Below are 57,671 nucleotides of genomic sequence, written 5' to 3'. Positions count from 1 at the left end.
GCGCCACCAGGACCCGCGAGGTCTGGAACGACGACGCCGAGACCAACGACCCGTCCCCCGTGTGCGACTGCCCCCTCAACACGGTGGAGACCCTCAGTCCGCGCACCGAGCTGTTCCTGACCGCCATCCACGCCGAGGCCGCCGCGCTCACTGCCGAGGACGCCGACCAGCAGGCGGAGTTCGCCGAACTCGCGGACGACGCGATGTGGACCGCCCGCTACTGCGACCCCGGCAGCCCGCAGCCGGCCCTCACCCCTCCCGACGAGGGAGCCAAGTGGGATCGCTCGCACCTGACCGTGCGGTTCATCCTGGAGGACTTCGCCAAGCGGGCCGCCGCTACGGGCCTGCCGTCGTACGACAAGGGGCCGACCCGGACGCTGCTGCTGGATGCGGCCACGACCGCAGTGCGCACCATGACCCACGGTCGACCGCTCGCCATCGCCAGCGTGTCGTTCCCCGCGACCCGCCAGGGTCAGTGGAGCCGCACCAGCGGCGTGATCACGACACTCACCGACGGCACCCAGCGGTCCGACCTCAAGTACCCCTCTCACGCACTGGATGCCGTACTCGGCGAACTGACCGCGATACGCCAGCCCCGGCCCGGAAGCAGGCTGACGGTCACCCTGACCAGCCCGCGCAGGTGATGCAGAACCGCGCCACCAACTGATCCAGCCCGACGGGCGGGACCTCACAGGTCCCGCCCGTCGCTCATGCCCGGACACAGCAGAAGGAGCCCGATGCAGACCCTGACCGCGACCCGTGTCCTGATCCCCGGCGTCATCGGCCCGTACGACGCCCACGTGAACCTGGCAGCCGACTGGAACGGCTTCGCCCAACCCCTCTTCACCCTCGACACCGTCCGGCAGATCAGCACCGACACCCAAGCCCAGGCCGACGAGTGCGGCAGCGACGCCGTGATCACCGTCCACGTCATCGAAGGTGACCCGGGCCCCGAAGGTGAACCGCGCGCCGTCGTCCTGACCGTCAACTGGCAGTGGTGGTGCCAGGACGGAGGCGCGAAGAAGGTCACAGCCATCGCCGAGCCCACCGCCGACGGCCTGTACGGCCTGCCCGGAAGCTCCCTGTGCTGGGAAATCGAAACCTGGGACTGCGCGTGCGAGGAGAAGAACCCGTGGCACGTCACTGTGTGCCAGTGCGGGCAGCTGCGCGACATGCAGGTGGCCGTGCCGGACGGCATGGTCGCCACCCGCGTCTGCGTCGACGGCCTGGCAACCTACCCCGCCTTCGTCGTCGAGCACGCCCGGCGCGGGCATCCCATCACCCCCTACTTCCCCTTGGACGCCGTGCGCGAGCTCGCGGCCGACACCCAGAAGGCAGCGGCCCAGTACGACCCGCGCAGCGCCGAGACCATCCACGTCCTGGAGACCCACCCCGACGCCACCGGCAACCGCGGCACGCTCGTCCTGCACGCCGACTGGGTCACCGAGGCCGACGAAGGCCCGGCGGACGCGGCCAAGGTCGTCGTCCCGAACGAGCACGGCCTGTACCCCGTCGGTCCGGACTGGCACTGGTCGCTCGCCTGTTGGTGGTGCACGTGCGGGTGGGACACGGCCTGGCACAGTGCCGAGTGCCGTGCGTGCGGACTCACCCGCGCCGGGCAACCGACGACGCCGCTGGAGGCAGCCGCATGGCGGGCCGGTCGCATCCTGCGCACCCTGGCCCCCGAGGCGACATCGGCTCTGGTCGACCTCCACGACGCCGCCCGCATCTGCGCGGTGTACGCCGGAGACACCGAGATCGACACGGCTGATGACACCGGCGTGTTCGACACCGAGACGCTCGGCGCGGCAGACGAGGCCCTGCGCCAAGCCCTCGACGCAGCCGCGCCCGGCGACCTGGCCAAGTCCAAGTGGGAGCACGCCCCGGACACCGAGTCCGCCGACCTCTACAGGATCACCTTCTCGCCCGCCCACCACTAGCCCGATCCGGCCGGGGGCGGTGCCGCAAGGCCCGTCCCCGGCCCCTCACCCGACCGGAAGAAGCGAGGACGCCACATGACCGATCACACCCCCTCCGGCCCGGCCTACCGGATCCCCAGCAGCCTGGGCGTTGCAGCCCACGAGGCGCTGGAGGCCGCCCACGAGGCGCTGGAGGCCGCCCACAACGCGCACGAGCGGCTCGGCCGCGCCATGTGCGTCGTGACCGCCGCAGCGGTGCGCGACATCCTGACCGGCCACGAGTCCGACGCCCCGTTCGACGCCAGCGCGGTCGAGCTGGTCCAGGGAGTGAGCGGCTCGCTGTTCCCCACCGGCCGGTACTGGACGGCAGCCGGCGACGCGCGCACCTTCAGCGACGCTGTCGGCGAGACCGACGCCGGGAACGGCGTGCACGGCATGAGCGAGTGGACGACGTACCTCAACGACGACACGCGGGACGTCTGGCGCCCGCTGTGCACCGAAATGGACGACCACGATGGGCGCCCCTCGTTCGCCTTCGACCTCATCCGTGCCGCAGCCCTCACGCTCGATGAGCCTGCACCGGCCCCGGCCGCCCTCCAGTGCGGCGAGATGGTCGACGTGATGGTGTGCGCCAACGAGGTCAACCGCTACCCCGCCAAGGTGGACCCCACCGACCAGCAGGACGGGTACGTGAAGCCCTGGTTCGATCTGGAGACCGTCCGACGGATCGCGGCCGACACCCAGGCTGACGCCGCCCGCCACGGATGCGACTCGATCGACACGGTGCACGTCCTGGAGGGCGGGGACGACCGCGTGAGGCACGACGGCTCAGTGGAGGGCGCGAAGTACGCGGTCGTGCTGGTCGTCTGCTGGATGTACCTCGACGGCGACAAGCGTGAGCAGGCGGTCGAGATCGTCCAGCCGAGCGCGGACGGCCGGTACGCAATCGGCGGGTTCGAGTGGTGCTGGTACGCCCTGTCCCACGACGGCCTTACGCCGCTGATCCCCTTCGAGCCGCAGAGCCGAAATGCGGGTTGACGCGACAACTCCACTTCTCTAGGTTCATCCCCGTCGGGCGGCCAACGGACACGCAGTCAGCCACGACGAAGCGACTCCGCTGAGCCTCAGCTCTCCCCCGGACGCGGCGAACGAGAAAGTCCGCGCTCCTGGACGTCAACGCGGTCACCATCGCGCACACCAAGTACGCCCCGTGCGAGCACGCGCCCGCACGGCGCACCGATTCCGTGCAGTCCGCACCCCCACAGAGCCACCGGGCCCATCGACCCGCCGACCCGACGAAGACCCGGACCACACACTCACCCATCAGCAGAAGGGCAGTCGGCGACCATGACCACACTCAGGGGCGAGTCCGGCGAGACCATCGAACCGGGCAACACCGTCAAGGACTTCCACGGCAAGCAGTGGACGTTCGACCGCATCTCCCGTCCCGCAGCAGGCAACAGCACCGGCCGAGTACAGCTCTCCCGGCCGTGCGGCCACAGCGAGAGCGACCACGAAACGTCCTTTCACTGGTGCCGCGGCACCGAGGTGCGGGAGTTCTTCCCGTCCGTCATCGAGGCGCAGATCACGCCTTGACTCTCGTTCGAACCGGACCCACCCCTCTTGAAATTGAGGGTTGACCAAACAACCTGTTTTACCTAGGTTCGTTCCTGCCGGGCGGTGCGGATCTTCCCCGTCACGGCATCCCACACCATCCGCCTCAGCGAGAGGACAACTCGCCATGCGTCACGCTGCGCTCGTCTCCGAGACCGTCTCCGTCCACGTCTGGTACGACGCCAAGTCCGACTTGTTCTGCGGGCAGATCACCGACGACGACAACCCCGTCGCCGAGGACTGCTACCCCACCAGCTACAGCAAGAAGATCACCCACGATGAGGTGCTCCGCACCTACGGCCCGGCCGACTCGTTCACCGACACCGTCGGCCTCATCGTGGCCATCCGCGAGGACCTCACCGCGCTGGAACTCGACCTCCCCGCCGACGCCGCGCAGGAACTGGCCGAACTGCTCGACGACGACACGGCGTCCGCCGCTCACACCGAGACCGCCGCACGAGAGCGCGTCCTCACCGCCGCTCACTGACACCACGCAGTCCGCACGTCCGGGCCCGGGGCCGTGGCCCCGGGCCCGCTCCATCCCCACCACCAACCGGAGGTCATGTGTCCGCCGACGACGCCCGCCCGACCGTGCCCACGCTCCCGGACCTGCCGCACAGCGCGTACCGCGTGAGGGGAGTCGACACCGCCTTCCACGAGCCCGCCCCCTGGTCCGCCGCCCGCCTCCGTGCCGTGCTGGAACAGCAGAGCCAGCCGCTCGCCGTCCGGTCCGACGACCGGGGCCTGGTCTGCACCCTCGACAACCGTGAGGTGCTTCGGGCGACCCCGGCCCCCAGCCACTTCCACATCCGGACCTGCGCCGAGTGCGGCATGTTCGAGCGCGAGCACTGGTTGCCGCTGTCCTGCCGCAGCTTCCGCGACCCGGCGGGCGACAGGCGTCGCACGTACCTCGTGGACGTACGGCTGGCCACCACGGTCGAAGTGACGGCCAGCGACCCCGCATCGGTCGCCGACCTGCTCCGTGTGCTCGCCGGCGTGGGCGTGACCGTGAGCGCCGACGCCCCCGGTCTGGGCCTGGCCGAGTTCGGTGCCGCAACTCTCGACCTCAGCAGCGTCAACCTGCGCCAGATCGACGGCCAGGACACCGTCCTCACCTGCCGTTGCGGAAAGCCGCTCACGGGCAGCCTCGCGTTCCTGCGCGACTCCTACAACAACGCGGAGTGCCCCGAGTGCGCCACCCGCCGCGCCTACCCGTACGACGAACCGCCCTTCTGACCGGACCTCGTTCCCGCCGCCGGGGCGGAAGCCTCCGCCCCGGCCCGGCCGTCCCTCATCCCCTGCCCCCAAGGCCGCACCCGACCGGGGCGCCCCGCCATCGACACCGGAGACCACCGTGTTCATCACCGACCCCGCCGTCACCCTCACTCCGATCTCATGCCCGCAGTGCGGGAAAGGCCAGATGGTGATCGTCCTCGTGCTGGCCGTCGGCTGCTACGCCTTCGGCTGCACCAACGCCGCCTGCACACACCGCACCTGCTCCGCCGGACTGGGCCCGCACGTCCTCCGCGCAGGCATAGCCCATCACAAACCCGACACCCCCAACTGACCACCCGCCGCCCCGCCATCGACAAGGAGCCACCGTGACCGCCCCCGCCATACCGCTTGTTCTGACCGCCTCCGGCATCGCCGCCTCCATCACCCCGGCCGACGCGTGGGACCAGTTGAAGCGCATCTGGCACCCCGAACCGTTCACCTTCGAAGCGGCCGCCATCGGCGAGGACACGGTCACGATCGCGTGGGTCCGCACGTTCCCGGAATGCGGCTGCACGGCCCAGGTCTGGGCGGACAACGGAATCGTCCTCGACCCCCACCGCCTCACGACGACCGTCTACACCCCCAAGGGACAGTGGTCGTACAACGGCAAGTTCGAGGAGGACTACTACGTCAACCCGCACTACTACGAATGGGACGAGCCCGAGACCTTCAGGACGCTACGGGAGGCAGAGGACGGGGCGCGCGCCCAGCACCTCGATGTGTGCCGCGACTACCAGCACTACGCCGGGCCGTGTGAGCGCTGCGGCGTCCCGGCGTACGAGCACGTGTCGGAGCTCTCCGGCATCGCGGACCGCTCGGAGAAGGCGTGCGCGCGGTTCCGTCGGGACTACACGTTCGGGATCCCGCCCACGCCCCAGCTGAACGCCTTCAACCGGCCCTGCTACCCGTTCGTCGGCATGGACGTGCCGGAGCTGTGCGACCACATCGAGGTCGCCGTCGCGAAGGGATACCCGATCACCGACGTCCAGCGGCAGGCACTGGAGGCCGCCCGCCACCCGAAGCTCGGTGACGGCGTCGACTACAAGATGCTCGACGACCAGATCCGCGTACTCGCGCGAGGCTGCGAGGAGCATCTACGCACGATCGGCGGCATGACCGCCATGAGCCAGGCCGCCCCCTAGCCACCGCTCAGTGTCCCCTGTGGAGGGCGCCATCCCGGCGCTCCCCACAGGGGACACCGGCATGTCCGCAATCCATCTCACCGTCGCGGACTCCCGGGCGGTGGTGGCCTTCACACGCGCGCAGACCGGCAACGCGCGGCACCGTACGGGTAGCCCTGCGGTACTCGCTTCGCTCCGTTCCTTCGGGGTGCCACCTGAGCCCCGGTGCACTCTCCCGGCCGGCCGTGGCTGACGCCGTGGAAACGACATGGATAGCGTGGCTGATGCCGGATCGGGGTTGCTGGAGACATACGCGCGCCAGCCCGTTCGGCTCTCCCACCACGGTGGCTGACTTTCGGTGGTACCGGTCGTCAGGGGAAGGTGATTTCGCGGCTTCAACTGAGACGCCCCTCGCCCCTGCCCGGGTCGACATGCCCCACCCTCCCGTGCGTTCTCGCGTGCTGCGGCACCGTGAGCAATCGGGTCTGGGTGGGGCATTTCTGCGTTCTCGAAAAGGGCCCGTCCCCGGTAGCGTCCCGCGTCCACGAGCACGTTGTGCCGGATGACGGGAGGGCCAGCCGTGCAGCATCTCGGCGGTGAAATCGCAGTCGAACAACTCACGCCCGCGTACATCGGAAGCGCCTACGAGGTGCAGCGCCCGGACGGCACCCGCATCGGGTTCGTGCTCGCGGAGTACGAGGTGCTCGCCACCAAGGACGGCAGCCCTGAGTGGTCCCTGATAACCGAGCGCGGGGTACGCATCCGGGTGGACGATCCCGCGGCCACGAAACTGCGCTGGCCGGTGCTGACCCCCACCGTTCCCCAACAGGCACCGACCGCGACCGCAGCCACAGCGGCGCCGGGCGCCACGGGCTGGTACCGCCCTGCGCCGGGCGCCCAGGGGTGACCCTGCCCCGCCGTGGCGGTGCCCCACCCGGCGCCCGGCCGGCTCACTGCTCCTGGACCGCGCGGCCCGGGCCCAGTTCGGCCTACGTCCCGGCCACCACACCCGATGGACGGCCCTCCAGCGAGGGCTGCCCGCCGGGGCGTGCAGGGTCAACGGAAGCCTGGGGCGGCGCCTCCGCGTCACCCTTGGCGCGGCTAGCCTTCTTGCCGCCGGACGGTGTGAGCGCCTTCAGGCGGCGTATCTCGCGCGTCGGTTCGTCGACGCGCTCGCCGATCTCCGGGATGCCGCAGCCCAGCGCTTCCATCTCACCGGTGATGCCTGCCAGTTGCCGATCGCACTCCTCCCGGATCTCCAGAAACCTGGTCGCGAGGTCCTGCAGCTGGGTCTCGCGTTTCGCGTACCCCGCCGACAGTTGGCGAGCCCGCTCGCGGGCATCGAGTCCGGACGCCGAGGTGCGCCGTGTTGTCCCCATCGTGATCCCCTTGATGCCGGTGGCTTTCTACCCTCGGCATGTTGCTCCCTCAGCTTCGTTTCGCCAGCCGTCACTTGCTCCCCGTTCGTCTGCCTTCTTCTCCATCTGCTCCTTCCTTCCTCCCAGCTGGCGGCCGTCTCGTCGATCTCGTTGCGTCACACCTCTTGCATTCACAAGGTCACAAACTATGGTGATCTCATGATGACCATCCACAAGCTCACGGCTGGGGATGGCTACCGGTACTACCTGCGCGAAATCGCAACCGGTGACGAGCGCCGCCAGCCTGGCGTGCCGCTGGAGCAATACCAGGCGGCGCGGGGTGTACCGGAGGGCGTGTGGATGGGGGCCGGCGCGGCTGCGCTCGGGCTTGAGGGAACGGTCAGCGAGCCCCAGATGAAGGCCTTGTTCGGGGAAGGGCTCCATCCCAACGCGGACTCCCTCATCGCCGACGCGATAGCCGCCGGGGCGAGCACCCGTGACGCTCTGGAGATGGCCAAGCTGGGCCGTCGCTTCTACCGGTACGACCAGGACTGCGGCCCGATGACCGCCCGGATCCGAGAAGCCGTCGCGCAGCAGGAGGACGAGCTCGGCCGGCCGTTGAGCGATGAAGAGCGCGCTGCCGTCCGCCTCCAGGTCGGCGCCGAAGTGTTCCTGGAGGATTTCGCCCGGGCACCGGCCGACGAGAAGGAGCTTGAGCGGTTCATCCGTGCCCGCACCGGCGGTGGACAGCAGGCCGTGGCTGGCCTGGAGTTCAACTTCGAGGCACCCGAGTGGATGAGCAAGGTGGCCTTCGGACTGGGCGACGAGGAAGCCTGCGAGATTGTGATCCGGGCGCACGACCAGGCGGTGCGCGAGACGCTCGCCTGGATCGAAGAGCACGCGCTGGCCACCCGTACGGGTACGAACGGGATCGCGCAAGAAGACGTGATCAGCGGCCTGATCGCAACACGCTGGCGGCACTTCGACAACCGGCTGGGAGAACCCGCACTCCATGATCACGTCGTTGTGTCGACGAAGGTTCAGAGTGCCGACGGGCGGTGGCTCAGTCTGGACGCGCGACTGGTGTACGCCATGGGCGTCGCTGCCAGCGAGTTCTACAACCAGCGCGCCATCGAGATCGCGTGCGGCGGCCTGCGGGTGCGGACGGAAGAGCGCGAAGTGTCCCCCGGCCGTCGGCCGGTGACCACGCTGGCTGGCGTGCCGGACGTAGAGGCGCTGCTGGAATCTCGCCGCTCGCGCGCGATCCGCGACCGCACCCTCGAACTGGTCGACGCCTACCGCGCGGAGCACCACCGCGAGCCCGACATGCCCACCTTGATCCGGCTCGCGCAGCAGGCCACCCTGCGGACCCGGCCCCCCAAGAAGAAGGCCCGGTCACTGGCAGAACTGCGGGCGAGGTGGCGGACCGAAGCGGTGGAGCTGCGGGGTGCGCAGGCGGTCGACGAACTGCTGGACACCGCCCGGGCGGCGGCCGCCGAATCCGCCGACGACGCCGCGGCGGCGCTGCAGTCGGCGGATGTGGCCGAGCTGGCGGAGGAGGTCCTCGAGACCGTCTCCGAGCACCGCGCGGTCTGGGGCTACCGGCATGTCATCGCCGAGGCCCGCCGGCTGGCAATCCGGCTCACCGGAGGCCAGGTACCGGCGGGTGACCTGCCCGACCGGGTAGCCGCCGCCGTCCTGTCCCCCGGCCAGTCCGTGGCCATCAACCCGCCCGAACTTCACGCACCGTTCGCGCCCCTGCAGCGCCGCGACGGAACGAACATCTTCCGCCGCCGCGAGCACGAGCTGTACACCTCCGAGCCGATCCTCGCAGCCGAGCAGCGCATCGTGAACGCCGCGCAGACCGCGGTCATCCCGGCCGTGACCCGGCATACCTTCGCCCGGGTCGCCCGGCACTTCCAGGGGCCGCCGCTGGACTCCGGCCAGCGGCGCCTGGCCGCCGAGTTCGCCTGCTCCGAACGGCTCGTCGTAGCAGCGGTCGGCCCGGCCGGAGCGGGCAAGACGACGGCGCTGGTGCTCGCAGCGGACGCGGTAGTGGAAGGCGGCGGACGACTCATCGCGCTGGCCCCGTCGTCGCGCGCCGCGAAGGTGCTCGCCGACGACGTCGGCTGCACGGCGCACACCATCCACGGATGGCTGGACGTGCGGTCGCGGGCCGCCGCCGAGGACAAGGAGCCGTCGGAGGCGTACATGCTCGGCCCGGGGGACGTGGTCGTCGTGGACGAGGCGGGCATGGCGGGCACCCTCCGCCTCGCACGGGTCGTCGCCGAGGCGGAAGCGGCCGGCGCGGTCGTCCGCCTGATCGGGGACCCCGCTCAGCTGGCGGCCGTGGAATCAGGGGGCGTCCTGCGCTGGCTGCACTCGACGGTCGGGGTCATAGAACTCGAGCGGCTCCACCGCTTCCGTACCGACGGTGAGGCACGCGCCTCGCTGAAACTGCGTGAAGGAGATCCGGCCGAGGCCTTCGACTGGTACCTGAACTCCGGACGCGTGCGCGGCGGTGACTACGAGGCGATGGTCGACGACGTGTTCGCCGCGTGGCAGCGCGACACCGAGGCCGGGACCAGCACCCTGATGGTCGCCGACAACGCCCGCGCCGTCGCCGATCTCAACGCCCGCGCGCAGGCCTTCCAGCTCGCGGCCGGGCATCTCGACCACCAGCAGGAGGTCGTCGTACGCGGCGGCGTGCGCGCCTACGCGGGCGACGTTCTGGTGACCCGGCGCAACGAGCGGCGCCTGTCGGTCCTGGGCGCGCGCGACTGGGTGAAGAACGGCGACCTGTGGCAGGTGGAATACCGGTTCGCCAACGGGGACGTCGCCGCACGGCACACCGGGCACGGAGGGCGGGTTGTCCTGCCCGCCGACTACCTCGCCCACGAAGCGGAACTCGGGTACGCGACCACCGTGCACCGCGCGCAGGGCGTCACCGTCGAGCGGTGCCACGGACTGCTCACCGAGCGCACCAGCCGCGGCTCCGCGTACGTCGCCGCGACCCGAGGTCGCTCCTCCAATCAACTGTACGTGGTGTGCCCGCACGATGCCGACGTCGGCGGCGTACTGCAGTCCATCGCCTCCAGCGAGCGCCCGTCCGTCTCGGCCCACGAAGAGATCCGCAGCGCCCAGGAGCGCACCACTTCGCTGGGACAGTTGGCCGCCGAGTACGCCGAGGTCTACCGACGCGCGAGCGTGCAGCGACTGCAGTTCCTGGTCCGGGCCGTCCTTGGCGGCCGGGCCGAGACAGTGCTCAGTGCCGCAGGATGGCCACGCCTGGAGAGGGCCCTGACGGATGCCGAGGACGCCGGGTGGCGCATACCGGATCTGGTGCGCGCCGCGTGGCCTCGGCGTCGCACCCCCGAGGAAGTACGCGACCCGGCGCGGGCACTGCTGGAGGCTGTCTCCGGCATCGTCGAGGCCGGGACCACCGCCCGCAGCGCGGCGGGTTCCCTCGCGCGCCTGAGCAGCATCCAGTTGGAGCAACTGCTGGCGCTGGCCGAGCGGTCCCGCTCGGCGGCCCTGGAGGCGGTCTGCCGCGCCGACGCGACCGCCGCCTCGCTGCCCCGCCCAGTCACGGTCGCCGGGCGGGAGGCCCCGGCCTGGCCGGCCCGCCCGCATGGTTCGCTGTCCCGCTCCCGCCTCGCCGCGGCGGTCACCACCGCCCGCCTTCACTACCGCCGTTGCGCTCCCCAGGAGCGGTTCACGGCCGCCGAGGCACTCAAGGAGATTCTCGCCGAGCAGCAGTTGAGGTCTGCCATGCGGTGGATCGACCGCGCCCGGGAGGACTACCAGCGCGAGCCCCGGCCCGGCGTGTCACGGACCCCAGGCTTCTTCCGCATGAGGGCCGCGCAAGGTCCCGCACGCCGGAGCGCGGCTCGTACCCGACTGCGGCGGGCCGAGGCGGCGGCGGCACGGATCCGGGCGGAGCAGCACCGCCGCGCGCTGCTGCCGCACGGTCCTGCCCGGGCGTGGAACGACCTCGCGCCGCTGCCTGACTGGCTTGCGCCCGCGCCGCTCGTGTCGGCAAGTGACACCCCGCGCGGGTGGCGAGAGCACCTCGCGGAACGACGTCGGGTTCTCGAGGATCAGCTGCGCGCGCACGGGCTCGCGCTGGCGGCCGCGCCTCCGCCCTGGAGCACGCCGCTCGGCTCTCCCCCGCCGGCCGGAGCCCGGCTCCGGCCGGTGTGGGAGCGCACCGCGGCGCTGGTGGCGGCTTGGCGCCAGCGGCATGCGGTTCCCGCATCCGTGCCGGGTATCGGTGCGTGTCCACGGCCCCGGCGAGAGGCAGACGCGTGGCGCTCGCTTCGGCACCGGATCGACCTGCTGCAGCGGCGCGCGGCGATGGCAGCGCACGGAGGGGACACTCCTCCGGGAATCCCGCCCTCGACCACGGGGAGCCTGTCTTCCACCGACTCCGCCAACCAGAGTGCGCGGCGCCTGCGAATCGCGCTTCAGCAGGCGCACCTCGCCGTCGCCGCGCTGACCAGCGCGCTGCCGGCACTCGACGGCGAGATGTTCGCCAGGGCCGAAGTGTTCGCCGACGAGGCGCTCCGCCGCGTGCTGGAGGGCGAAGCGTCGGCGGCCCCGTGGGTCGATCACCTGCCGCCGCCCGACCCTGAGGACAGCGGTTTGCAGGAGCAGTGGAAGGCCGTCATCGCAGCGGTCGCCGCCTACCGCTGGACGCAGCACATCGAGACCACCGAGCCGCTGGGTGATGCCCCCGATGCCACCGAGGCGCGGGCCCAGTGGACGGCGGCGCAGAGCGCTCTGGAGGAGCTGCAGGGCGCCCACGTCGAGCGGCGACTTGCCCGCCTGCGCGAGCAGCGATCCGCTCCCCCGGCGGACGCGAGCGGTCCCGCCGCGACGGCAGGCAGCCGCTCCGCCGGCCGGGCACACCCGTCGGCCAACGACCCGCAACACCGTCACCGCCCACCGCGCCCCGGCGGCCCAGGCCGCCCGCGACGCTAGAGGAGGACCCAATGGAGAACCACCCCGAGTTCGCATTGAACAACGACCAGCTTGCCCGTCTGGAGCGGCTGCGCGCGAAACGCGAGAGCGACCCGTTGTCGCAGCAGCTGGCTGCGATGGACGCCGAGTTTGCCGCATCCGCGAACAAGGACGACACCCGCGCCCAGGAGAACCATGAACTGCGCAGGCTGGTGACGATCTACGAGACGATCATCGCCGGAGTGATCAACGGTGACATCACCGTGGACGTACTCAGGGGAACGCGGACCGACGTCTGAAGCAGGCGGCGGCCGTCACGAAGGTGGCGTTGAAGACGACCGTCGCCTGGAACCCTTCGACTCGTTTCAGCGCCGGCACCCGGACAACCGCTGGACCACTCGAATGCTCGGTGTGTGAGCGGCCCACGAGGATCTCCCGAGTGATTAATAGGGATCTGTGACGGACCATTCGCCCCCCTCCTGGCCACATTGCGGCGAGGGTGCAGACCAGACTGCGGATCCGGTTGGCTGCACCGGCATCCGTGTCTCCGGCTACACCAAGTGCCTGACACACCTCTCATCGCGAAGGCGTCGCCGTTACCTGGCTAGCCTTAGTCCGGGCTCCAACGTTGACCTCCGCGGCACAACGCTCAACCCCTTTCTCCTAAGGAGTCTTCTCTATTCCGTGCTCGACCTACAAAAGAAGCGTCCCAGGTTCGGGGATGCTTTTTTTGAGAGGGCCACATTCACGAGTGCCGGTGACGAATATTGGAGCTTCTATAGAGCGCAATTCGACGGCGTAGCGGATTTCAATCACGCACACTTTGAGGGCGCGGGATCTTTCGGTGAGGCTGTCTTCAGTGATCTGTACTTTTTTGGGGCCACGTTCGACGGTCACGCCTCTTTCCACCAGGCCACATTTGGCGAGCGGGTCAGAGCCCTAGGTCCGCTTGTGTGCACCGACGCCGTTTCATTCTCTTGGGCAGTGTTCGAGGGGCCAGTAGAGATCATGATTGTGGGGTCCGAGGTAGATTGCTTCGCAACTCGATGGGACTCGACCGTGACGCTTCGCCTGCGCTATGCCGCCCTGGATTTGACTGGCGCAAAATTGTCCTCGTCTACAGCTGTTCAAACGCAGCCTTACGCATTCCATGTGGACGAGCCGGTCGACGAGCAGGCCGTGGCTGATGCCTGCCCTCCGGGCATCCCTTCGACTGCTCGCCTCACCTCGATCCGATGGGTTGACGCTGCACATCTGCTACTCACAGATGTCGACTTGTCCGAATGCGAGTTCAGCGGAGCATTCCACTTGGACCAATTACGGATGGAAGCATGCAAGTTCGCTGAAACCCCACTCTCATGGCGTTGGACCCGAAGGAAGGTCCTAGCCGAGGAACAGCGCTGGCGTGGCTGGAGGCCTCCACCAGAACAAGATCTCAACAATCCACTTTTACGGCCGGGCGACTCCGATGTATCGGCCTCCACTTATCGGCAACTTCGCAAAAGTTTCGAGGATGCGAAGAACGAACCGGACGCAGCGGATTTCTACTACGGCGAAATAGAAATGCGCCGCCACGACAGGCGTCGCACGTGGGCCGAACGCGCCCTTCTGACGCTTTACTGGGCCGTCTCCGGCTACGGACTGCGAGCATCACGAGCCTTTCTCGCACTCCTCTTCTCCATGGTATTGACCGTGGTATTGCTGATGTGGGTCGGACTTCCCGTTGAGTCCCGAGGTCTGCGGACCAAGGGTGCGGTGACCGCCGGCCAGGGCGTCGACGTGACCACGGAAGCCTCCGGGCCCGGCGGAGCGACACCGGGGCCGCAGCGTGACCGATTCACCTGGGAGCGAGCGAAGCAGGCCAGCTTGACCACGATCAACTCCGTGGTGTTTCGCTCTGCCGGGCAGGACCTGACCCTTCCCGGCACCTATGTCGAGATGACCTCACGAGTGGTGGAGCCGGCGCTGCTGGCTCTGGCTCTCCTAGCGGTTCGAGGCCGGGTCAAGCGGTAGCTGGGCTGGCGTTAAGAATGCAGCGGGTTAGCTGTGACCTTGGGAGTCGGAGGCTTCGCACCCGCCCCAGCAGCGCCTGGATCACCTGGGGAGTATCACTGAACGCCCCGCCGCGCCAAGTGCCCCTGCCGCAATCCCAGCGATCCGGTCCAGCCGCGTGTACTTGCTCCCCGGTGGCTGAGCCTCCGAGTTCGACGAACCTGTTGGTGTCCGTCCGGGACCCGGCCAGCAGTCGTCCGGCGGTCCGTGTCACCGCGGAGGGCGAAGAGAAATTGCGCGACGCCGTGCCCGGTCTGCGGGTGTTCGGCCGTCGCGTCGGTGAGCCGCTCTCCGATTTAACCGAGCTGGCTCCCGGGTTCACCGACCTCGCACCCCAGCACGTCCGGCGCCGGTCTGCATCGCGACGCAGCTCGCGCCGTTGAGTGCCGAGTGTCAGCGGGTCCAGGTGACTCCGGCGGACGCTGGGAAGTCCGGGTAGCCAGAGCCGGACCATGCGGCACCGGTCACGGTGGCCCCGGGGTCGGCAAGGACCGGTTTGCATGTCTCGTACGAGGCGCCGGGCCCGAACTTCGTGGTTTTCGGGTAGCTGTCGCACTTGTCGAAGGTGCCGATCACCAGAAGCTCGCGGGCTGCTGTGCCGTCCTTGAGCAGTCCGGTCGGCGGCTCGAGGAAGGAGTGGGACAGGTCCGTCGTGCCGGCGTTCTTGATGACGGCGTGTACGTAGTACGGCGTGGCCTCCAGGGCGTCACCGCTCAGGCCGGACAGCTTCTTCAGGTCCGCTCGGCTGCCTTTCTCGATGCGGGTGACCGTCACCTGCAGAGTGCCCTTGTGGTCGCCGCTCGTGTACGTGAGCAAGGTCGGTTGTCCCAGTTTCGCCTTGGTTCCGGGCGCTGCTGTGCCGTCCGCATTGGTGCTTGATGTCGGTGACGGCTTGGGGCTGGGCTTCGCCGGGGCGGCGGAGCGCGAGGTGAGCGTCTTCGTCGCCGTGCTGTCGTCGTCGGAGCCGCACGCCGCGAGCGTGAGGGCGAGGACGATGGGGAGGCTGATGGCCGCTGTTCGGGTCATGTGAGGCATCGGTCGTATGTCCTGTTCGTTGTATGGGCGGCAGGGTGACGTGTCGCCGTTCAGGCGCGGCGCGGAGCGCCCGCTGGTGTGCGATCGGGATGGGGTGCGGTTCTGGGACGGCTGACGGCGGGGAGCGGGGCGAGGTTGACGGCGGTTGCCCGGGCCTTGAGGTGGAACCGGCGCAAAACGTCGTTCAGTAGCTGTTGCGCCCGCTCGGCCTGGCCTCGTACTTCGGCGGCGGCCTTCTTGTGCTGCTCACACCGAGCGCAGTACAGGTTGGGCGGCGAGGGGCGGCGGGTGCCGCACGAGCGGCATCGTCGTGTCGTGGGCTGCTCCGGCTGCGGCCAGGCCAGCGGCAGCGTGTCCTGCGGAATGTTGCGGTGCCGGGCCCGGACGCGGTTGCTCATCACCGTTACTCCTGGGTGCGAGGTCGGCGACGGGGGGCGCCCGGCCGATGGTGGACAAGTTCGATCTGTGCTTGCGCGTGGCGGCCATTCAGTAGGTCGGGGCGCCGGCGAGGGGGCGCGACGGGACGGGGCCGTGTCTGGCGGCGGGCGCGGAGGAGGATCTCGATGAGCATCTGGTGGAAACGTTGGAGCTGGTCTCGTCGGCGTTGTTCGGTCTCGTCTTCGTCGGTCTGCGGGGTTGGTCTCGCGGTCGGCTCGGGTGCCGGGCGGCGGCCGAATCCGGGCCGGTTTCCGTGCAGCCACCAGCCTGGAGTCTGCGGCGGGTCCGACTGTTCAGGGCTGGGCATGGTCAAGTGCCGTTCGGTGTCGGCGTCTTGTGGCATGGACGCGTCTGGTTGGATGGGGGCGCCTCGCCGCCGTCGCCAGGAGGATGCCGATGCCTGCACCGTCGCCCGCCGAGCTTTCGCTGGTGCGTTCCCGATATCGCCCACGTTCGTGGGCCGCGTTCGGTCTCACAGCCGTTCTCGCGGCGGGATGCAGCGGGGGCGGAGGCGATGACGCGGACTCCGCCCCGTCCGAGTCCCGGCCGGTCCGCCTGGCTGCTCCTGAGGGCTTTGCCACCACATCCGGCTGGAGTACGACGACGGACGTCGCCACCCCCGATCGCACCACTGGCCCGGCCGAACTTCCGCTGGTCGCGGTGGCCGATCGCACTGGCCTCGTCGTCACCGCCCGGGCGGACGGTTCCAAGGTCACGGCCCGACGGCTCAGTGACGGCAAGACCGAGTGGTCGTACGCGCCCACCGCTGCGGTGGCCAAGGCGCGTGCCGCGGTCTTCGTGCAGCACGCCGGCGAACGCGAGCGGATCGTGCTGGTACGCGCCGGGGCGCAGGCGGGTGCCGAGAAGTCGGTGGTCGACGTGCTTCCGGCGGACGCACACGGCACCGCCAAGCCCGTCTACCAACGGGCTGTGCCCACCCCCGACGACACCGGCGTTGCGTTCGCCGCGACGCCGGGCGGCGTCGTCATCGGCCACGGAACAAGCGGTCTGGGGGCGGGGACCTTCGCCAGTGCCACCGAAGTGACCGGCAGCAAGGTGAGCACCGTCCGCCCCCAGAGCGGGCAGATATCGGATTGCACCGACGCGTGCGAGGCGCAGTCCGCACCGGCATTCACCACATCCGCGGGCATGGTCACGGTGTATCGGCAGGTCACCGGTTGCGACCGGTTCGCTCAGGGATCTGGAGCGGCCTGCACGCTCGGGTTCTCGGTCGGCTCCCGGTGGCAGTCGCCGACCACGGCGCCCGCAGGCTACGAGGCCGCAGTGCCGCTGGCAGTCACCGATTCCCACCTTGTGGCCGCGTGGCAGCCCCGTACGTCGGAGGCGGAGGAACCGACCGTCGCCAAGAACTCCCCGACGCTCTTCGCCGTGCATGACCTGACCACGGGCCGCGTCCTCGCCCAGGTCACGTGCACGAGCACGAGCAGCCAGCGGCTGCTGCCGGGAGGCGCCCAGCCGACCACACACCTCTCCCCCAACGGCCGGTTCCTGGCCGCGGGCCAGGTGGTGTTCAACCTCGCTTCCAAGACCGGGCAGTGCCTGACCGGGAAGGGTGCGCAGCAGGGCGTCACGGTAGGAGCCGTCACCGACAGCGGCGTTGTCTACGGTGTCCACCCCGGCCGCCCCGAGCCAGGCACCGCCGCCGACGCGTACGGCGCGTTGCCCGACGAGGGATCCGCTCCCGTCCGGGTACAGGCCGGCCAGGACGCCGTCCGCACCCTGCCGGAGGGCGCGGTTGTGCCCCTGTACGTGGCGCGCAGCGGCAGCGGCGTATTCGAGGACCGGGACATCGTCGCCGTCTACCCGGCCGGCTGAACGGTCGCCGGGACGGCGCATGACTCGAGGACCGTGGCGCCCGTCGGGCAGGCCCCGGCTCACGGTCGTGCCGCCCGTGGACGCGTGGGCCGGGGGGCCTGCCCCGGCTGTGTCTGCTGGGAGGCCGTGCCATGCCGGGAGTCGCCGTTGGAAGCGGGCCGACTTGCTGCCTGAACCGACTGCACGGCTATGGCAGCGGCACGTGTGATGTCGCTCTTGGAGAAGCCGGACCCGTTCTGGCTTGCGATCGAGTTCAGCTCGCTCACGAAGGCCTGGCCGAGCCGCTGGGTCAACTCGGTGGTCCCGTTCGCCGCGGACGGCACGGTGACCAGACTCTCGGCCGCCGTACGCGCCCGGCCAGCGACCTCTTCCATCCGTGCGCCCTGTTCGCGGGTCGATGCACTGTCGCTGTGCCGCAGCAGCGCCGCCCGGTCACTCATCCGAGCCGCCTGAGTGGTCAACGCGCCCACGGCGGCGCCCGCTGCGGCCTGGCCGGTGGCCACCGGCCGCTCCGGGCGCTGCCCGCCGATCTGACCGTGGGTGGATTCACGGCGCCGCGGCAGCGGAGGAGCCTGCGCCGTCGAGGATGTCGCTGGGGCAGCGGACGGGGGCGTCGGCGGAACGGTCGCCGTAGGCGGTGCGGGAGTTGCCGGGGCGGGTGACGACGGGGCCGTCTGCAGAGTTGCAGCAGCGGTGGGAGGCGTCGGCGGAACGGTCGCCGTAGGCGGTGCGGGCGGTGTGGACGACAGAGCCATCTCGACTCCCGCGCGGTCCAGCAGCAGGGCGCACACTCCATCGGGGCCTGGTGTTCCAAGGACGCCGCGGTCGACGAGGTCGACGATGAGCGCGCTGGCCTGCCCCGGCCCGGTACGCAGTGTGCTCTCTATCAGGGTGGCGGTGACGTCGGCCCGTGTCTCGGTGGCCAGGAACGCGGCCGTCCGTACGAGGTCGGGGGCGACTTCGGGCAGACGGCGGCGCTCCATGAGGATCTGCCGCACCGGGACGTCGTTGTTGACCTCCACATGGCCCGCATGGTTTTCCGAGAGGCGCAGGTAACCGACGTTCCACAGTTCGTACAGAGCGGCGGCGTTGTCCTCCTCGCTCAGCAGACCCTGGTTTGCCAGGTAGGCGGGATCGAAGCTGGTGACGGTTGTCGAGAGTGCCTCCAGGGCGGTCCACAGCACAGTCGGTTCGGCGACCGGAACGGGCGGCAACAGCGGAGCTGCCTGGCCTGACGCCGGTCGCATGTACTGCTCCTGGGCCAGGTAGTACGCGGCCTGGCCGCCCTGTCGGAGCAGGCACTGCTCCACCGCCCACGTGAGTCGGACTCCTGCTTCCTCCAACGTCACGCGGTTGTCGAGCATGCGCCGTTCCTCAACCTCGATCAGCGCATCGATGCGTGCCACGACCTCTGCCGGCGCGTGTTCCAGGACGCGGCGGATGTCTTCCTCCCACGCGTCGCTGAACGGCTCCAGGGTGCCCGGTTCCCACATGCGCTGCCCGGCGACCGGCTGGTTCCACGGCGCCACCGGGCCGGGTTCGGTGCTGGCGGTCTGGGTGGGGTGATTGTCGTAGAAGCCGAGCGGCGGTTCCTCGCCGTCGTCCAGGAACCCGCGTGTGCGTTCCACCTGGACCTGGGCGGCGTGGTGCAGCAGCCGCAGAAGGTTCCAGCGGAACCCGTGTTCCTCTCCGTTCTCCGCGCGCTGCTCAAGGAGGTCTCGTGTCCGGGAGGACACCAGTTCCATGGTCCGCGTCCAGAGAGTGGCGAAGAATCCCAGCTCCCTGAAGTCCTGTGCCCAGCTCTGAACGTTCTCCTTGATGTTGTTGTAGGTCTCCACCGCCGAGCTGATCAGCGAGCTGATCTGCTGCCAGGCGGTCGTCTCCCGCAGATCCCCCAGCCGGTCCTCGGCCGTCTGCCGGAGCCGGGTCAGCAGTCCGACGGACTGCTCCGCTCCCTGCATCGCAGCGGCTTCGGTACGACCGTCGGAGGTCGGGGTGCCGTCGCGTCGGACCCAGTTGCGGACCCGCTCCAGGAGACGGCTCCACGCGGCCTGGATGCCGGAGAAGCGGTTCAGGTCGGTGTCGGGCTCCAGTCGTCCCAGGATCCGGTCGGCGCGAGTGGCGGCGGCCCGCTGCAGACGCCACATGACGCGGTAACCGGCGGAGGTGTGCTGGCCGTTGCCGTCCAGCCGTCGTGCGATCCGGTACGCGGCGTGAGAGATCGCCCGGGCCACCCAGGCATCCACCGTCCGCATCACACCGTGCTCGCGGACGTCGTCAAGGAATCCATCTCGTACGGCCCGTGCGGTCGTCCGCAGCTGGGCCGTGAGGTGGTCGTACGCCTGGTGCAGGGACCTGACCTGCTCCCATCCCGGATCGCCCCAGAACCAGGCCGACTGCTGCTGCGCCTCGGACAACGCCTCGCGCAGGTCAGCGTCGTCGCGCGCCTCGACCTCCGGTTCGCCCACCGGCGGAGCCGCCGCCAGCCGATCCAAGGCGCCGGCCACTTGGCCCAACTGGCCCTGCATCTGCTGTATCGCTCCCTCGAGCGGTCGCAGGTCGACCGTCGGGGCCGGGTTCTGGCCCACGCCACGCCGAGCCAGTTCGTCGGCGATGAGCGTCACCAGCTGCCCGAGGTCCACCGACAGTTCGGGGCCGGCTGGGCCGCTGGCGGGTGCCGCCGTAGGAGTGGACATGGGGATCTCCTCATCGGATTCCGTCGCGGGAGCCGGGGACTGTGTCTCGTCGACGGACGCGGGCTCGGGGGCGGCCTCGGGCGCGGGAGCCTCGGCCGCTTGACGCCTCATGACGGCGAGTTGGCGGGAGATGGCGTCACGCAGGTCGGCCAAGAGGCCCGCATCCCCGTCGCTGAGCCGCAGCGTCCCCTGTCGCATGGCGACCGCTACGTCCGCGCACCGGTCGTCGAGGAGCTGCCACGCCTCGACGCTCGCCTCGCGAAGGGCCAACCCCCACTGGTCATCCAGTAGCGCCACCTCGTTGGTCCCGCCCACGCCCGTCTCTTGCCGCAGCTCTTCGTCCTCAGCGAGCAGGGCTTGGACGATGGGCGATGCATTCCACCCAAGCCACGCCTGGAACACGGCCGGAAGCGCCTCTCGCGGGGCGCGTTCCCTCGGCTCGGAGACGGGGGTGTCCTGTGCCGGCTCCGGGGTGGGCTGTTCGTCGACAGCAGGTTCGGCCTCGCCGGAGGGAGCGCCTTCCGTGGTGTCTGCCGTTTCCTCGGCGTCTGCGCGGGCTTCCCCGGTGGCGGGTACCTGATCCGCCTGGGGCGTCTGGTCGGCTGCCGTTTCCTCGCGCGGCGCCTCGTCTTCTGCAGGCGCGGTGTCGTCTTCTGGCTGGGCTGTCTGCGTCGTTCCAGCGGTCTCCGCGATCGGCGCCGTCGAGACCGTCCCGGGCTCCAGGCCCACCAGCCCGCCGAGGCTGCGCGGCGTGCTGAGGACCGTGAGTTCCGGGTGGCCGTCGTTGCCGGTGAATTCCCAGCGGAAGGCCTCGGCTCGCCCGTCGGGGTGCAGCAGCGTGCCGGTGACTTCCCATCGCTCACCGCCCTCGGGGTCCGAGCCGCCCACCGGGGTTCCGCCCACGAGGAAGGCGGCGAAGGGATGGTCGGCCAGTGGCAGCACCGTGGGTTGTCCGGCTGCGAGGTCACGCAGGGCAGTTGGTTGACCGGCGGACTCGGCTGCCGTGGGCAGGACGTCCTCGTACTGGCTGAGCCGCCCACGCAGGTTGGCCGTGGCCGCCTCGAAGGCTGTCATGCCGCGCGGAGTGGTACCGGGCTGTACGTCGTCCAGCGAGAACAGTTCGCCGATCTCGCTCGGCTCCACCTCCCGCTCGCCGGCCGGCTCCGGTTCCTCCTCCGTGATCAGGGCCGTGATGGCCTGACGGAGGATGTCGTTGAGTTCGCTCAGGGCCAGCTGGTAGTGCTGCTGTTCGCCCGCGGCGAGGTAGGCAGCGTACGACCGCTGTAGCCGGTCGCGTGTCTCCCAGGCCCTGTTCACGAGCCTGCGCTGTCCCATCGTTCGACGGCGGTCGATCCATGCGGACAGGTGCCTCCACGTCACTCGGCCCTCGCGCAGGGTCTCGCCGTCAGGACCGGTCACGTTGACGAGCAGGCCCTCGACGAGGGAGTACGCGCTGCCCTGCGTGCCGTCGCCGTCGGAGGGGGTGAAGCGCACCTGCATGCGGCCCGGCGTGATGAGCCGTTGGCCGCTCATCGAGCGTACGAACTGGGCCAGTTGGTCGACGGGCCACTGTTCCAGGATGGCGACGAGGTCTTCGTCGGTGGGGCTGGCAGGTTCGGCTGCGGGCTGCTCTTCCTCGGTGTCCGCCGGCTGGGCGCTTTCGGAGGTTGTGGCTGCGACGACGGGGTCCGGGGTGCTGTAGGGGGTCTCGGTGTCGGTCGCCGGTGTCGCCGGTTGCGTCTCCGCGGCCGGCTCCTCCGGGCTGCTGTTCGTGGAGGGGGCGGGCTCGGCGACGGGGGTCTCCGTCTCAGAGATCTGCGCCGCCGGTCCGCCGGTCAGGCCCAGGCGCTGCTGTGCATCCTCGAGGACGCGCAGGACCGGGTAGAGAACGGCGTGCATCTGCGGCACCGCCTCCCCGTCGACGGTGAGGGAGGCGTTGAGTCCTACGACCTGGTCCAGAGCGTCACGAACGGTGTTGACCTTGAGGCCGCGACGGCGTGCTTCGGCTTCCGCCTCGTCGAGGGCGTTGCAGACCAGGTGCAGCGCCTCGTGGGTGTAGGCGTCGTTGAGCTCGGGGAACGTACTCGCCGCCGCCAGCCGATCGAGGAGGGCATCGGGTGACTCCGCCGCGCCCTCGCTCGCCTGCCTCCAGTGCTCGACGGCAAGGGCTGCGATGTCGTTGACGCGCTCTTGGAGACGCAGGGCCGTGGCGTTGATGAAGCGCCGGGTGCTGTCGCGCGGCAGGGTCTGCAGGACTCGTTCGAGGTTGGCGGCGTACTGGGCCAGCGGGTCCTCACGCAGCTCCGCAGCGTCGACGGCCTGCTGGCTGCCGGGCGTGCTGCGGGCGCGCTGGAGTGCCGCGGCCACGCGTCGGGCTACGGTGTCGGCGTCCCAGGGCAGTGGCCGCCGTGTTCCGAGCAGCGCCATCGGGTCGCTGGTCGCGCCCGGGTCGGCCGCTGCGGGAACGGGTTCGGCCGGTGCCGGGTCGGCGGGCGCAGCGTCCGGCGTGGGCTGGCCAGCTGCCGGCTGCTCGCGATCGGTGGTTGGCGTCTGCGGGGCAGCGGTCGTCGTCGGCGCCGGGACCTCGGCCGGGGCGGCGTCCGGCTGCGGCTGCTGCTCGGGGGCAGGGATCGCCGACTGTGGGTCAGCCATCAGACCGGGAAGATCCTCGATCCACTGGAGTGAACCCAGGTCGAGCCGGTTCTTCGCTCGGGTCACTGCCACGTACATGAGCCGGAGATTCTCCGGCGAGGGCAGCGTGGGCTTCCCCGTTTCGGGATCGATCTTGGGGCCGGGGAAGTCGCCGGCGATGAGGACGTTGTCGAACTCCAGGCCCTTGGACCGGTGGGCGGTGCTGACGACGACTTCGGCCCGCAGTTCTTCTTCCTGGATCTTGATGTCGACGAGTTGTGCGGCGATGTCCTTGAGTCCTCGGGGGCTGTGAGCGTCGACGAGGCGGACGAAGGTCTCCAGGTGCTTGGCGTCGTTGTCGTCGCGTTCGACCAGGTCGCGGACTTCGTCCCAGTCCTTGAAGCTGGCCAGTTCCGGGTGCTTGGTACCGCGGCCCGCCATCAGGTCGGCGGCGGCGTCGGCGATGTCGACGATGTCTTTCTTCCCGCCGGCGAGGGCGACGCGGCGTCCCTGTTCGAGAGCGGCAACGACGGCAGCGAGGGCACCCGCGTTGGTTTTGGCGAGGACGGCGTCCGGTTCGGTGACGGTCCCGAGGGTGCTGTTGAGGTGGGGGTTGCCCTCGAGCATGAACGGCGAGCCGAGCAGGCTGAGGAACTCGTTGCCGATGCGGGCCACCTCGGTGCCGAACCGCCACGACTGGGTGAGGGGCAGTTCGATGTCGGCGGGCCAGCCGGTGAGGGCGTCCTCCGCACCACGGAACGCGTAGATGCTCTGGTTGGAGTCGCCGACCACGATGGTCTGGTGGTTCTGCTCCTGGATGACTCGCGAGAGGACAGGGTTGATGTCCTGCGCCTCATCAAAGATGATCACTTCGCCGGGCAGGGTCGGCTTGGTCAGGGCCCACAGCTTCAGGTAGTCGTCGAAGTCGAAGTGCACCTTGTTGCTGACCGGGTCCTCGATGTCCTTCCACGCGGCGCGGGCGTACCGCAGGACGGTGTCCCGGATCGAGCGGGGCGCCTCGGCCAGGCTGCTGGGCAGGTGCGCTGCGCTGATCTTGTCGTCCGCGCTGTTGCGGTAGGCCACGTAGGTGGCTTTCACCAGACGGGCAACGTCCTCGGGTTCATACGTGCGGTCCTTCGTGCGTACCGCCACGTTGATGCCCAGGGCCTCGGTGAGTTGCCACGGCCAGCGGGCGCCCGGGTGGTTCTTGCCCGCGTTGTTGACCTTCTGCTTCAGGCCAGTCTGGCGCAGCGCCCTCGCAGCGAAGGCGTGAGAGGTGGCGGCGTCGGTGTTGGCCGGGAACTTGCCGCGTGCCTCGTCGGCGATGTCGCGGTTGAAGGCAACGTAGGTAACCCGCTTGGGGCTGAGCTCCCGCGCGACCATGGCCATGGTCGTCGTCTTGCCGGTTCCGGCCAGTGCCTGTACCACGACGTTCTGCCCGGCGACGCACGCGTCGATGATGGCCTGCTGCTGAGGCGTGGGCGGGAACTGGGGTGTCTTCTCCTTCTGACCGGCGGTGCGTGCAGCCTCGTCCCGCGCGGCGAGATAGGTCCGCACGGTGCCGATCGCCGTGGCGCGTTTGCTGAACTCGCCTGTGTAGCGCCAACGACGCGAATCGCGGTGGAATTTGAACCCGTTGTCGCGCAGAAGCTTCCGCAGTTCGCCTTCCTGGGTGTACCAGTCGCCCTGACCGGTGCCGGTGAAGAAGACGCCGCCGTCTTCCTCGACGAGTTGGATGCGGTCGCTCCACGGTCCCCCGATGGGCGCCTCCGGGGCGGTGGTCATTGAGGTCTCCTCCTCCGGCGTCGCCTCCGCTGGTGTCTGCTCTGCCGGGGAGCTGGCGGCCGGGGCCGCGGCGGGGGCCGCCTCGGTTGCGGGGCGTTCCTCCGCAGCGGCGGTGGCCTCCGTGGCAGACGGGGCAGGGCTGGGCGCGGCCGCGGGCAGCCGCTCGATGGTCTGCTGGAGCCCGGCCTGGACCCCTTCGGTGTCGTAGAGCAGGGCCACGAGCCGGAAGGCCAGGTGCTGCTCGCGGTCGGAGCACTGCGGCGCGCTTCCCTCCGGTGCTGCCTCGTTGAGCTGCCGGGTCTCCTCGGCGAGCCGGGCCCGCAGGGCGATCGCGGGAGTGCGCACCGCGTCCAGCACGGTGATCAGCTCGCGGAGGCCGTCGGCGGTGTCCAGGGGTGCGTCGAGGTGCGACCACCTGGCCAGTTGGTCGAAGGCCGCCTCTATCTGCTGGATCTCCGGTTGGGTGGCGTAGTCCGTCGTCCACGCCCGTGACGCGGCCTGGAGCAGGCTCTGCCGGGAGTCGCCCAGCGTGGCCACGGTGACGCGGACATTGGCCGGGGAGGTGTAGGCGGTCGGCTCCCGCAGGGAGACGCCGGCGTCGTAGGCCCACATCACGGTGGCGTGCTTGGCGGCGACCAGCGGATCGCTGACCAGGGTGGTCGGTACGTTTCCGACCATCCCGGCCCACTGGCTCGCGAAGCTGGACCAGAAGACGGTCGCGATAACGTCGCCGTCGGGGTTGAGGACCTCCCGGCGCGCGTGCTCACTGGCGTCGACCGCCCGCGCGGTGTAGCCCCTGAGGCCGAGGACGGGCTGTGGCGTCATGGCGAGGCTGGCGGGGGTGGTGGTGGCGGCGTGTGTGGCGGCCTCGTCGACGGTGGCGAACGTGTCGGGCAGGTAGTCGGCGGTGGTCAGTCCCCGGATGCGCCAAGTCTTGTGGAAGGTGCTGTAGCTCAGCTGCCAGTGCCCGGTGCCGGTGGTGGTTTCGTACACCTCCCACGCCGTGGGGTCGTCCTGGCTGACGGGCGCCATGCGCCAGCCGGGGACTCCCGGTACGTCGCGGCCCCAGTCGAGGTACCGGTCGGCTGCCTGTGCGAGGGACATCTCGGTCCCGTCGATGAGGTAGCGGAGCTGACCGTTCTCCGTCGTCGTACTGTCCACGGTGTGACCTGCGGCGCGCAGGGCCGTGGGCACGCTCTGCCGGGTCGTGGCAGATGCCTCGGGTGCTGCGGGGGTGATCTCGGGCGCCGGCGTCCGTGGGAGGAACAGCCGTGTCCACAGCTCGGTGTCGGCTGCGGTCACGGTCAGCCGGCTCATCAGGTGCTCGGCGCAGTCGGCGAGGGCCGACAGGTTGCGCACCGTGCTCGGGTCGGCCGCGGTGTTGGCGAGGTGTTCGATGAGCGCGCGCGTCGTGCCGGTGATGGCTGCCAGGCGGTCCAGTTCGGGCTGGGGCTCGCTGGCGAGGTCTGCATCGTGCGGCATCAGGAATGCCCGGCGTAGGACGGCGGCCTCGGGCGGTGCGTTGTCGGAGGGGAGCAGCAGTCGTTTGCCGAGGTTGGTGACCTGGAGTGCCGCGTGGGCGTCCTGCAGTCGCCGCAGATCGGTCAGTGCCTCGGCCGCGCTCGCGTACGGCAGAGACTGCACGTCTTCTTCCTCTGCCGTCTCGGTGACGGGACCGTCCTGGGCCTGTCCGAGCTGGGTGGACAGCACCGCTCGGATCCGGTCGACGCCGCCGGAGGTCCGGGTGTTGGTCACCGCGGCCGCGTGCGCGTGCGACGCGTCCAGGAAGGCGTGCAGCGCCGCCTGGTCGCCCGGGGCCGAGAAGTCGCTGGTGCGGAGGATGAGCGCCAGTCCGTGTACGGCGTTGGCGTAGGCGGTGAGTTGACCCCTGAACGCCTCCAGTTGCTCGTCGGGGGCCTCCCACCTCAGCAGGTCGACCGCTGTCGTGATCCACTGCTGGGCGACGGTGGCCGCTGGCAGGGTGCTCCCTGCGGGTATCTCTTGGTCGAGGTCCTGGAGGGAGCGGCAGGTGGCGGTCTGCTCCCATGCCTGGCGGGCGGACTCGGCCCGCTCCTGGAGCCGCTCGTAGTCAGCCGAGTCCGTGATCACAGACCGGGGGTCGGAGCCGGCGGTGTGCCGTGGCGCGGACAGCCGGGCGGTGTGTCGGCGGATGCTGCGGGCGAGGCGGTGCAGCTGCTGCCGCTCAAGCGGGTCCTCGCGCTGGTCGGCCGCGAGCAGGACCTCGACCATGGCGTTGTGCCAGTCGGTGAGGGCCGAGGTGATGCGGTGATCGTCGGGGTTCTCGGACAGGCGTCGCATGCGGCTGCGCAGTTCGCGGGCGGCGCTGTCCGCCAGGTCGCGGTTGGTGCGCCGGGATCCGGGCCAGGCACGGAATGCCTCGAAGATCTCGGCCCGGCCGGCGGCGAGGTCCACGGCGTCGGCGTACGGCTCGGGGTCGGTCCCGAGCGGGTCCGGGTGCTCGGCGGGGTCGACCTGGCCGGGGAGCGTGGGTATCTGTGCGACCAGGTCCGACACGTCGGGGGTGGCCAGCAGCCGGGCGCGCAGGTTGGTCATGGCGTTGGCGTAGTTGCCCGCCGCCACCCACACGGGAAGGTCCTGGTGGTGGGTGAGGTCTTGGGCGGTACGTGCCATGGCCCAGAGCTGCTCCAGGAGGGCGTCGGCGTCAGCCGGGGAGAGGCCCTGCAGTACTTCGTGCTGGCGTCGGAGGAGATCTCGCTGCTCGCGGACCCTCACGCGGGGCCGCCGAGGCAGCTCGGCCATGAGGGTGGTGTACAGCGTCTCAGCGAGCGCTTGCGCGGCGGCAGCCTCGGCGGGGCCGGTGAACGGGCCGAGGACGAGGGCGATGTTCCTCAGTTCGGGGTCGTCGATGGCGTCGAGGGCCGCCGCCTCCCCGGCAGCGTCGTGCTGCATGGTTGCCTCGGTGACCGGCTCGCTCGCGGGAGTCCCAGCGCTCGGACCCGTCTCCGGCTGCACCTGTTCGTCTTGGTCCGCCTGTGCCGCTTCGGTGCCGGACACGTCCTGCTGCACGGTGTCGTCACGAAGGTTCGACAGTCGGTCTGCCATGCTGCGCGACCACGGGAACGTCGCCTCGAAGCGCCTGTACAAGAGCCAATCCAGGTCCGACTGGTCGACTGAGGTCCTGCCGAGCCAGACAAGGCCAGGGTCGGATGCCCGGTGCTTCCCCAGCCACAGCAGGAAATGGTCGGCTGCCTCATGGCCGTATGGGTTCAGAGCGCGACCTGCGGCGAGGAGAAGGGCTTCAATCTCGGCTCGGTACGGTTCGAGCTCCTCCGGAAGCGTGCCGACATCCAGGGACTGAGGTGGCCCATCAAGAACAGGGTCGCTGGAGGAGACCGCCAGCGCCCGAAGGAATCGATACTTGATGTCGGACGGGTCGGTCAGGGCGAGCGCCGCCTGCTCGTCGTCGAACCTGTGGCGCGGCGAGTCGGCCTCGTTCGGGGCCGACTCGGGGTGCGCCCACGGGAAGACCAGCAGGAAGCGCGCGCACAGCGCCTCGAGCAACAGGTCGAGCGTTCCCTCGGACGTGGCGGCGCTGTGCAGAGCCGGGAACTCCTCTTCCAGCCGTCGGGCGAGTTCCTCCTCGACGACAGGGGCGGCCTGTTCACGCAGCGGGAAGAGCTCGGCGGCGGTCCGCAGCAGTAGTTCGTCTACAGCTTGCGCTGCGGGCACTGCACTGCTTGGAAGGTCGATGCTCATCGGTGCGATGTGCGTGACGCCGTCGGTATCGGTCACGGTGAACGCGCCGTCGGTGCGGGCAACCTCAAACTGGAACTCTTCTGTCTGTCCTCGTTCGGCCAGGTCGTTCAGTGCGGCGCCGTAGGTGACGTATGGGCTGCTGTCGGGCGGGGTCGCGCGATACCAGCGGTCTGGGGCGAACGGTGCAGAAGTCCCTGCGGCGGCCTCAGCTGCGGCTTCGTCGGAGTCCGGAGATGCGCCGGTAGAAGCGGGCATCTGTTCCGGGTCCGTCGGTTCGGATTGGTTCTCTGCGGTCACGGTACCGGGGTCGCCGTCGACAGCGTCTGACTCTTCGTTGACGATGCAGGGGACGGTCAGGAAGTGGTCAGCGATGTCTTCGAGAGACTCGATGCCGGCGGCGTCGAGGGAGATGTCCCCGTAGCGCTGGGTGCGCTCGCCTTGGCCGTCCATCTCGCGGAAGAACGCGTTGCTGACCCTCACGCCGCCGTCGACCGGTTCGTGGTCGATCTGGCAGATGAAGTGCGTGTGTGGGTCGCGCATGAAGCGCAGGTACCAGGAGTTGATGCCTGGCTGGCCGCCTCGCTCACTGTCCCACGGCAGCGCCCCGCTCATCGGCTGCAGGTTGACGACCACGCCTCGACCGACCAGATGCCCGGCCAGTTCCCGCAGGTGGTCGGGAAGCTCCGGCCAGCTCGCCGGGACGGGGGTGCGACGGGGGCTCACCCATCCGACGCGCGGATCGCCGACGTTGAAGACGCCGGTCTGCGCTTCAGCGTCGAAAGCCCAGATCTCTCCCTGGTCGTCCTCCACCCAGATCTGTCCTGCGGGAAGCTCGTCGCCGGTGAGGGTCTGCTGAATGATGCGACCCACGATCGTGGCCGTTTCCGGGGACGGTGCGGCGGCCCACAGCACCCTCCCCTCCAACGAGCCGTTCACGGGAGCATTGGATGCGGGTGATTGCCGGTACCGGCCGGACGTCACCGCTTCGGCGATGGCATTGCCAGCGAGCTCGCTGTCCTCGCTGGACTCCAGGGCCGCGGCGTGTGCATACGCGGCGGCCGTCAGCCGGTGCAGCCGGTCGAGGCTGGCGCGCGCGCTGTCGTCCGTGCCGCGCAGAGTGAGCGCCAAGCAGTGGGCGGACGCGGCGACCTCGTCCATGACGACGCGGCGCGCGCGTGCTTCGGTGGTGCCCTGCCCCCACCAGACCTCCATGGCCTGGCTGAGGCGGACGAGCATGGTGACGGCTTCACGGTCTTCCCCGGGAGGCGGCACCTCAGGGAGTTCCAGCAAGCTGCGCATGAGAGGGGTGTCATTCCAGACCGCCCAGCGTTCACGCAGGAGCTGCTCGGCGTCGGCGAAGGTCTCTGGTTGCTCATACGGGAGGGCGTCACGCTCGGCCCGGTCCTGGTGCGCGGTGAGCTTCGCCCGGTGGGTGTGGATCAACCGGAGCAGGTGTTGGAGGACGGCGGCCGCGTGCGGATCGGTGGTCTCGGTGGCCGCGTCGATGCCCCGGGCCAGGACCCGTCCCCAGGCGTGCGGGCTGTGACGGACGTCCTCCTCGACGCTGTTCTGGAGTTCCCAGATCAGGCCGCGCAGTTCCGCGGCGTGCAGGAGTTCGCCGTCGTCGGCGTAGGCCTGCGGCCAGGCCTCGTAGGTGCTGAAGATCTCCTTTCGTGCGGCGGCCAGCTCGGTGCGGTCGCTGTAGGCGGCGATGACCGGCGGGAGTGGGGGCGCCTCGCGCACCGGCGTGTGGTCAAGGGCCTGCCACAGGGCGTTGGCGTCGGGCAGCAGGTCGAGCAGGTCGTCGCGGCTGCAGCGGAAGCGGGCCAGGTGGCGCTGGGTCAGGTCGGTGAGGCGGAAGGCCAGCCGCATCAGATCGGGGTCGTCGACGAGTTCGGCGTACCGGCCTGCCGCGTCCTTGAGGGCCGAGTACGCAACCAGGTACTCCTCCACCGTGCCAGGCGGTTCGAGTTCCAGCACCGTGTCCGCCTCAATGAGGGCACTGCGAGCGGCGGCAACGTCGTCCGGCAGGCTGGCCGGATTCGGGGTGGTGCTCTTCTCGGCGTGGAACAGGGCTTGGGCGGTGCGCTGCACCAGGAGGCGGTCTTCTACAAGGTCACGCGCTTCCTGGTAGGGCTCGAGGAAAACGGCCAGCCGTCGTTCTTCGGCGTCGGAGGTGGCGAAGTACGGATCCTCACGCGCGGCGTCATCGGAAAGGGGTACCGGTGCGGCCAACGGCTGGCGAGTGATCGCTTCGTCATCGCTCGACTGGTCGGGCTCGTCGGCTGCCGGCCCGGTGTTCTCGTAGATCTCCTCGAAGCGGACCGGGTAAGGAACATCGTCGCCGTCGAGGTCTTGGACGAGGACATCGCCGGGTTCAGACCCGTCGTACTGCGGATCGACGACCACAGCGTCAACCAGGTCGTCCTCGGTTGCCTCGTCCTGGTCCGCGTGGCGTACCACGTCGCCTGCGTGAAAGTCCGACGTCTGCCAGACACGCCTGGACAGGATTTCCGGGGAGGGCTCGCCCTCGGCCTCGGAGCCAGGCTCTACGCCTGTGGTGTCCTCAACACCCTGGGCCTCGGCCGGCACGGCGGGTGGAACCTCCAGGTTCAACGGGTCGGGCTGCGCCCACTGGTGGGTCTCGAACAGCTGCACGCGCAGGGCGTCGAGAAACCGCGGCAGGGTCTCGTCCGTAAGATCGTCAGCGAGGGCCGGAGCGCGGCGGGCAAGGTTCTCTCGGCACCACGTGTCGAGCATGAGGCCAGCCCCCGACCCCCACTGCCGCAGTTCCGAGGCCGCGGCGTCGACGAGTTCGGCGACCTCTTCGGAGTGCGCGGCGGCCGCGGTGCCGGTGAAGTCCTCGGGCAGGAGCCAGACCTCACCACTAGGCGCGTAGGGGCCAAAGGGGCCGGGCAATTCCCACACACCAGGCTGGGCGTCACTGGCCCGGAAGTTCTGTGGCGCCGGGATGACGTTTACCAACCACGTCCCGGAGGCGTACCGAACCCGTCCATCATTGTCGCGGTATCCGAACCAGTGGCGGGCATCGAAGAGGTCCTCGAGCCGCGCCGGGGCACCCTGGAGCGGCGTCGGGTCACCGCGTCCGGGCTGCTCCAGCAGGCCCGAGCCTTGGAGCTGGGTCATGTGGCGGGCGGCCGCCTGCTGCAGTTCCCGGGTCCGGTCCGCCAACTCCCGAGTGCGCTCCGAGGGATACCATCGCTCGGGGTCGGCGAGTTCCTCAACGAAGGTACCGGCGATATCAAGGAGTTCTCGTAGTTCGTAGTAGGCCCAGGCCTCCAGGCCCGGCGTGTCCCTGCCAGATTCCGTCCGGCAACTGCGGACAACACGATCCAACTCTGCAATTCGACCTTGGTGCGTGTCAGCCGACGCGTTCTCCCAATCACCGTCACTCAGCCAGGCGTCGAGCGCGGCAAGGACGGCATCCTCACCGGCTTGCGCCTTTTCCGCAGTGGCGTACGGGGCGAGATCGGCCTCGTCCGCGGCGGGTACGGCGGCCGGCTCGGATTCGGAATGTCCTCCCGCCAGCCCTTCGATGTCGGCGTCGAGCTGGGCGACCCGGGCGCGAGCCTTGGCCAGTTGGCCCGCCTTGGAGAAGGGCTTGTCGACCAGGGCGGTCGCCCGGTCGATGTCCATCTGTACCTCGTCGACCACGGCGCGGTACTTCTCCAGGAGCTTGTCCAGGCCCTCGACCTTGTTCTCCATGCGGGTGACCAGGCCGAGCGGGGCCTTGTTGCTGTTCAGCAGGGCGTCGAGGTCGTCGACGAAGAGGCTGTCGCCGGGCACGTTCCGGATGGCGAGTTCGAGGACACCCATGACGGTGTTGAGACGGGCCTGAAGGTGCAGGCCGTCGAGGACGGCAATGGGCTCCCAGGGGCTGATGGTCTTCACACCGCGGCGGTTCGCCGCGCGGAGCCGGTCGCGGATGGCGACGGCCAGGTCCACGCGCTTGGTGTAGATGCGGCCATCGGGCCCTTCGAGACGTACGTCGTCGCCGCGTTCTTCCCGGACGGCGTCGCGGGTTGTGACCGCGGCGGCGATCGCGTCGGCTTCGTTCCGGGCACGCTGGAGGGTGTCGGCACCGGTGTCGACGGTGTGCCGCAGATGCTGGTGCGTGCGCCGCCAGCTGCGGTAGGCGGTCTCCAGGAGCGCGAGCTCCTTGTCCGCCTGCATCTTTTTGAGCATCAGCGGGTTACCGGTGGCCAGCGCCTTGACCTCGCCGAACTCCAGGTAGTCCTTCTCCAGGTCGCCGTCCGCGCCGACATCGTCGAGGTCGTCGATCGAGCGGCCGGTGCGGATCTGCTCGATGAAACGTGCCTTGCGTTCGACGGTCTGCCACATGAAGGAGTCGAAGCTGCCCTCCTGCACATAGCGGAAGAGCTTCACCTGCGGGTTCTGGTTGAAGGGGCGGATGATGCGGCCTTCGCGCTGCTCCACGTCGGAGGGCCGCCAGGGGCAGTCGAGGTGGTGCAGGGCGATGAGCCGGTCTTGAGAGTTGACCCCGGTGCCCATCTTTTGGGTGGAGCCCATCAGGACGGCGACCTTGCCTTCGCGGGCGTCCTTGAAGAGGAGTTCCTTGGCTGCCGCGTCCTCCGCGTCGTGGATATAGCGGATGAGCTCGGCGGGCATACCGAGTTCGATCAGCTTGTCGCGGAGGTAGTCGTAGGCGATGAAGTTGCCCCGCTTGCGGTTCAGCTCGCTCGGGGTCCCTCGGTCGGCAAAGGCCATCTGGAAGGCACCAGGCAGTTCCTGGGGCACGCCAGCACGGTCGGTGTACCGGTTGTCCTTCGTCGCCTGCCAGATGTCGAAGATCCGCTGGGCGGCGACGTCGAGTTTGCCGATGGGCGAGGCGGGCCAGCCGACCATGCGGAGGTCCATGGCGCCCATGCGGCCGTCGTTGCTGATGGACAGCAGGTTGTCCTCGGACGCGTCGACCTCGCCGGAGCGGACCGCTTCCGCACGGTCGGCGATGTCCTCCATGAAGGCGCGGTCTTCGTCCGTGGCCGGCACCAGCACGGTCTCGGTCGTGTGCTCGGGGACCGGCAGCTTGATGTCGCGGCGGGTACGCACGTGAGCGCCCGTTCGCCACATACGACTGAAGTCGAGGCTGTTGCGGAACCCGCCGATGCGTTCCTTGATGCGCGGGATGCCCTCCGGGCCGATCTCGGCGCTGACCGTCGTGGTCATGAACTGGGCGGCGAAGGCGTCGAAGTCGTCCAGGCCAGCGGCCCGCAGCAGGTCCGGGCGGAAGAGCAGGAGCATGACGTACGCCTGCGTCATGGAGTTCGGGAACGGGGTGCCGGTGGCGCCCAGGCCCACCCCGGGGCCGTATCGGCGTTCCATCGAGCGGAGCTTGGTCAGCAGGCCGGCCGCCCGGCCGGATCCGTTCAGGGACAGCTGGCTGTTGCGGGTGGGGATGTCCAGGTTGGCGTAGTCCTGGACCTCGTCGACGGCCAGGAAGTCGATCCCGGTCTGTTCCCAGGAAATGCCGGTGCCGGACTCCTTGGTGAAGTGCTTGACCAGCTTCTGGGTGAGGCGTTTGAGCTCGCCCTGAAGATTCTTGATCGTCTTCCGGGCCGTGAGTGCGCGCCGCCCCGTTTCCTGACCCTCGTCTTCGGCCTGGCGGATGGGGTCGCCGGTGTCGGGGTCGTGGTCGGGGTTGGCGGCTTCGGTGACACCCTGTCCGGTCAGTTCGGCCCGGATGATGTTGCGGAAGTTCTCGGTCTCCCCGGCGACGTACTGGTTCTGTCCATTGGCCGAGAGCGGGATCATGTCGAACACGGACTGGGTGAGGATCACCACGTCCCAGTCGCCGTTGGCGATGCGGGCAACGAACTCCTTGCGGCGGGGCTTGGCGAAGTCGGCGCCGTCGACCGCCAGCACCCGAGCGCCGGGGTAGGCCTTGAGGAATTCGTTGCGCCACTGGTCACACAGGTGGTTGGGGACGACGATGGACGGCTTGTTGCTCAGGCCCAGGCGGCGGCGCTCCATGACGGTGGCCGCGATGGCGAGTGTCTTGCCGAAGCCGACGGTGTGGTCGAAGAAGCTGCCGCCGGGGTCGACGATGGCGCGGGCGATCGCTTGCTTCTGGTGGGGGCGCAGGGTGTAGCGGTCGGAAAGGCCCGGCAGCTGCAGGTGAGATCCGTCGCCGGGGTATTCCAGCCAGGAGTTGAAGCGCTCGTTGTAGGCGCGCAGCAGGGCCGCGGCACGCGGCGGGTCGTTCCACAGCCAGTCCGCGAAGAGACGGTTCATCTCCTCCGCTTTGGCCTGCGCCTTTTCGGTCTCGTTGGCGGCCCAGCGCTTGCCAGCCTGTACGTCGGCGCGGGTGGCGTCTTCCTCGAGGGAGGGCGGGGAGACCAGGATGGTCTTGTTGCACAGCAGCCGCTGGGCGAGGTCGATGGCGGTGCGCTTCTCCGTGCCGTAGATGACGGTGGAGGCGTTGGAGTTGTTCACGGCCGTGGGGGCTTCCACGGTCCAGTCGGCGCCGGTGGTGCGCGTGACCGTGATCTGCTGGCTGTTGAGGATTTCCCGCAGGAACTGCTGGACGTAGCGGGGGTCGATCCAGGTGGCGCCGAGGCGTACGTCGTCGATGTCGCCCGGTGTCTTGTCCGGCAGATGGGTCTGTATGACCTTGCGGAGGGCGGTGACGTTGGCCTGCAGCGGGTGCGTGGGGCGCTGGTCGTCGTCGACGAACTGGAGGATCTGCTCGACGTGCGCGAGCTTCTCGCGGACGTTGCCGGAGAGGTAGAGGTCGCCGGGCAGGAGGCGGTCGCTGAGGTCGGGGTCGGCGAAGACGAGGTCGCCGAGCGCGGCGCGGGCTTCGTCGGGGTCGGCGAGGGCCAGCAGCCGTGCGATCTCGGCGAGCCGGACCTCGCCGAAGGTGTCGAGGCAGATGGCCAGTGCTTCGGCCGGCGTCTCGACCTGGGTGGCCTCTTCGCGGCGGGAGACGGCGGAGCGGGTGAAGATGTCGCTCTTGGTGGCGGTGTCGGTGCTGAAGTCGTAGTCCTCGAGCGCGTAGACGCCGGCGGCGTACGGGTCGCTGCGGAAGGCTCCGTGGGCGGTGCGCCGGTCGCGGCGGGTCTGGCGCCTGTTGAGGTAGCCGTGACGGGCGGTGTGGGCGCCGTAGCGTTGGTTGAGTTCCTGCCGCAGTTGCTCGGTGTCGCCGGTGGCGCCGTCGGTGGCTTCGGCGGTGAGCAGCTTGACGTAGGTGTCGCGTAGCGCCAGAAGCGAGGCCAACTCGACCGTGGCGCTCTTGAAGACTTCGCGCGGTGCGAGTTCTCCCCCGGTGACCTGCTGGAAGGTGCCGTCGCGCATGTCGACGAGGGAGCCTTCGAAGCGGGCGAGTTCAGCGCCGAACATCTCCCAGGCGGCCTGCTGGCGGGCGGCGGCCGCGTCGACGTCGGCGCGCTGCTCAGGGTCCGGCGGTCGGACCTGCCGACCCTCGATCCGGGCGGCGGCGACGGCGGCATTGAGGCGGAGAGTGAACTCGGTGACGAGGTCACGGTCCTGGTAGGGGCGTACGACGAGTTCCTCGTCGCTGTACTGGCCGTGGCCCAGGCCGAGGGTGCCGAGGATGTTCTCGGGGTGCTGCGCGAAGTACTCGTTGATGTGGACGACGGTGTCCTCGCCGACCTGGACGGGTGTGAGCTTGGCGAAGTCGGGGCCGCTGGGCTCCACGTCCTGGGGGCGGCGCTGCAGGATGAGCAGGTCCACGATCGCCTTGGTGCCCGCCGCTCGGAGCATGGCTCCGCTGGGCATGCGGAAGGCGGCGACGAGGTCGGCGCGGGCGGCGATCTCCCGTCGGGCGCTCAGGCCGGCCGAGTCCATCGTGTAGTGGCTGGTGAACAGGGCGACGACTCCCCCGCCGAGGTCTACTTCGAGGTCGCCGTCTTCGCCGCTGTCCTCGCCGCTGTCCTCGGTGTCGCCTTCGGGTGCCTGTCCTCGGTCACGGACGAGATCGAGGGTTTTGAGGATGAAGTGGTTGTGCGTGGCGAGGTGCAGCGGGTTGTGCCGGGGGTCGACGAGCGCGATCTCGTCGAAGGGCACGTTGCCGATGCCGCCGTCGAAGTATCCGTCCGGGAAACGGGTGTCGACGTACGACTCCTGGCGGATGTCGGCGTCCGGGTAGAGGTGAGCGGCGATCTGCGCGCTGATCGGGTCGAGTTCGACCCCGGTGAGCTGCACACCGTCGGGGGCGAAGCCGATGAAGGGGCCGGAGCCGCAGCCAGGCTCGACGAAACGCACCCGTGGCGGGGCCGGCTGGGCCCGTTCATCCGCCTGTGCTTCGGTCACGCCAAGCTCCCTCAGGCCCAGTTCCATGAGGGCGTCCCAGATGGGCGGGATGAAGGCGGCGTCCGTGTAGTGCGCGTTGCGGGTGGTGGCTTCGGCGGCGGCCCACTCCTCGTCGGTGAGCAGTTCGCGCAGTTCACGTCGCAGCGGCTCGAAGCGTTCCTGCCGCGGGTCGAACATCTGGGGGATGGCCCCCCACGACGACCAGTGGGCCAGGATCTGCTGCTCGGCTTCGGTGGCGGGCCGGTCTTCGTCCTGAAGGGTGCGCAGGACGCGGATGGCCGCGAGGTTGCCCTGGGCGCGCCCCACCGGACCGGACGGGGCAAGGTCGGCCTGCCCGGTGGGCCGGAAGCGCGGCGGGCGTACGGCGGGTTCGTACGCGGCACGGCCGTCGGAAGTCAGGCTCACGTGCTCGCCGCGGTAGTCGATCAGGGTGTCATCGACGTGGAGGAGGCCGCGCTCAAGCAGCCGCTCGTACACACCTTGGTCGAGTTCGGCGCCGTCAGCGGTGGTCAGGCCCGCTCCGCTGACGTAAGCGCCGCCGGCGTCGATGGCACGCAGGAGTGTGATCTCCTCCGTTGTCAGATCGGTCTGCTGCGGGGTGGACGGAGGAGGCTCGTCCGGCTGCAGGCCGCGGGCCCGGGCCACGGCCTGCTGTTCCTGTTCGCGCGCCAGGTCGTCCGTGAGCGCCTGGTCCTCGGCGTCGTACAGGTGATCCAGAGCGGCGACGCCTTGCTCGATGCTCAGGTCCGAGGCCAGGACGGTGTGGATCGGCTTGGTGTCGGGCTCCTCGCCGGGGACCGTGCGGATCAGCAGGTGCGTGCCGTGCTGTGGGGATGCTTCCTCGGTCACCTCTACGAGCGTGTAGACCCAGCCTGTGATGTCGTGGTCGACGAGTTGCAGCGGCACCCAGGTGAGTCGGCCGTCGGTGAGGGCTTCGTTGTCGGGCAGCTGCTGGTCGGGTTCGTACATGTCGATACCCCCGTGGGTGTGGTGGTGGCCGGTCGGCGGGTCAGATGGAGCGGCCCTTGGCGCGCTCGGCCTCTACCGAGGTGTCGAACAGGTGCAGGAAGGCGGGCGACATCCAGGCGATGACGCTGCTGAGCTCGTCGTCGGAGAGGTCCTCGATACGGGCCTCGCCGTCCAGGAGGCGTTCGACGAGGGTGCTGTTGGACTCCAGCTGCTGCTGGAAGGCGGTCACGCGGTCCTGGAAGCTGTCCTCGCTCTCCAGGCCGTCGTCAGCATCGGTTCCGGTGCCTGGCTCGGGCGGCAGACGGACCAGGTCGTCCATGACGGCGCGGACGGCCTCTTCCTTGAGGAGTTGCAGACGTCCGGCGCGTTCCTCGTGGGTCTCCGCCTCGGGTGCCTCGTCTCGCCGCACCAGTTCGTCCCACAGGTCACCGGCCTGCTGTTCGACCTGCTCGCCGAGCAGGGTGAAGTAGGTGTCGGGGAACGGCAGTGCCGCGTAGCGAGCGGGAAGCCAGCGCTTCCAGTACGCCTTGGCGTCGATCCCGTGCTGGTTCATCGCCATGGGGTCAGCTCTCCTCGTTTGGTGCAGAAGGCGGCGGCGTCGCGGGGGGCGCTCCCGGTGGTCCGGCGCGGGTGACGTCCTCGCGGTACTTGGGGCTCATCCACGACTTGCGGTCCTTGTCGCGGTGGGTGCCGGTGCGGCAACTGCCCGGGATCCACAGCCGGTTGACCCGCTCGATGGCGCGGGCCAGCGCGTCCTGCCACAGGTAGGGGGCGGCGCCGCTGTCCTCCTCGCCCTGGTAGGCCGAGGCGTGGGAGGTCCACAGGGCGGTCAGTTCCTCCACCACGGCTCCGTGCAGGAACCAACAGGCCCGCGGTAGTTGGTCGTTGGCGATCTCGTAGCGGTCGGCGAGCCACAGGACCCAGTCCACGAACCGGGGCCACAGCTTCGCGCGGTCGGCCTGTTCCAGGAGGAGCCAGTTCACCGGGGCGCCCGGGGGCGGCCCTTCCCCGCCGGCAGGGCCGGGCCCGCTGGTGTTCTGCGCGATCTCGAGGAAGTCGAGGCGTTCGCCCTGGGTAGTGACGAGGTTCTGCAGCGCTTCGAGTTCGGAGAGGATCGCGTCGATGGGCTGGAAATCGCTACTCATCGTCCGCTCCCGCTTCCACGGCCATCAGGTCGGGATCTGCGGCCATCAGGTCGGACTGGACGCGTTCACGGGACCGCACCGTGGACTGCTTGATCAGGTCGGCGTGCGGGCCCTCGTAAGCGCGGGTGAAGCGCACTCGGACGGCCGGGGTACGGCGGTGGATGAGCAGACCGCCCCGTTCGGGGATCATGCGAATGTCGGCTGGCTCCAGGACCTCCCGGCGGCGGACCGAGGTGGATACGGACAGGCTGTTGCCGTCGTCGCTGACGCTGGTGGTGTCCTCGTCGAAGTTGCCGGTGAGCTGGCTGTAGTTCTTCAGCTCGTCGGGGTCGGAGATACCGCCGAGGAACAGCTTGACGGTGCTGCTGGCGTACAGCTTGCGGACGCCGAGCTGTCCCCACCGCTCTTCGGCTTGCGCGTAGCTCTGCAACACGGCGCAGATGAACATGTTCTGGCTGCCGCTGACCGACATCAGGGACGGGATCTCCGGCAGGGGACACACGTTGGCGAGCTCGTCGAGGAAGCCGCCGAAGGGGCGGGGCAGCCGTCCGTTGGGGGATCGGGCGGCGATCCGCTTGGCGGTGTCGAACACGGCCTTGGAGAACGCGGCGTTGATGGGGGCAAGCGCGGAGCCTTCCTCGTCCTCGCCCAGGAGGAAGAGGGTGCCGCCGTCAGTGAGCCAGCGGCGGATGTCGAAGACCTCGCCGCCCTCGGGGGCGAAGATGGCGGCCGCCGCCTCGTCGTACAGGGCCACCAGCGACGCCGCCGCGGTGGACCAGGTGGTGGCACGCTCCTCCGGGTCGTGGTCGTGCTGGCCGGCCAGGGCGCCGGCGAGCGCGCCGCGCCCGTGCTCGGACAGGATGTAGACGGCTTCGCGGTTTTCGGGGTCGGAGGACCAGCGCAGCAGGTCCATGGCCGGGCGGCCTGCGAGCGCCGCGGCGTGCAGCCAGCAGGTCAGCAACATCTTCGCGTTGAGGACGAAGTAGCCGCCGCCTTTCGTGCCCTCCTCCGTCTTGGTGGCCGCGCTGAGCGTCTCGGCCCGTCGGCGGGCGACCTGGTAGTTCTCGCATCCCTGGGTGAGCGGCCAGCGCAGCTGCTCCGGCCAGCCCGACAGTCCGGTGGGGTCCAGTACGGCGACCTTGCCGTAGCGCTCACGGGCGTCAGCGGTGGCGTACAGGACGTCGGTCTTGCTGCTCGTGGCAAGGACGGTGCCGGGGAAGGACAGGATGCCCGGCAGGATGATCTGCTGCGTCTTGCCCTCGCGTGGCGGGGCGACCAGCAGGCAGCTTTCCTCGATCGTCGCCCACAGCGGGATCTCGTGGGGCACCGCGATGCCCACCGACACGGCGACCTCGTTGATGTCGACGGTGTCGGGCTCCTGGTGGGCGAGGGCGGGCCGCAGGGAGGGAATGCGCGCCTTGGCCTGCGCCTCGCCGAGCGCGGCCTCGATCTGGCCGCTGGTCGCCAGTCCGTCGGCGCCTTCGCGGGCTCGTCGCGCCCAGGCCTGGAAGGCGGCGACGGCGCCGTAAGTCGCTGCGGCGCTCAGTGCCACGAAAGTGGACCAGAAGATGATCGGCCCGCCCACGCCGGTGCCCACTGGCCACGCGTCCGCGGGGTGCAGCGGGTCGTGGAGCAGGAAGGGCAGGGCGGGGCCCACCGTGTTCCAGCCCGCGCGAGCTGGCTGGCCGTACTGGAGCAGTCCGGACAGTACGGCGGTCCACCACAGCACGGCGGTGAGCACGAACAGCGCGGCCAGCGGGTAGATCCACAGGTAGTCGCGGCCCAGTCGGAACCGGGCGCCGGTCCTCGGTTCGGCGACCTTGATCGGGGGCATCAGGCACCCCCTTTGGCCAGGCGGATCGGCACTCCGGACGCTTCGCTCGTGAACTCGGCGCTCTTGTCCGTCATCCGCCGGTTGGTGTTGGTCAGGAGGGCTTCGGTGCGCGAGCGGATGTGTTCCACGAGGTTGACCCGGCCGCCGACCTGCCACACCGCTCGGCCTGGGGAGCACACGGAGGCCCCGTCCACGATCGCCTTCAGCGCCCATCGGGGCAGTCCGAGATAGTCGGCGGTGGCCTGCGCTTCCTCCCGGTCCTGGTGGTAGATGATCCGGGTGGCGGTCAACTTGAGGATGGCGAGCGCTTCTGGTGCTTCGTCCAGGCGCAGGTCGTGCAGATGGTGCAGGACGGCCCAGAAGCTCAGCCCCAGCCTGCGTCCATACCTGACGAACTCCTCAAAGAGACGGGCGACCGGCCGGTGGCTGAGGATGTGCCAGGCCTCTTCGACGATGAGGGTGCGCTTGATGTCGTCACCGGAACGGATCCAGCCGAAGCGGAGCCACGGGCCGATCACGCTCATCAGCAGCGGCATGGACGGGCCCTCGCGCGGCAGCCGCGTCAGGTCGAAGACGATGAGACGGGCGTCCAGGTCGATGCCGGCCGTCGTCGGCCCGTCGAACATGCCGGACAGGTCGCGGTCGGGGTTGCACAGTTCGTCCAGGGCGAGTGCCGCGGGCTGGCCCCAGGAGAGCAGTTCCTCCGGGCTGACCTTCTGCTCACCCAGGTGCGCGGGCTGCGGGGCGGTGAGCGCGGCGAACACGTCGGACAGGGTGGCGACGCGCTGCTCGCGGGCGGCGGCCGCGACCGCGGCGATGTGGGCGACCGAGACGGCCTTCTTGGTCTGCGAGGACAGCGCCCCGTCGAGGATTTCCAGCATGGAGCAGAGCACTTTGAACTGGTGCTCCACGGGGATGCGCGGGTCGAGCGGGTTGATGCGTACGGCGCCGCGCGCACTGGGGTCGCCGTAGGTCAGGCGGATCGGGGTGATGCCGAGGCGCCGGGCGATGCTGTCCCATTCGCCGACGCCGTCCTCGCCCTGGGCGTCGAGGATGGCGAAGCTGCGGTTGCGGAACCGCAGTTGCCGCAGTACGTAGGTCTTCTCCAGCGCTGATTTGCCATAGCCCGACTTGCCGAGCACGAGGACGTGGCCGGAGGGCAGCCGGTCGCGCCGGTCGGGGTCGTAGAGGATGAACGGGTCGTAGACGTACGCCCGCCCGGAGTAGGCCTCGCGGCCGATGAGAACGCCGCGGGGATCCATGGCGGCGCTGCCCACGGCCGGGTAGGCGCCGCAGGCGTTGGTCGTCGTGGTGTGGATCGCACGGCGGCGGGTCTGCGTCTGGGAGCGGAGCAGCTCGAACATCGCCCGTCAGCTCCTCAGCAGCCCGGTGCACAGCGGCAGCGTGTTGGCGAGAGCCCGGTGGTGTTCCTTGTCGCACCAGTCCAGGCGGATCTGGGCGCGCGCGGCGGCGGCACGCACGGTGTCCTTGTCCTGGTCGAGTGCCTCTTTGCTGGAGGACGTGACGGTGACCCAGCCGGCGAGGCGGATACCGGCGGCCCCGTCGGCGATCTCCTGAACGGTGCTCAGGCTCTTGCGCTGTGCGGCCGTCTCGCGCGGGTCCTTGAGCTTGCCGGCCTTGTGGTCGGCCTGGCCGATCTCGTTGGTGGAGTCGGCCATGGCTTCGGTCAGCGCCTGGTCCCCGGGGACCAGGTCCATGGTGACGGCGACGGTGAACACGATGTCCTTCACGTACAAGATCAATGGGGCCATGAAGTTCACGCTCACCTGCAGTACGGGCCACTTCTTGATCCAGGCGGTGGCGGAGTACCAGGGCTCGGCGCCCTCGAAGCTGCGGGCGATCACGTGGTCTTCCGGGCGGGCGTCGAGTTCGGCGGGCCAGGCCGTGGCGCGGTTCATGCCCACGGTGTCGTCCAGCCAGTGATCGGGCCCGTACGCGTGCTGGAAGTAGGAGGCGAGCGCGGGTTCGTCGAGGTTGCGGACGTGACGCAGCTGGCCCTGGCCGAGGGAGCGGATGAATGCCTCGATCTCCTTGCCGAGGCAGACCGCGAAGCCTTCGGCGAGGCTGTGGTAGCGGCGCGCCTCGGCGACCAGGTCGGGCGTGTAGGGGATGCCGACCACGAGGACGAGGCGGCGGTCCTCGGCGAACAGGGCGACTGCCTGCTGGAGTTCGGTGTAGGAGGCGTGCAGCCAGTGGGCGGCCTGCGGGTCGGCGCGCGTGTGCGCGTCGCGTGCGTGGGCGTTCGGGTCGGCCGGCACCATCCGCGCGATCCACTGCAGTCGGCGGATGCGGCCGCCGCTGTCCGCGGTGGAGCGCAGCAGGTGCTCCCAGGCGCCGATGAGTGACTCTTTGTCCTCGATGTCGAGGGACCCGAAGTCCCGCTGAGCTTCGACCTCCAAGGCGGCGCAGAACATCTGCTCGCTCGGCTGCAGCAGGACGGCGATCTGGCCGTAGGCGGTCGGGGCGTCGATCCAGCGGAGATCGGCCGGAATGCCCGGGGGAAGCGCGATCGCCACGGGCTGCCCCGAGAGGTGGACGCCGGCCTGCGGCGCGCTGGAGGCGTACAGCAGCGAGCCGTCACGCAGCGACCGCCGGTAGGTGCGGTTGATCTCCCACCACCGCAGATAGGTGCGGCCCTGGTAGGGAAGGAGGACGGCCGTGACGCACACGCCGAGCCACCCGGCGAAGGCACAGATCTTGAAGGGGATCCCGGGGACGAGCCACAGCATCAGTAGCCCGCCGCCGAACCCGGCACCGAGCACGAGTTGTTCGTCGGGTTCGAAGCGGCGGCCGAGCAGCCCTCTCGGCCGGGGGGCGGCGAAGCTGAAGGTGCGAGCCATGGGAGATTCCTCGGGGTCGGCATAACGTGGTGGGGGTGGGGCTCAGCTCTCCTCGGCGGGGGGCCAGGACGGGCCTTCCGCAGGCGGGGGCTCGGGAATGGTGACCGTCGGGGCAGGGGAGCCCTGGCCGCCCCCGCCCGGGGCGGAACCGCCGCCCGATGACCCTGCGGACGAACGGCCGCCCGGTCCTCCCCCGCCGGAGCCACCGGCGGATCCACCGCCGGACAACGCGGCCCCGGGATCCGCCGACGGCAGCGGCGGGTCGCCGCCCCCGGAGTCGGAGGGCGCTCCCGTGTCGGAAGGCGCCGCTGTGTCGGGGGGCGCCCCACCGGGGCCGCCAGCCTCGTCGTCCCCGCCGGGTTCGTCCGGGAGCGCATCGGGTCCCGGGACCGGCGGGCCGCCTCCGTCGCCGGAAAGACCGCCGCCGTCCGCGTCGTCGTCATCCCCGGAACCGCCGATGCCGCCGACGCCTTCGATGCCTCCGCCGGCATCTGCGGCACCCTCAGCCGCTGCGGACGTGCCTCCGGTGGCGGCGGCCGCCCCAGCGCTGCCCAGACGTTCCTTCAGGTCGTCGTAGCCGTCGGTCACGGCGTCCTTGAGGCCTCCGGCCCGGCCCTGGAAGTCGTCGCGTGCCTGGTACATCTGCTGGATGTCATCGCCGAAGCCGGGGATGAAGCGGTAGATGGTGAACGGCATATAGAGGGTGATGCAGAGCAGCGCGATGGCGGTGAGGAGCGTGGAGATCGTCTTGCCGATGTTGGACACACCGTCGGTGTGCGCGAGCAGACCGCTTGCCAGAGCGAGGCAGGTCAGCGTGACGTACTTGCTGGCAATGATGGCGACCATGGCGCTGATCCACTTTTTGGTGTGGTCCCACAGCGCCCGGTCCACCAGCCCGGCGAAGACGGTCGGCCCGAACACCAGTCCGGTGAGGATCATGGCGTTGCGCACGATGAGCTCGCACCACACACCGACGATGAGCGCGAGGAGGAAGGAGCCGACGAACCCGACGATGATGGAGCCGCCGGGGATGACGAGCAGCGCGGCCAGAGCCGCTGTGATTGTCACGGCCATGCTCGCGATGTCGTCGGCCACGGGAGCGAACATCGCCTCAGCTGCCTGGTCGAACAGCTTGACGGCGTAGTAGACAACGCCAGGTGCGAAGGCCGTCACGAGGACGGACATGAGGAGGAAGCCGATCGACTCGCCCAGCGCCTGCAGGGGCGGGACACCCTGGGCGGCGCGTTTGGCGACGGCGATGAGCCAGTACACCATCGTGAGCACCGTCGAGGCGGCGAATGCCATGGTGTAGGTGCGGATGAAGCCCTCGTTGCCCCAGTCGATCTGAGTGGTCGAGCCGATGAGCAGCTCGACGAGGTACTTCAGGAAGGACGCCACCGCGTCGCGGATCGCGTCGGCGATGTAGCCCATGGGGTCGGAGGCGAAGTCGATGGCCTCACCGGCGCCGTCCCAGGCGTCCTTCGCCCCCTGCACCGCATCGACGGGGGCCGTGACGACGCCGGCGGCGACTTCGCACAGCTTGTCACCGAACGGCAGCTTGCACGGGTCCGGTGCCGCCTGCGCCCTCGGAGGCGGGAGCAGCACCTGGAAGGTGACCGCGAGGAAGACCACCCCCGGCAGCCTCCTGCGCCAGGTCAGGCGCGGGTCAGTCGGTGAACGGCGCGGCATCGAAGTCACGGTCAATCCGCTGGAATTCGGAGATGTCGGTGGGGTCCTCGCTGCCGCTCTGCACCGGGGTGGGCCCGGTGTCGGAACGGATGGCGCTCAGCTTCCAGTCGCCGCCCTGCCACTGAAGGCTGACGGTGACGGTGGTCCATGAACCGGTGACCGGAAGAGGGGAGTCCTCGGACGTGACGCCGACGATGCCGGCCATCCACAGCTCAACCGACGCGGCCTCCGGCACATAGCTGACGACCCGGGTGCCAAGGACGGCGCTGCGCGAGACGAGGCTCTGCTCGGCCTGCTGCTGGGTGAGCCCCAGATTGGTCAGGGCGCTGCTGGCCGAGTCGTCGTCGCTGCTGCGCAGTTCGGAGTAGGCGCTGCTGGTTGCCATCGCGCGCAGCGTCTTGGACCGGACGGTCGGGTCGGCGAGGTAGCCGGTGCTCGAGCGGGCGAGCTGGTAGTTGACGGCGGCCTTTATAGCGCCGGCCTGGCTGCGGGGGTAGCCGACGGGGACGCCGTCGACGGTGCGGTGGGCGGAGATCTTGGCGTTGCCGCCGACGGGCTCCCTGACGACCGGACTCCCGGCGCTGGCTTGCGGCGTGCCGCCTGCGCTGCTGCCGCCTCCGCTGTCGCCGCCTCCGCCGACCAGCAGGCCGATCACGACGAGCAGGCAGAAGGCGCCGGCCAGGATGACCGCGACGCGAAGGCGACGATTGGGGGACGGCGTCGGGGCGGCCGCCGGGGCGGACCCGCTGAGCACGCGGGTTCCGCCCGACGCGGTCTTCTGCCGGGGCATCAGATTCCCATCCCGTAGACGAGCGTGAAGAGCGTGCCGACACTGGCGACGCCGAAGGCGCCGACGAGGGCTCCGATGAGGTTGTTGCGTCCCTGGTTGAGGGCAACCGGATCGTTCTGGCTCTGGCCGAACTTCATGTTGCCGAAGCTGATGATCGCCCGGCCGAGCAGGAAGATCAGCACGGCGGCCATGATGATCTGGATGACGGTGCGGGCCGTGCTGTTGAGGGCGTCGAAGGGCCCCCAGTCGGGGGCCAGTCCTCCGAACAGGTCCCCAGCACCTCCTCCCCCTCCGCCACCACCTCCCCCACCGCCGGCTTTCTCCGGCGCTTTGGGAATGAATATTCCGTCCGCTCTGAGCATCAGGCGCCCCTCCCACGGCTGACTCCACGGGGATCACTGGCGCAAACGTACCCACCTCTAGCCGTGATTGACAACGTGTGTTTCTATTTTCCCACGTGGCACGCTGGTCGCGATCACCCGATCCGGCCTGCGTGAGCGTCCCAGCGGCCCGCACAACACCGCCCCTGCCTGCATAAACAGCCGGGCGAGGCGGAAGGGCCCGCCCAACCGGACGCCGACTCCCGCCCTTCCACCACCGGGCGGACTCACCCCGATCAGAAATAGGCGTTGTCACCGAGGGGGGATGGTGAAGAAGGCCGTCGCAGCCGTCGCAGCGTTCATATGTGCAGTTGTGTGCGTCTTCATCGCCGCGTCCCTCCTGATCGGGGGCGGCGCCGGCGAGGCGAACGCGGCCACCTGCACCGGGAAGCTCACACCCGTCGGGGACGGCACCAGCGGCCCGGGGGACGGCGGCGCGGCACCGGAGTTCGAAGGCGTCAGTCAGGACAAGACCTTCCAGATCCGCATCCCGCTGACGCCTCAGGGCGAACAGACGCTGCCCCGCTGGTCGGCCGCTCAGGTCCGTAACGCGGCCACCATCACCAACGTCGCGCGGACAAGGAACCTGGCGCCGCGCGCCGCCGTCATCGCGGTTGCCGTCGCCATGCAGGAGTCGTCGCTGAACAACCTCAGTGGCGGGCACGCGGATTCGGTGGGGCTGTTCCAGCAGCGGCCCTCACAGGGCTGGGGCACCGTCTCCCAGCTGACCGACCCGGTCTATGCGTCGAAGAAGTTCTACGACAGCCTGGTCAAGGTCTCGGACTGGCAGACCAAGCCGCTGACCAAAGTCGCCGCCGGCATACAGCGCCCGGCGGAAGCGCTCCGCGGCGAGTACGCGAAGTGGGAGCAGTCGGCTGGCTCCCTCGTCGCGGACGCCTGGGGCGATCACGCCGTCACGTCCGAGTTCGCCGGCTGCGACACCGACACCTCGTCCACGTCCCAGACGGCCGTCTCCGGCGCGGTGGATCCCGTCACCAAGCTCAGCTGGAAGGCTCCCCGCTCCCCCGCTCAGGCGATCCAAGCGGCCCGCAAAGCCAACGGCATGAGCGGCTGGTACCGGCTGTGCGAGCTGTTCGTCGAGCAGGCCTACGGCACCCGAGCCGTCCATGCGAGCGCCAACGTCGGCTGGCAGGCAGCCGTCAGCGGGGGCTACGCCCACCCCGGCGACTCCCGGCCGCCGCCCGGTGCACTGCTCTATTACGACACCGGAGAGAAGGCCGGGCACGTCGCGCTGTACCTGGGCCGCGACCAGGTGGCCAGCAACGACATCGTGACGAACGGCCAGATCTCGATCGTCTCGCGCAAGGAACTGACCGACGGCCGCTGGAGGCTGCGCTACCGCGGCTGGGCCGAGCCGCGATTCCCCGCCCATCCCGGCCCCAACCGCATCTGATCCCGCAGGAGTTCTGCATGTCCACCGATGCCGTCGTGAACGTGGTCCTGGAGGCCGACGGAACCTGTGTGGTCGACGGGGACTTCCTGCCGGTGCCCGCCGAGGTCCCCCTCCCCACCGTCGTGCTGACGCACCTGCAGATGGAAGCCGCCGCCCGGGCAGCACCGGTGCACGCGGTGATCCAGGACCGGGCCCAGGGCGGCCCGCCGTTGCCGCTGCGGGTGCACCCCTCCGGTGCCAGCGAGCCCTGGCAGGAATACCCCCAGCTCCCCGACCCCGAGCCACCCACCCCGCAGGCCGGCCGACGCTGGAACGACCTGCCCGACATACCGCTGGCCCGCCCTTGGTCCGTCCTTCCCGACCCGTACGCCGAGGTCCTCGAGGACATCTGCCGCGGAGCACGTCCGGACAACTTCCGCGAGCGCGCGGCCGCCACCGACCGGCTGCTGGCCGAACTCACGGAGGTCTTCGGTGCCGACCACTGGCGCACCCTCGTGTCCGGACACGTCCGCGGTGACCTCGCCTACCTGTGCGGTGACCTCACCCTGTGCGCACGGACGTTCATCTACACCACCCGGCAGTGGCAGCGGGCCGTCGGCCCCGAGCACCCCATGGCCCAGGCCTCCCTGCGCAACGCCGTGGGCTGCTGGCGGCGCCTGCCCACCGACGAGGCACGCGAGGTCGGCGACACCGTCATCAACCTGCTGGAGACCGCCCGCCACCGCGACGCCCGAATCGCCCGCGCCCATCTCGCCCGGCTGACGGCGGCCGCATGAGCACCGCGCCAACCATCCGCCCAACCCAACCACTCCCCGCGCCGCGAAGGAGACCCACCCGTATGCCTGCCGCAACCCTGACCTCGCCGACCACCACCCTGTGGGAGCAGGCCGTCAACCGTGCCCAGAGCTACCTGGCGCCGCAGGGACTGGACGCCACGTTCACCCTCGAGGACGCGGTCGAACTCGGCATCCCCCGAACGCAGGCCGTGATCGTGCTGGCGATGCTGGTCGACATCGGATTCCTGTACCCGTCCCACCAGGACGGCGTCTACGCACGCCGCCCCGACCTCCCGGCGCTCGGCGCGCGCGGTCACGTATGGAGGGTGCTGTACACCCCGTGCGGCGACCAGGTGCAGATCTTCGGCGACCGCCCGCCGCGCCAGGTGTCCCAGCTCCGGGTCCCGGTCAAGTGGCTGTGCACCGCCTGCTCGTTCATCGCGCCGACGGGACTTCGCCTGCCACGGACCACCGAGCGCGCCTTCTCCCACCTTCTGCACTGCCCGGCCCGGCGCCCACTCGCGGTGACGGCCTGAGCGTGTGACCGCGTCCCGGCGGGCCTGGGCCCCCGCCGGGACGCTCCTCTTCCCGGCTCTGCAGATCGGAGAGCCTCATGCAGCAGCCCCTGAGCACCGCCCTGGACGACTGGCAAAGCGCCTGGAACGCGCAACAGGACGCCGCGCTGGCCGCGTTGGCCACCGCGTTTCCCGGACTCGAGCGAATGCCGCCTCCCACCGGCTGCTGTGATCCACGGATGCGGGTGGAACGGCCCGGCGAAGCCGCCGGCACCGTGTGTTTCGACGACCACGGCCGGGTCACGGTCGACTTCACCGACATCCCCCAGCAGGCCCTGGGCCAGGCACTCAACAAGATCTTCGGGCCGGGCTGGTTCGACGAAGGGCCCGACGGCATCGCCGATGCTCCGCCCGGCACGTACAACTGGGACGACGACGCCACGTACGCCGAGTACGAGATACGGGTCGAAGTCGACGCCACGGCCACGTTCTGTATGTCGTACGTCAAGGTCGACGACGCCGTCGCTGTGCTCGATGAGCTTCAGCAGAATCTTGGGCAGGCCCCGAAGACACCTGCCCCTGAGTAGAAGTAAGTTGTGTGCGCTTCCGGCCGCCGTGCCGACGGCGCCATGTCGTGTTGTGAGCGGCCGGAAGCGCCGGCCCCGTAGTGCGGCAGTCCCGTGTCCGTCGAGACTGTCTGGGCCCGATCAGGGTTCGGTGCGGTGACCGAACGGCTTGTTCAGTGCCGGAGGCGGGCGGCTGAGGCCAGCTCCGCTCGCGCGTACGGAGCCCGACCCGGCGCCGGCTCCGCGCGCCTCGGCGCCCGCACGCCGTGGAACGCCTGGGCGAGCGCTGCGAGGCGGCTGACCTCCTCCGCGAAGTCGGCCCCTCCGGCAGGGAGCGGCAGGACCTGCGTCTCCACCTGTCCGCGCTGGCGCGCGCGAAGGGCCGCCCGCCATTCGATCGCGGCCGCCACCGCGGCGGCCTCGTCTCCCGCAAAGCCCGCTCGGCAGGCACTGGCTCGCGCCTGCTCGCGTACCGGTGCGCTCAGGTGCTGCCGAAGTCGCCACATCGCGTCGTTGATGTCGATGACCTGGCGGTAGAGGTAGGCGTTGCCGGTGGTCGCGGCGATGGCCCTCCCGGAGCCGCCGTCCAGCGCTGCCCGCAGGGGCTCCAGCGCGGCGAGGGCTCGGCCCGGGCGCGGCATCTGCGGAGTGATGGCGTAGCCCATCAGGGTGGCGAGATGTTCCACGGCAGTCTCGTCGGGAGGGCCCGACAGCTGGGGAACGGCCGCCTCCATCAGGCCTTCCGGGAGGTCTGGCAGCAGTTGGTTCAGCGGGTGCGCTCTCGCCGAGTCCGCGGTGTCCGGGCCGGCCCAGCGCAGCGCCCGTGCGGCCATCTCCCGGAGCACGATGTGCTGCTGGTGGGGCTGGCTGGTGTCGCGGGGGTAGAAGACGTGGTCCGTTCCCGCGATCGACAGGCACGTGACGGGCAGTTCTCCGTCCTTCGGGGCCCAGGGATGCTCCCTCAGCTGGCGCCCGTTGGTGGTGTACAGACGCTCGACGTACAGCCCCATGGACGCCTGCCGGCCGCTGCACAGTGCGGCGAACGCGGTGGAAGCAAGTGCCCATGGGGCACGCGCGTGGGGCGTCATCTGCGGCTCTCCTTCAGGTCTTTGCGTCCCCACGTCGGCCGCCAGCGTTGGCCCGAGCCCGTGCCGGGCTCCCGTGCCCGACCGCCCCGGCGGCCGGACAGCGTGCTGTTCGAGCAGTCGAACGGCGACCGGGCGGCTAGGCCTGCGGCGGCCTGTGAGTGGACTGTTGGGCGGGAGCGGAGGCCGGACTCCACGCAGCACATGCGGGTGCGCTCTCCGTGGGATGCCGGAGTCGGCCTCGGTAAGAGGGCGGTCGGCGCGACGGCGACGGCTGTGGACGAGATCACGGATGCTCCTGTGGTACGAGGCCGTTCCTTCAGGTGCTTTGTGCGCGGGGGTGCCGCCAGGGACGGCGGCGGCACCCCCGTCCAGGGGCCGAGGTTCGCCGCGCAGGGGGATGGCGGCTGACCATCACAGGGGGGTGTACGGTCCCTCGGCTGGCCCGGTCCATGGTGTCCCGCTGAACCCTCGTCAGGTGCTGCCCGTCCCGGCATGGAAGGGAACGCGGGCTGGAGGCTGCGCATGCACAGATGAGCCTCATTCCGGTCCCCCTCCGCCCGTCGGGCCCCCTTGGGGCGCTCGTACGACGTCCCCTGACGCCGCCCGCGCTCAGTACAAATCGACGCATAGCAAGTCACTTCCCCGTGCCGGACACGGGACCCGATCGGGCCACCGTGTCACGGTGTGCCGCGTGAACGTCACGTTGCACTGGCGATCCTGCCTATGCGAGCGGAACCATGTCAACAATAGTGGGGAAACGATGGCGTGGCCGTCGATTTTTGACACAATTGTGGAATGAGCGGGGCTCGGGCAGCACTCAGAGTCACACGAGGCGGACGCCGTTGCGGCACAGCCCGTCGCCCAGCCGACGGCTCGTCAGGGCGTCATGTGCCGACGGATTATGCCGATCGAGCCCAATCGTGTCAACGATTGTTGAAAGAAGCACCTCTTGGATGCCACATTGAAGAACACCGACGGGCGCTCCAGCCACAATCGTGCCCACGGCGCGTGACGAAAGGTGCTCATGACCGCTAATCTCGGCGGGGCTGCGCGTACGCGGCCTGCCCCCGCCGCCTACGACTTAGGAGAAGGCACGGCTATGCATGCCGCCGCTGACGCGTCGCAGGCGGACGATCTTGCGGAGATCATCGCGTCGATCGATGAGCTGCTGTCCATGCTCGGTATGAGCCGCGACGACATCGACCTGGACGACATCTCATACCAAACGGCGATACCGGTTGATCGGATTCGCTCGCTGCTCAACGGCGAACACACGGAGCCGGAAGACCTCCAAGAGGCCTTCAAGCAGCGGCTGGTCTTCCTGCGCGAGACCCGGCTGAAGCCGGGGGGCAAGCGCTACACCCTCGACGAGATCGCGGCCGGAGCGGGCATCTCCCATGGCCAGGTCGGCTACCTCCTCAATGGTGAGCGCCGACCCGGTTTCGCGGTCCTGGCAGGTCTGCAGCAGTTCTTCGACGTCAGTCCCGGCTTCTTCACAGCCACGGAGCGTCAGGCCCTGCACCGGGCACTCCAGCCGGTGCACGAATCACTGACCCACCTCGCCCTCCTCAAGGGCAAGGGCATCTCCCAACTTGCCCTGCGCAGCAGCATTGCCCCGGGTGCGTCCAGTCGTCTCGGCCACGAGCTCCGTGCAGCGCTCGAAACGGCTCTCAGCCAGACCGAGCCGGAGGACGCGGAAGTGCAGGAACTCACCGACAAGATGCTCTCCCTGCCGACGAGGAGCCGCCGCCGGATCCTCCCGGTGATCAAGGAGATGCTCGGCCTGGTGCGACCGGATGGTGAGCCGTCGGACGACGCCTCCGCCAAGTAGCCCCACGGGCCCGACGCGGGGCGCCGGTCACTCAGCGACGCGCCAGCACGCGGGCCGTCCGTATCAGGACGCGCGGGCTGGTGAGAGCGCGGGGATGCTTGCGCATGTTCACCACGTCCATGAACTCCTTGTTCACGGCAGGGTCGATGACGGAAGCCGCCACCACCTTGTCGCCGGCCCAGCGGATCATCCGGTACCCGGGCGGATAGGGACCGGTGACATGGGGCTGGGCGAGATCGGCGGTGGTCGACACCTGCCACGCCGCGTCCACGACGACGCCGAGCCTGCGGAAGTAGTCCCACGCCGGCAGTCGGGGCGAAGTGCCGGATCGCAGGTGAGCTGACAGCGAGGAGGCCCCCAGCGTTGCCAGGGTGAGGCCCTGGCCGTAAGCGGGGTTCACCGAGGCGACGGAGTCCCCGAGCGCCACCAATCCCCCTGGGAAGCGGTTCAGGCGGGTGAAGGTGCGCCGCTGGCTCTCCCGGAAGTGGAACGTCTCGATGTGTCCGTCGAAGCTGCACTGGTCGGCGACCTCGCGTATGGGGGCGACGCACCGCCTCATCCGCCGCAGGAACTCCTCGGGGTCGTTCCCCGGCCGGTAATCGCTGTAGCCGACCAGCACCACCGACCATCGATTCCCCTCGACTGCCACCATCGCACCCGGCTCGGCAAGGTGCTGCTGGTAGCCGTTGGCCGGGCCCGGAGAGGCGTGGGCGACCACAGTGCCGGGGAGTTCGTCACCGCGGTGGAAGGAGGCGGTGGCGTAGCCGAGGTCGACCTGCATGCGGTCCAGCGGCGCCGGGTCCCACCCGTTCTCGGCCAGCCAGGTACTCAGTCGGCTGGAACGGCCCATTGCGTCGACGACCAGATCGGCGTCCAACTCCTCCAGGACGGGCGCCGATCCCGTGGCCTCGGAGGGCGAGAAGCGAACCCCGCACACACGGCTGCCAGTGAAGAGCAGACCTCGGGCCCGCGCTGCCAGCACCGTGACGTTGCGCAGGGCAAGCACACGACGGCGGACCTGCTCCTCGAGGAACGGCCGGGTGGCGCCGACCATCGCGTTGTCGGGAATGCAGGCCTTCAGCACTCCATCGACGTAGTACTGCACAGCGGGCCCTGTCCCCAGGTGGGCGCCATCCTCGACGAGAGCTTCGATCATGCCGGGGAACCAACGGTCCAGTTGCGTGTGTCCCATGGAGAGCAGGGCGTGCAGCTGCTGGCGATGCGGCGCGCCACGTCCCAGGTCGTCACTGTCCGGCTCGATGATGACCACCTCGTCCGCATGGTCAGCGAGCACACGCGCCGCGAGTAGACCGGCCCAGCTTCCGCCCATCACAACTGCTCGTCGCACTGAAATCCCCCCGAGGATGGGCCCCTTGGCCCAGGTAAGTCTCTGTCGCATCGCACTCAACGGATGTTGCGACCCTAATGGTCCTCTGCCGGCCCTGACACCTCCGGGCACGCAGTGTGGTCCACAGCTCCGTCCGGCGGGCGTGCGGGCATGGGGCGGGGGATGCCAGCCGACTCAGGCCTTCGTACGGCCCGCGGCCTCCGACTCCAGCAGCGCCGCGGCGACGATGGGATGCACGAGCGCCTTGGAGACACGAAGCAGACGGTCGCGTTCCTGACCGGCTGGGGTGTCGTCGCCGGGCAGCGGAACCACCGGCCCGGCAGGGGGCTGAGGCCGACTGGTGCGGTCCCCCTGCTGCTGCATCGCCGCGTCGAAGCTGCGGACGGCGTCACGCAGGGAGGCGGCGGTCACGGCTGCCTCCAGGTCCTGGCCGGACAGGGGTGTCCAGGTGCCGGGCTGAGCCGCCTGTTGCTGGTGCAGGCGGCGCACGGCTTCCATCGGGGCGGCGGACACCCAGGGACGCAGTGCCCGTACGCCGTCGAGGATTTCAATGACGCGGCGGTGCAGCTGGAAGGTCACATTCAGCGCGAGGCGCCGGCCACGGGAGGCGCTGACGCTGAAGGCGAGGTCCTGATCGACCCCGGCGACGACGAGGTCCCACAACGGCTGCAGGGCCCTGAAGTCGCGCAGCTCGCGCCGCCAAGCCACGAAGGCGGCCCCGGACAGCCCGTAGTACAAGCCGATCGTGCCGATGCAGCCGCAGGTGGATCCGAGCACCCCTACGGTGTCGAGACTGTGGTTGCCCATCGCCGCCAGCGCGATGGCCGGGGCGGAGCAGACCACGTAGCCGAAGACGCCCAGGGCGGCGATGGCGAAGGACCGCAGTGCGTGCTGGATCCGCGGGTCTTCCAGTTTCACGGTGCGGCACTGGCGCCAGGTGTTCAAGGTGCCGCTCGCCAGCGTGGCCAGGAAGACCGCCAAGAACAACAGCACCATGGGGTCGTCGGCGAAGGTCGTGTTGAAACGCAGCGGGTCGGCTGGTCCCGAGAGGTCGGCGAGCGAGAACAAGACGATCATCAGGCTCGCTCCGGCCGCGTAGCCCGCGGTCCACGTAATCACGGTGTGCCGGAGTCCGGACGGCTTCTGACGCAGCTGCGGATTCCACAGCAGAGTCAGGATGTGCGCCATCGCGAAGCAGACCAGGATCCCGACGTAGACGGGCAGGGTCGCGAAGCTCGGCCGGCCGGTAGCGTCCCCCAAAGCCCGGTATCCGGCGGGCGACGCCATGATGTAGACCACGCCTCCGCACCACTGCATGGACACCGTCAGGGCCAACGCGGGGGTCGCGTCGCGGAGGAGGGCCAGGGTCTTCCAGAAGCCCATCGTGAAGGCCACGACCGCGATGAACAGGTAAACGATGTTGGACAGGCCCTCAGACACCGGTCCTCCGGTGCGCCAGTGCCGAAGTCACATAGTCGGTGCGGCTCTCGTGCGTCCTGAGCTCAAGGTGCCTCTGCAGCATGACCGTTGCGAAGGTCTCCGCGCGCCGCTCGTGGGACTTGCGGTAGTGCGACCTGCCCAAGACCTTCTGGATGGGTTCGGGTCTGAGCCCGGGCAGCAACTGCCGGACCACGTCAGGAGCGATCGGCTGAGGCGTGCCGTCATCCGCGGGGTGCTCTTCCCACAGGTGGAACAGCTCGTGAAGGCTGACGTGAAGCCGGGTGAGCTCGCTGGCGTTGGCGTCCGCCACGATGTAGTCCCGGTCCCGGCCGCGAGCGCAGAACCCGGAGACCTCCGGGGGCAGCGGGACCTCGGTGAGGGTGATGGGCTTGCCCCGCTTCATCGCCACGGCGTCGACGAGGTCCTGCAGACTGCGCACGCCGGACAGACCGATGTCCCGACGGATGAGCCGCGTGGTCGACCAGGTGGCGGTGAAGATGGCCAGTTGCTCGCGGGCCGAGGCCCGTAGAGACGAAGTCCTGCGACGCGTGCGGTCACACGCTCCCGCGCTGACGAGCGCGGATGGCTCCTCGGTGCTGCATGGCTTCTTGCTGCGGCTCTCATTCATAGCTCAGTAGGTGCCTATCCTCGCGCGCTGCTGACCGGACCTCCGGCCTCGAGTCCGGGCTCCGCCGTCCGGTGTCGGGGCGCCGATCCCGGCGGTCAACCGGCGTGCGGCATCCGCCGACACGGCCGTTCGCAAAACCTTTGTTCGAACCTCAGGTGTGCACGTAAGTTGAGCCACTGCCCGAGTTACGGTCACGTACCGTGTCCGGCTCTGCTCGGCCGCAGCACGCGCACCAGGCTGCGCCACTGCACGGTCAGACCCGTTCCTTCGACCCAGTGACCAGGGCTCTACGGCTGAGAAGGAGAGCAGAAGGATGTGGTCCGCGGCAGTCATTCCCCTGCCTAATGCCATGCCCCTGCATGCGCCCATCGGGCCGCGGCACCCCCTGCCCCGTTCACGGAACGGCGGTCTCCGCTCCGTCTTAGATCCTTACCGAACGATCGCGTTTCGATCTACGGGAAAGTTTTTGCACCTATTCGCGTCTCACAGACCACTGCGGTCACACGCATCACACTACGGGGAGGGATAGTGGGCGGCCACAACGTGCACCCGCTGACATGGCTGTTGGGGCCGAAACGGGCCGCGATCCGGCCGGAGGAGCTGGACCTTCCGGCTCGCCCGGCAGATACTCCCGGACCCAAACAGAGCGGCTTGACCCAAAGTCAAATGGATCAGCTGCTGAATCGGGCCGAAAAGACGTATGGACGCTTCGAGCGAGGGAAACTCCCCCACCCTCCCGACGACTTCCTGGCCGACGTCGGCCACCTGCTGCGTCTGAGCGAGGACGAGTACACCACGATGTGGCTGTACGCCCGCGGACACCGGCCGACGGCGCCGTTGAACCCGCAGGCCGGCTTGTCGGTGTCGAGCCTGTGGCAGGAGGCTTGCGACGGCCAGCGGCACATGATGTACGTGACCGACCTGGCCTGGAACACCCTCGCCTACAACAGCGCCTTCGCCGACATGTTCCACAACCGTCAGGTCCCCGCCAACACCGCGCGGTGGATGCTCCTTTCCGAAGAGGCCCGGCACACTCTGAAGGGCTGGCACCGGATCTGGGCGCCGTCTGTCTCCGCGCAGCTGCGGGCCGCTCTCGCCGAGCACTCGGACAACGACGTGCTGCGGCACCTCGACAAGGAGGTACGGGCGGACCCTGTCGCCGGCCCGATCTACCGTCACCCTGGGCTGGCCTCGATAGCGCCGGACGGAGTGGTGCGTCCCTTCCAGCACCCGCTGTACGGGCCGGGCACGGCGAAGTTGGTGGCGTCGGCTCCGTTCGCCTCCCCCGGAGCGCGTGCGATCGTCGTCATCTTCGCGCGGGACCAGGCATAGCCCCAGCCGGGCTCAGTCACGCCACAGGGCGGGCCCCGATTGCGGTTTGGCCACGTGTGTCCTTCTTCACAGGTTTCACACAGAGGAAAGTCCGCAGAATGCGGGCATGCGCATTCCTTCACACCTGGCCGAAATTGACCCCCGAGCTTATGCGTGGCTACCCGACTTTCCCGGCACATGGGGCATGGCGAACTGCACCCTCATCACGTCCGGTTCCGCCGCGCTCCTCGTGGATACTCCGTATACGGCTCAGCTGACACATTTGCTGAAGTCAGCCGCGTACCAGGTGCTG

35 protein-coding genes and 2 pseudogenes (1 of these 37 running past the window's edge) are annotated in these 57,671 nt (G+C 69.6%); 21 read left to right on the top strand and 16 right to left on the bottom strand.

What is annotated here, in order from left to right; genetic code table 11:
- The 9 genes from ACWD0J_RS16875 to ACWD0J_RS16835 form a co-directional block, all read left to right on the top strand.
- Nucleotides 1-644: the 3' portion of a hypothetical protein gene (locus ACWD0J_RS16875; RefSeq protein WP_451496569.1), read on the top strand. 262 nt of this gene lie to the left of the window's left edge; only the last 644 of its 906 coding nucleotides appear in the window; its start codon lies off the left edge, out of view; the stop codon is at nucleotides 642-644.
- Nucleotides 645-737: 93 nt separating this feature from the next.
- Complete coding sequence (locus tag ACWD0J_RS16870; protein WP_451496568.1) at nucleotides 738-1,940, top strand: hypothetical protein; 1,203 nt, start codon at nucleotides 738-740, stop codon at nucleotides 1,938-1,940.
- 75 nt (nucleotides 1,941-2,015) lie between these two features.
- Entirely contained in the window at nucleotides 2,016-2,957 is a 942-nt protein-coding gene (locus ACWD0J_RS16865) for a hypothetical protein (RefSeq protein WP_451496567.1), read from the top strand.
- A 309-nt stretch (nucleotides 2,958-3,266) separates the two neighbouring features.
- Nucleotides 3,267-3,515, top strand: a complete 249-nt coding sequence (locus tag ACWD0J_RS16860; protein WP_451496566.1) for a hypothetical protein — start codon at nucleotides 3,267-3,269, stop codon at nucleotides 3,513-3,515.
- Between the two features lie 145 nt (nucleotides 3,516-3,660).
- The gene (locus tag ACWD0J_RS16855; protein WP_451496565.1) at nucleotides 3,661-4,020 is read left to right on the top strand and encodes a hypothetical protein; all 360 of its coding nucleotides are present in this window, start codon (nucleotides 3,661-3,663) and stop codon (nucleotides 4,018-4,020) included.
- A 77-nt stretch (nucleotides 4,021-4,097) separates the two neighbouring features.
- Entirely contained in the window at nucleotides 4,098-4,769 is a 672-nt protein-coding gene (locus ACWD0J_RS16850; protein WP_451496564.1) for a hypothetical protein, read from the top strand.
- A 118-nt stretch (nucleotides 4,770-4,887) separates the two neighbouring features.
- A complete protein-coding gene (locus tag ACWD0J_RS16845; protein ID WP_451496563.1) occupies nucleotides 4,888-5,100 on the top strand; it encodes a hypothetical protein in 213 nt (70 codons plus the stop codon).
- Between the two features lie 34 nt (nucleotides 5,101-5,134).
- Entirely contained in the window at nucleotides 5,135-5,950 is an 816-nt protein-coding gene (locus ACWD0J_RS16840; RefSeq protein ID WP_451496562.1) for a hypothetical protein, read from the top strand.
- A gap of 541 nt (nucleotides 5,951-6,491) precedes the next feature.
- The gene (locus ACWD0J_RS16835) at nucleotides 6,492-6,836 is read left to right on the top strand and encodes a hypothetical protein (protein WP_451496561.1); all 345 of its coding nucleotides are present in this window, start codon (nucleotides 6,492-6,494) and stop codon (nucleotides 6,834-6,836) included.
- Nucleotides 6,837-6,918: 82 nt separating this feature from the next.
- Here ACWD0J_RS16835 and ACWD0J_RS16830 read toward each other — a convergent pair whose 3' ends face one another.
- Nucleotides 6,919-7,308 (bottom strand): hypothetical protein, encoded by a 390-nt coding sequence (locus ACWD0J_RS16830; RefSeq protein WP_451496560.1) that lies wholly within the window; start codon nucleotides 7,306-7,308, stop codon nucleotides 6,919-6,921.
- Between the two features lie 150 nt (nucleotides 7,309-7,458).
- Here ACWD0J_RS16830 and mobF point away from each other — a divergent pair, with 150 nt between their 5' ends.
- From mobF to ACWD0J_RS16810, 4 genes and pseudogenes are all read left to right on the top strand, one after another.
- Nucleotides 7,459-12,270, top strand: coding sequence for a MobF family relaxase (mobF, locus tag ACWD0J_RS16825; RefSeq protein ID WP_451496559.1), 4,812 nt, complete (start codon nucleotides 7,459-7,461; stop codon nucleotides 12,268-12,270).
- Between the two features lie 11 nt (nucleotides 12,271-12,281).
- On the top strand, nucleotides 12,282-12,548 hold the full coding sequence (locus ACWD0J_RS16820; RefSeq protein ID WP_451496558.1) for a hypothetical protein: 267 nt from the start codon (nucleotides 12,282-12,284) through the stop codon (nucleotides 12,546-12,548).
- 157 nt (nucleotides 12,549-12,705) lie between these two features.
- Nucleotides 12,706-13,107: pseudogene (locus ACWD0J_RS16815) on the top strand (pentapeptide repeat-containing protein); the annotation flags it as partial.
- A 201-nt stretch (nucleotides 13,108-13,308) separates the two neighbouring features.
- Nucleotides 13,309-14,262: a hypothetical protein gene (locus tag ACWD0J_RS16810; RefSeq protein WP_451496606.1), complete on the top strand. Its 954-nt coding sequence runs from the start codon at nucleotides 13,309-13,311 to the stop codon at nucleotides 14,260-14,262.
- A 432-nt stretch (nucleotides 14,263-14,694) separates the two neighbouring features.
- On the opposite strand, the gene ACWD0J_RS16805 is transcribed toward ACWD0J_RS16810, so the two are convergent.
- Nucleotides 14,695-15,327 carry a hypothetical protein gene (locus ACWD0J_RS16805; RefSeq protein WP_451496557.1) on the bottom strand — a complete coding sequence of 211 codons (633 nt, stop codon included), beginning with the start codon at nucleotides 15,325-15,327 and terminating at the stop codon, nucleotides 14,695-14,697.
- 59 nt (nucleotides 15,328-15,386) lie between these two features.
- On the bottom strand, nucleotides 15,387-15,734 hold the full coding sequence (locus ACWD0J_RS16800; protein WP_451496556.1) for a hypothetical protein: 348 nt from the start codon (nucleotides 15,732-15,734) through the stop codon (nucleotides 15,387-15,389).
- Nucleotides 15,735-16,434: 700 nt separating this feature from the next.
- On the opposite strand from ACWD0J_RS16800, the gene ACWD0J_RS16795 reads away from it, so the two are divergent.
- On the top strand, nucleotides 16,435-17,610 hold the full coding sequence (locus ACWD0J_RS16795) for a hypothetical protein (protein ID WP_451496555.1): 1,176 nt from the start codon (nucleotides 16,435-16,437) through the stop codon (nucleotides 17,608-17,610).
- Nucleotides 17,611-17,669: 59 nt separating this feature from the next.
- On the opposite strand, the gene ACWD0J_RS16790 is transcribed toward ACWD0J_RS16795, so the two are convergent.
- The 9 genes from ACWD0J_RS16790 to ACWD0J_RS16750 are packed head-to-tail and all read right to left on the bottom strand — an operon-like array spanning nucleotide 17,670 to nucleotide 46,423.
- Entirely contained in the window at nucleotides 17,670-37,742 is a 20,073-nt protein-coding gene (locus ACWD0J_RS16790) for a UvrD-helicase domain-containing protein (protein ID WP_451496554.1), read from the bottom strand.
- A gap of 40 nt (nucleotides 37,743-37,782) precedes the next feature.
- Nucleotides 37,783-38,301 (bottom strand): hypothetical protein, encoded by a 519-nt coding sequence (locus ACWD0J_RS16785; protein WP_451496553.1) that lies wholly within the window; start codon nucleotides 38,299-38,301, stop codon nucleotides 37,783-37,785.
- A gap of 4 nt (nucleotides 38,302-38,305) precedes the next feature.
- Nucleotides 38,306-38,887, bottom strand: coding sequence for a hypothetical protein (locus tag ACWD0J_RS16780; protein WP_451496552.1), 582 nt, complete (start codon nucleotides 38,885-38,887; stop codon nucleotides 38,306-38,308).
- A complete protein-coding gene (locus tag ACWD0J_RS16775) occupies nucleotides 38,880-40,721 on the bottom strand; it encodes a type IV secretory system conjugative DNA transfer family protein (RefSeq protein ID WP_451496551.1) in 1,842 nt (613 codons plus the stop codon). The genes ACWD0J_RS16780 and ACWD0J_RS16775 overlap by 8 nt, the downstream gene beginning before the upstream one ends.
- Nucleotides 40,721-42,085, bottom strand: a complete 1,365-nt coding sequence (locus ACWD0J_RS16770; protein ID WP_451496550.1) for an ATP/GTP-binding protein — start codon at nucleotides 42,083-42,085, stop codon at nucleotides 40,721-40,723. Before ACWD0J_RS16770 ends, ACWD0J_RS16775 begins: the two co-directional genes overlap by 1 nt.
- Nucleotides 42,086-42,091: 6 nt before the next feature.
- Nucleotides 42,092-43,582, bottom strand: coding sequence for an SCO6880 family protein (locus tag ACWD0J_RS16765; protein ID WP_451496549.1), 1,491 nt, complete (start codon nucleotides 43,580-43,582; stop codon nucleotides 42,092-42,094).
- A gap of 42 nt (nucleotides 43,583-43,624) precedes the next feature.
- A complete protein-coding gene (locus tag ACWD0J_RS16760; RefSeq protein WP_451496548.1) occupies nucleotides 43,625-45,271 on the bottom strand; it encodes a hypothetical protein in 1,647 nt (548 codons plus the stop codon).
- Nucleotides 45,249-46,061, bottom strand: coding sequence for a hypothetical protein (locus ACWD0J_RS16755; protein ID WP_451496547.1), 813 nt, complete (start codon nucleotides 46,059-46,061; stop codon nucleotides 45,249-45,251). Before ACWD0J_RS16755 ends, ACWD0J_RS16760 begins: the two co-directional genes overlap by 23 nt.
- Nucleotides 46,061-46,423 (bottom strand): hypothetical protein, encoded by a 363-nt coding sequence (locus ACWD0J_RS16750; protein WP_451496546.1) that lies wholly within the window; start codon nucleotides 46,421-46,423, stop codon nucleotides 46,061-46,063. Before ACWD0J_RS16750 ends, ACWD0J_RS16755 begins: the two co-directional genes overlap by 1 nt.
- 331 nt (nucleotides 46,424-46,754) lie before the next feature.
- Here ACWD0J_RS16750 and ACWD0J_RS16745 point away from each other — a divergent pair, with 331 nt between their 5' ends.
- The 4 genes from ACWD0J_RS16745 to ACWD0J_RS16730 all read left to right on the top strand — a co-directional run bounded on the left by ACWD0J_RS16745 (nucleotide 46,755) and on the right by ACWD0J_RS16730 (nucleotide 49,733).
- Nucleotides 46,755-47,855 (top strand): M23 family metallopeptidase, encoded by a 1,101-nt coding sequence (locus ACWD0J_RS16745; RefSeq protein ID WP_451496545.1) that lies wholly within the window; start codon nucleotides 46,755-46,757, stop codon nucleotides 47,853-47,855.
- Nucleotides 47,856-47,872: 17 nt separating this feature from the next.
- Complete coding sequence (locus ACWD0J_RS16740) at nucleotides 47,873-48,631, top strand: hypothetical protein (protein WP_451496544.1); 759 nt, start codon at nucleotides 47,873-47,875, stop codon at nucleotides 48,629-48,631.
- A gap of 62 nt (nucleotides 48,632-48,693) precedes the next feature.
- Nucleotides 48,694-49,167, top strand: coding sequence for a hypothetical protein (locus ACWD0J_RS16735; protein WP_451496543.1), 474 nt, complete (start codon nucleotides 48,694-48,696; stop codon nucleotides 49,165-49,167).
- A gap of 77 nt (nucleotides 49,168-49,244) precedes the next feature.
- On the top strand, nucleotides 49,245-49,733 hold the full coding sequence (locus ACWD0J_RS16730) for a hypothetical protein (RefSeq protein WP_451496542.1): 489 nt from the start codon (nucleotides 49,245-49,247) through the stop codon (nucleotides 49,731-49,733).
- Nucleotides 49,734-49,885: 152 nt separating this feature from the next.
- Here ACWD0J_RS16730 and ACWD0J_RS16725 read toward each other — a convergent pair whose 3' ends face one another.
- Entirely contained in the window at nucleotides 49,886-50,800 is a 915-nt protein-coding gene (locus ACWD0J_RS16725; protein ID WP_451496541.1) for a DUF6545 domain-containing protein, read from the bottom strand.
- Nucleotides 50,801-51,899: 1,099 nt separating this feature from the next.
- On the opposite strand from ACWD0J_RS16725, the gene ACWD0J_RS16720 reads away from it, so the two are divergent.
- Entirely contained in the window at nucleotides 51,900-52,631 is a 732-nt protein-coding gene (locus ACWD0J_RS16720) for a helix-turn-helix domain-containing protein (RefSeq protein WP_451496540.1), read from the top strand.
- Nucleotides 52,632-52,662: 31 nt separating this feature from the next.
- On the opposite strand, the gene ACWD0J_RS16715 is transcribed toward ACWD0J_RS16720, so the two are convergent.
- The 3 genes from ACWD0J_RS16715 to ACWD0J_RS16705 all read right to left on the bottom strand — a co-directional run bounded on the left by ACWD0J_RS16715 (nucleotide 52,663) and on the right by ACWD0J_RS16705 (nucleotide 56,047).
- Complete coding sequence (locus tag ACWD0J_RS16715; protein WP_451496539.1) at nucleotides 52,663-53,925, bottom strand: NAD(P)/FAD-dependent oxidoreductase; 1,263 nt, start codon at nucleotides 53,923-53,925, stop codon at nucleotides 52,663-52,665.
- A 228-nt stretch (nucleotides 53,926-54,153) separates the two neighbouring features.
- Nucleotides 54,154-55,419, bottom strand: coding sequence for an MAB_1171c family putative transporter (locus tag ACWD0J_RS16710; RefSeq protein WP_451496538.1), 1,266 nt, complete (start codon nucleotides 55,417-55,419; stop codon nucleotides 54,154-54,156).
- Complete coding sequence (locus ACWD0J_RS16705; protein WP_451496537.1) at nucleotides 55,412-56,047, bottom strand: ImmA/IrrE family metallo-endopeptidase; 636 nt, start codon at nucleotides 56,045-56,047, stop codon at nucleotides 55,412-55,414. Before ACWD0J_RS16705 ends, ACWD0J_RS16710 begins: the two co-directional genes overlap by 8 nt.
- A gap of 666 nt (nucleotides 56,048-56,713) precedes the next feature.
- Between ACWD0J_RS16705 and ACWD0J_RS16700 the strand changes: the two genes are divergently transcribed.
- Nucleotides 56,714-57,379: an MmyB family transcriptional regulator gene (locus ACWD0J_RS16700; RefSeq protein WP_451496536.1), complete on the top strand. Its 666-nt coding sequence runs from the start codon at nucleotides 56,714-56,716 to the stop codon at nucleotides 57,377-57,379.
- Between the two features lie 106 nt (nucleotides 57,380-57,485).
- A pseudogene (locus ACWD0J_RS16695) lies at nucleotides 57,486-57,671 on the top strand (MBL fold metallo-hydrolase); the annotation flags it as partial.

Source organism: Streptomyces sp. NPDC003011, assembly GCF_053591515.1.
This window is presented reverse-complemented; position numbering and strand designations above follow the sequence as displayed.

What these genes read in the sequence shown, in the direction of transcription:
- ACWD0J_RS16870 (WP_451496568.1), top strand. Translation starts at nt 738, where the DNA reads ATGCAGACCCTGACCGCGACCCGTGTCCTGATCCCCGGCGTCATCGGC.
- ACWD0J_RS16865 (WP_451496567.1), top strand. Translation starts at nt 2,016, where the DNA reads ATGACCGATCACACCCCCTCCGGCCCGGCCTACCGGATCCCCAGCAGC.
- ACWD0J_RS16860 (WP_451496566.1), top strand. Translation starts at nt 3,267, where the DNA reads ATGACCACACTCAGGGGCGAGTCCGGCGAGACCATCGAACCGGGCAAC.
- ACWD0J_RS16855 (WP_451496565.1), top strand. Translation starts at nt 3,661, where the DNA reads ATGCGTCACGCTGCGCTCGTCTCCGAGACCGTCTCCGTCCACGTCTGG.
- ACWD0J_RS16835 (WP_451496561.1), top strand. Translation starts at nt 6,492, where the DNA reads ATGACGGGAGGGCCAGCCGTGCAGCATCTCGGCGGTGAAATCGCAGTC.
- ACWD0J_RS16830 (WP_451496560.1), bottom strand. Translation starts at nt 7,308, where the DNA reads ATGGGGACAACACGGCGCACCTCGGCGTCCGGACTCGATGCCCGCGAG.
- ACWD0J_RS16820 (WP_451496558.1), top strand. Translation starts at nt 12,282, where the DNA reads ATGGAGAACCACCCCGAGTTCGCATTGAACAACGACCAGCTTGCCCGT.
- ACWD0J_RS16805 (WP_451496557.1), bottom strand. Translation starts at nt 15,327, where the DNA reads ATGACCCGAACAGCGGCCATCAGCCTCCCCATCGTCCTCGCCCTCACG.
- ACWD0J_RS16800 (WP_451496556.1), bottom strand. Translation starts at nt 15,734, where the DNA reads ATGAGCAACCGCGTCCGGGCCCGGCACCGCAACATTCCGCAGGACACG.
- ACWD0J_RS16790 (WP_451496554.1), bottom strand. Translation starts at nt 37,742, where the DNA reads ATGTACGAACCCGACCAGCAGCTGCCCGACAACGAAGCCCTCACCGAC.
- ACWD0J_RS16785 (WP_451496553.1), bottom strand. Translation starts at nt 38,301, where the DNA reads ATGGCGATGAACCAGCACGGGATCGACGCCAAGGCGTACTGGAAGCGC.
- ACWD0J_RS16780 (WP_451496552.1), bottom strand. Translation starts at nt 38,887, where the DNA reads ATGAGTAGCGATTTCCAGCCCATCGACGCGATCCTCTCCGAACTCGAA.
- ACWD0J_RS16775 (WP_451496551.1), bottom strand. Translation starts at nt 40,721, where the DNA reads ATGCCCCCGATCAAGGTCGCCGAACCGAGGACCGGCGCCCGGTTCCGA.
- ACWD0J_RS16770 (WP_451496550.1), bottom strand. Translation starts at nt 42,085, where the DNA reads ATGTTCGAGCTGCTCCGCTCCCAGACGCAGACCCGCCGCCGTGCGATC.
- ACWD0J_RS16765 (WP_451496549.1), bottom strand. Translation starts at nt 43,582, where the DNA reads ATGGCTCGCACCTTCAGCTTCGCCGCCCCCCGGCCGAGAGGGCTGCTC.
- ACWD0J_RS16760 (WP_451496548.1), bottom strand. Translation starts at nt 45,271, where the DNA reads ATGCCGCGCCGTTCACCGACTGACCCGCGCCTGACCTGGCGCAGGAGG.
- ACWD0J_RS16755 (WP_451496547.1), bottom strand. Translation starts at nt 46,061, where the DNA reads ATGCCCCGGCAGAAGACCGCGTCGGGCGGAACCCGCGTGCTCAGCGGG.
- ACWD0J_RS16750 (WP_451496546.1), bottom strand. Translation starts at nt 46,423, where the DNA reads ATGCTCAGAGCGGACGGAATATTCATTCCCAAAGCGCCGGAGAAAGCC.
- ACWD0J_RS16740 (WP_451496544.1), top strand. Translation starts at nt 47,873, where the DNA reads ATGTCCACCGATGCCGTCGTGAACGTGGTCCTGGAGGCCGACGGAACC.
- ACWD0J_RS16735 (WP_451496543.1), top strand. Translation starts at nt 48,694, where the DNA reads ATGCCTGCCGCAACCCTGACCTCGCCGACCACCACCCTGTGGGAGCAG.
- ACWD0J_RS16730 (WP_451496542.1), top strand. Translation starts at nt 49,245, where the DNA reads ATGCAGCAGCCCCTGAGCACCGCCCTGGACGACTGGCAAAGCGCCTGG.
- ACWD0J_RS16725 (WP_451496541.1), bottom strand. Translation starts at nt 50,800, where the DNA reads ATGACGCCCCACGCGCGTGCCCCATGGGCACTTGCTTCCACCGCGTTC.
- ACWD0J_RS16720 (WP_451496540.1), top strand. Translation starts at nt 51,900, where the DNA reads ATGCATGCCGCCGCTGACGCGTCGCAGGCGGACGATCTTGCGGAGATC.
- ACWD0J_RS16705 (WP_451496537.1), bottom strand. Translation starts at nt 56,047, where the DNA reads ATGAATGAGAGCCGCAGCAAGAAGCCATGCAGCACCGAGGAGCCATCC.
- ACWD0J_RS16700 (WP_451496536.1), top strand. Translation starts at nt 56,714, where the DNA reads ATGGATCAGCTGCTGAATCGGGCCGAAAAGACGTATGGACGCTTCGAG.